This is a genomic window from Nocardioides sp. Z24_21, assembly GCF_058134345.1.
Genome location: NZ_JBYTTH010000004.1, coordinates 111,602 through 166,183, shown reverse-complemented (window position 1 = coordinate 166,183; position 54,582 = coordinate 111,602). Strand labels below are relative to the sequence as shown.

Below are 54,582 nucleotides of genomic sequence, written 5' to 3'. Positions count from 1 at the left end.
CCCGCCCCGGCCCACCAGGGGCTCACCGGAGTCTCACCAGGGGGAGGGCTGGTAGTCCTTGACGAAGCAGCCGAAGAGGTCGGTGCCGGCCTCGCCGAGCACGATCGGGTCGTAGACCCGCGCGGCGCCGTCGACGAGGTCGAGCGGGGCGTGCCAGCCCTCGGCGGCGATCCGCAGCTTCTCGTGGTGCGGGCGCTCGTCGGTGATCCACCCGGTGTCGACGGCCGTCATCAGGATCCGGTCGGTCTCGAACATCTCGCCCGCCGACGTGCGGGTCAGCATGTTGAGCGCGGCCTTGGCCATGTTGGTGTGGGGGTGCCCCGCGCCCTTGTAGCGCCGCGAGAACTGCCCCTCCATGGCGGAGACGTTGACGACGTACGCCCGCCCGGAGGTCGCGGCCGCCGCGGCGCTCGCCATCGCCGGGCGCAGCCGCGAGACCAGCAGGAACGGCGCGATCGAGTTGCACAGCTGCACCTCGAGCAGCTCGAGCGGGTCGACCTCGCCGACGGTCTGGGTCCACGAGTTGGAGACCTGCACGTCGGGCAGCAGCCCGCCGGCGTCGACCGCCGTGCCCGCCAGGTGCGCGTCGAGGGAGGCCTGCCCCGCCTTGAGCGCCAGCGCGGTCAGGGTGGCGGCGTTGTGCACGGCCATCGCGTGCTCGGCCGACTCGCCCTCGTGGTGGGCCACGGCGGTGTCGCGCAGCGCGCCCGCGATCGCGGCGGGGTGGGCCTCGGAGATCCGGTCGAAGGTCACCAGCTCGGGCACGGAGTCGTCGGGCAGCGGCAGCGACTCGGCCTCGACGAGCGGCGCGTAGGCGCCCGGCGTGCGGCGCACCGTCTGGCACGCGTTGTTGATGAGGATGTCCAGCGGGCCGGCCGCGGCGACGTCGTCGGCGAGGGAGATGACCTGGGTGGGGTCGCGCAGGTCGATGCCGACGACCTTGAGCCGGTGGATCCACTCGTCGCTGTCGGGCAGGGAGCCGAACCGGCGCACCGCGTCCTTGGGGAACCGGGTGGTGATCGTGGTGTGGGCCCCGTCGCGCAGCAGGCGCAGCGCGATGTACATCCCGATCTTGGCGCGCCCTCCGGTCAGCAGCGCCCGCCGGCCGGTGAGGTCGGTGCGTTGGTCGCGCTTGGCGTGGCTCATCGCCGCGCAGGTGGGGCACAGCCAGTGGTAGAACGCGTCGACGAGGGTGAAGTCCTGCTTGCAGATGTAGCAGCCGCGCGGGTTGATCAGCTCGCCGGCGAACGCGCCGGGCGCGGAGGAGACGAGCGGGATCCCGGACGTCTCGTCGTCGATGCGCTCGGGCGAGCCGGTGGCGGTGAGCTCGGTGACCGCACGGTCGTGCGCCAGCTCCTCGGCGCGCTTGGCCATCCGGCGCTCGGCCTTGATCGCCTTGTACATGTGCGAGGCCGCGCGCTTGACGGTGATGTGGTCGGGGTGGTCGCCCGGCACCCGGTGCAGCTGCTCGAGGACGCGGACGGTCGTCGCCAGGTCGGCCGGGTCGATGCCGTCGTGCTGCTCGTTCACCGGAGCAGGGTACGGGCGGCGAGCGCCGTCGCCCCAAAGCGCGGGCGGCGTCCGGGCGGCGGGTGTGACTCGTCAGACCTCGCGCGCCGGTGAGCCGTTGATCCGCACCCGGTCGGCCCGCATGCCGTGCTCGACGCCCCACAGCACCGCCCGGGAGCGGGAGTCGACGTCGATCTTGCGGTAGGCCGAGCGGATGTAGGACTTGATCGAGTTGAGGGAGAGCAGGGTCCGCTCGGCGATCTCCTGGTTGCTCAGGCCCATCGTGATCAGCGACAGCACCTCGGCCTCGCGGGCGGTCAGGCCCTCCTCGCGGCCGGGCCAGTCGCCCCCGACCAGCGGCGAGCGCCCCCGCGACGGCGAGACGACGAGCTGGCCCCCGGCGATCGAGATCAGGGCCTCGACCAGCCGCGCTGCCGGCAGGCTCTTGGAGAGGTAGCCGCGCACGCCCTGCCCGAGGGTGTCGCGGGTCAGCCACGGCTGGAAGTTCCAGGTGTAGACCGCGACCGAGCGCACCTGGGGGCTCTCGATGAGCTGGCGCACGGCCGGGCCGTTGCCCTGCCCCATCCCGAACGTGTCGTAGAGCGCGACGTCGACGGGCTGGGCGACGGGCTTGCCCGCCGCGAGCTCGACCACGTCGACGCGGTGGCCATAGCTGCGCATCATCGCGTCGAGGCCCCGGACGACCACCTCGTCGTCGTTGACGAGCGCGACTCGTATCACCATGCCTTCAACGTACTGCGGTTTATGTATGTTGAACCCCTTCTTACAGAGAGTTGAGGGCATCGTGCGGGACAGCGCGGCCGTGGTCGAGGAGACCCGCACCGGGGGCCTGGGCGTCCGTTGCGAGGGGGTCGTCCACCTCTACAAGACCTTTGGCGGACACGACGTCGTCGCCCTGCGGGGCGTCGACCTCACCATCCGGCCCGGCGAGCGGGTCGCGTTCCTCGGCCCGAGCGGGTCGGGCAAGTCGACCCTCCTCGCGCTCCTCGGCGGCATCCAGAAGCCGAGTGCCGGCAAGATCTACCTCGGCGACGAGGAGGTCTCGCGGATGGGCGAGCGCTACCTCGCCCGGATCCGCTCGCGGCAGGTATCCACGATGCTCCAGGGCGCCACCCGCAACCTGCTGCCCTACGCCACCGCCCGACAGAACATCGCGTTCGCCCGGCTCTCGCTCTCGGGCGGCGACCGCGACCACGCGCTGGCCGACACCGAGCTGCTCGACCGCGTGGGGCTCCTCGACCAGGCAGAGCAGGTGGTCTCCACGATGTCCGGCGGCCAGCGCCAGCGGCTCGCGCTGGCCTGCGCCGTGTCGACGTCGCCGCGCCTGCTCCTCGCCGACGAGCCGACCAGCCAGCTCAGCCACGCCGACCGCGACCACGTGCTCCACCTGATCCACTCGCTCGGCGACGACTTCGGCACCACCATCGTCGTGGTCACCCACCAGCCCGAGGTGGCCGCCACCTTCCCGCGCACGGTGACGATGAAGGGCGGCCGCGTCGGCGCCGAGGGCCACGGCGGCTCGGAGTACGCCGTGGTGGGCGAGGACGGCGTCCTCCACCTCCCCGGCCACATCGCCGCCGAGTGGCCCCCCGGCACGCTCGTCCGCTTCGAGGACGACGAGCAGGGCCGCATCATCGTCACCCGCGCCAGCAGTGAAGGATCCCAGGCATGAGCCAGCCGCGCGAGCTGCGGCTCGACGCCATCACCTACGTCAGCGGGCGCACCCTCCTCGACGACGTGAGCGTCACCTTCCCCGCGGGCAAGGTGACCGCGCTGTCGGGTCCGAGCGGGTCCGGCAAGACCACCCTGCTCTCCATCGCCGGCGGGCTGCTCGAGCCCACCTCGGGCTCCGCCGAGCTCGACGGACGCGAGATGTGGACGGGCAGCGGCGACCCGCTGCCCGAGGTGGCGTTCGTCCTCCAGGTCTACGGCCTGGTGCCGATCCTGTCGGCCCGGGAGAACGTCTCCATCGCCCTGCGCGCACGCGGGGTGGCGCCCGCCGACGCCGACGAGGCGGCCGAGGCCGCGCTCGCGCGGTTCGGGATCGCCGACCTGGGCGAGCGGCAGGTCGAGGAGCTCTCCGGCGGCCAGATGCAGCGCGTCGCCTGCGCCCGCGGCTTCGTGGTCGGCGCCGACGTGCTGCTCGCCGACGAGCCGACGTCCGAGCTCGACGAGGGCAACCGCGGTGTCGTCCTGGCCGAGCTGCGCGAGGAGGCCGCCCGCGGCGCCGTCGTCGTGGTGGCCACCCACGACCCCGCCGTCGTGGAGGCGTGCGACCTGCACATCGCGCTCGACGAGGGCCGGGTCGTTCGGTGACCGCCCGTCCGTCCGCGGCACCGGAGAGGCCGGGTCGTTGAGCCGAGTCCTGCGCGGCGCCTGGAGCCGCCGCGGTGCCCTGACCACGCTGGTGCTGATGTCGCTGGTGGTCGTCGGCGGTGCCGTGACCGTGCTGCAGTTCGCCGAGGCGGCCGGCACCTCGCGCTGGCTGAGCGCCCCGCTGCTCCTGCTCGGGGCGGTCGCGGTGCCGAGCATCGGCGCGGAGCTCGCCGTGGCCCGCCGCGAGGAGGTGGGCCTGGCCCGGCTGCGGGGCGTCCACGGGGTGCGGCTGTGGCGCTTCCTGCTGGTCGAGCCGCTGCTCGCGATCGTGCTCGGCACCCTGCTCGGCCTCGCGGTCGGCGCGGCCGGCACCGTCTGGGCGAGCGCCACCTGGCTCGGCGAGGCCGCCCCGGCGCTCGGGCGTACGGCGCTGCTCGCGGCCGCCGCCATCGCCGGCGTGGGCCTGCTGATCGTCGCGCTGTCCGCGGCCTCGGCCGTGCGCGAGCCGCTCGCCGCCCAGGTCTCGACGCGGCGTCGGCCGCGCCGGGCGACGACGCTGGCGATCTTCCTCAGCGTGCTCGTCCTCGTCGGCGCAGCGGTCGCGGCCTACCGCAGCCGGGAGGGCGACGGCGATCCCGACCTGGTCGTCCTGCTCGGCCCGGCGCTGGTGGGCCTGGCGCTCGGGCAGGTCGCGGTGTGGGTGGTGCGGATCGCGGCCCGGGTGCTGACCCCGGCGACCGAGAGGCGCGGCCTGGGCGCGTTCCTGGCCGCGCGACGGCTCGCGCGCGCCGACGACCTGGTCACCCCCGTCCGGCTGGTCGTGGCCGCCGGCGTCGTCGGGGCCCTGGCGCTGAGCGGCGCGGTGGCGGTCAGCGGCTGGACCGACGAGCAGGCCGCCGTCGAGGTGCCGGGCGAGCGCACGATCGACGCGACCGCGCTCGGCGCGATGGGAGCCGTCGACCTCACCGAGCAGACCGACCCCGAGGGCGAGCACCTCGTCGCCACCGCGATCGTGCGCAACGAGAACCGGCTGGCCGAGCGCCGCGCCTACGTCGACGCCGCGCGCTGGGAGCGGGTGGTCGGTGACTTCTACGACGACACCCCCGCCCGGGCGGCGTCCGACGCCGTCGGGCGCCTCGCCACCGGCCTCGCCCCGGTGCGCGTCGCCGGCGACCGCCTCACGGTGGCGGTCTCCGGGATCGAGGTGCCGCCCGTGCGCACCCTCCGCGGCCCCGACGGCCAGGAGACCGAGGTCGGCGGCGCGCGCGCCGTGCTGACGCTGTCCTACGTCACCGCGGCCAACAGTTCGGGCGCCGTCACCGTCACCCTCGACGTGCCCACCGACGGCACCCCCGCCCGCCGCGCCGTGCGGGTGGACGAGTGCACCGACGGCTGCGTCGTGACCGGGCTCTCGCTCGACCGAGACAGCCGCGGCCTCATCGACGGCAACGACTTCGTGGTGCTGGTGGAGCAGCTCACCCTCGGTGGCACCGACCTGCTCGCCCAGCCGTGGGTGCCCGACCCGTCGTCGGTGGAGGCAGCTCTCTCCAACCAGTTCTTCCGCAACTACGAGCCCCCGGCGGTGCTCGTGGTCAACCGCCCCGACGGTCTCCAGGTGGCGATGCTGCCGGCCACCGCGCTCGAGCTCGACCTCGACCTGGGCGCGAACGAGGTGCCCGTGCTGGTCGCCGACGAGGCCGCGCCGCAGGCGCTCGACCTCGGCGGCGACGACCGGGTGACCGAGGTGGTCGGCGTCGCCCGGTCGCTGCCGCTGCTCGGCAGCATCGGCACGCTCGCCGACATCCGCACCTCGGCGGTCGGGTCGGGGCCGACCGTCCCCTCGGCCGAGGTGCAGGTGGTGGCCCGCGCGGGCGCCCCCCAGGAGGTCCTCGACCGGGTCGCCGAGGCGACCGGCACCCGCTGGCGCTCCCGGACGGCCGTGCGCGAGTCGCTCGGCGAGCGCTTCGGCGGCGCCCAGTCGGTGGCGTACGCCCTCACCGCCCTGGCCTGCGCGCTGGTCGCGCTGCTCGCGCTGGGCGCGGGCGTGGCGCGCCACCTGCGCGACTACCGCCGCGACGTGGCGTCGCTGCGGGTGCTCGGCATCTCCACCGGCACCGCCCGGCGCGCCGGGCGCACCGAGCTGGCCAGCCTCACCGTGCTCGCGCTGGCCGCGGTGGTCGCGGGCGGCTGGCTGGCGGTGCGGCTGCTGCTCGACGGGCTCCCGCTGCTCGCGGTCCCGGTGGCCGGGCTGCCCCTCGACACCGCGCCCCGCGCCTGGCCGCTCGTCGTCCCCGCCCTGATCGCGGCGCTGGCGGTCGTGGTGGTGGGCGGCCGTGCGCGGGCCGTGCGCGCCGCCACGACCCGTCCCAGCCTGCTGCGCGAGGAGGAGGGCCAGTGAACCCACCCCACGACGTCCCTCGCCCCCGCTGCGCTCCTCCGACCGACGCCGAGGGGACCCCGCAATGATCCAGCTGTTCGGTGCGATCGTCCGCGGACTGCGGGCCCGGGCGCTGCTGTCCGCGGGCTCGGTGCTGCTGAGCGCCCTCGCCGTCGGCTCGGCCGTGCTCGGCCCGGTCTTCTCCGAGGCGGTGACCAACTCCTACGTCGTGACCCGCCTGCAGGAGACCCCGGCCGGCCTCACCGGCCTGAGCCGCGTCTTCACCCCCGACCCCGGGACCCCCCTCGGCGAGGCGCGCACCGACGCCGTCAACGCCTCGGAGGAGCTCACGACCGGCCCCTGGCAGGAGCCGGTGCCGATCGTGCAGTCCGAGCGGTTCAGCGCCCTGCGCGGCGTGGTCACCTTCTGGGCGCGCACCGACGCCTGCGAGACGCTCGAGGTCGAGGGACGCTGTCCCCGGGCACGCGGCGAGGTGCTGATGCTGGCCTCCGACCTCGAGAAGACCGGTGCCGAGATCGGCCGGCCGCTGGACCTCGCGATCTTCCAGCCCAACGGCGTGGCGGCCCTCGGGCTGCCGCGTCCCGGCATCGACGAGGTCGTCGTGGTCGGCACCTACCTCACCCCGCGCACGAGCGAGGACTGGCTCATCCCGGGACGGCTCACCAGCACCAACGAGCAGGAGAGCATCCGCGGCGGCTACCAGCCGTTCGCCCCCGCCCCGCTGATCACCACCGACGACACGATCACCGCGGCCGGCTCCTGGACGGTGCGCGTCGACACCCACCTGGCCGTCCCCGCCGACCTCACCCCCGAGCAGCTCGACGAGGCCGCGGCATCCGCCTCGGCCGTGCCCAGCGAGGGTGGCGTGGAGGTCGTCGGCGGCATCCTGCGCTCCGACGACACCAACTCGCTGGCCGACGTCGTCGAGGAGGTCCGCTTCCAGCAGTCGACCGCGCGCAGCTCGATCGCGCCGGCCGTGCTGTCGCTGGTGCTGGTCGCACTGGCGCTGCTGATGCGCCTGCTCAACGCCGCCAGCGAGCTGCGGGTGCCCGAGCTGGCGCTGGCGTCGCTGCGCGGAGTCACGTCCCGCAGGCTGTGGGGCCTCGGGCTCGCCGAGCCGCTCACCCTGCTGCTGGTCGCGACCCCGCTCGGCATCGCCTTCGGGCTGGGCCTGGCGGTCGTGCTCGTGCGGAGCTGGCTGGTGCCCGGCCTGCCGCTGCCCCTGCCGGCGGCCAGCTGGGTCGCGGCCGCGCTCGTGCTCGCCGCGGCCGTGGCGGTCGCCTGCGTGGCCGTGGGCCTGGTGGTCCGCGAGTCGCTCGCCTCCCAGCTCTCGGGCGTACGCCGCCCGGTGGCGGCGCGCCGCTGGTCGGTGATCGCCCAGCTCACCCTCCTCGCCCTCGCCGTCGCGACGCTGGCGAGCAAGCTGTCGGCCAGCGGCCCCGCCGAGCCCGACGCGACCGACCTCGTCCTGCCGGTGCTGCTCGCCGTCGTGGCCGGGCTCGCGGCGACGCGGCTGACCGCCGTGCTCGCGACGTGGTGGACCCACCGTTCGCGCGGGCGCTCGCTCAGCGGCTTCGTGTCCTCGCGCGCGATCTCGCGCCGCCAGGAGGGCACCCTCGTCATCCTGCCGATCACCGCCGCCATCGCGGTCGCCGTCTTCGGCGCGGGCGTCTACGACTCCGCCGCGACCTGGCGCACCAGCGTCGCCGCCACCGCCTCGCCGGCCGCCACGACGTGGTCGACCAACCTCACCATCTCCGAGGCCGTCGACCTGACCCGCCGGGTCGACCCCGACGGGGAGTGGATCATGGCCGCGGCCAGCGTCTCCAACCCCGGGGCCAACTTCTCGGTCGTCGACAGCAGCCGGCTGGCGCGCGTGGCGACCTGGCCGCCCACGTGGAGCCCGGGCCGCGACGTCGAGCAGGTCGCCGACACCATCGCGCCCGGTGGCCGGGTGCCGACGCTCGAGGGCCGGCGGATCACGCTCACCGTCGACAACCGGGCCGACCTCGACGACGGCCTGTCCGTCGAGCTCCGCTTCGGCAGCCGCGGAGGGGTGCCGCTCAAGGCCTACCTCGGGCCGTTCCCGCCGGGCGAGAGCAGCCGCTCGGCCCGGGTGTCGTTCTGCCGGGAGGGCTGCACGCTCGAGGGGATGACCCTCGGCGGGGGCGCCGGCACCAACGCCCGCATGTCGGGGACGATCCGTCTGGAGGAGGTCGCGGTCGACGGCACGCCCGTGCCCGACGCCATCGCCGGCGCGGGCTGGACGCCGACCCCCGACCCCGCCGTGCGCACCTCGATCACCGGCATGCGGGAGGTCGACGGCACCCTCGACCTCGACGTCGACACCGGCGACTCCGTCGGCATGGCGCGGCTCACCGCCGGCGGCATCACCCGCGACCGGCCGGCGCTGGCCGGGCCGGGCGTCCAGGCGCGGGCCATCGCCAAGCTCGACGAGGGCTTCGGACTGATCCCCGTCGACCCGATCGGCGGCATCGGCGCCATCGAGGGGATGCCCTTCACCGGCCCGTCGGGGCTGCTGGTCGACTACAGCTCGTTCGTCACCGACCGCCCCGTCTACGACAACCTGGTCACCACCCACGTGCTGGCGCGCGAGGGCACGCCGTCCTCGATCACCGAGGCGCTCTCGAGCGCCGGGCTCACCGTCGGCACCACCCTCCAGCAGGAGCGCGAGGTGCTCGACCAGAGCGCCTACGCCCTCGCGCTGCGCCTCTACGGCGTGGTCGCGGCGCTGGTGCTGCTGATGGCGCTCGCCGGCCTGTTCGTCAGCGCGGCGGTCCAGCTGCCGGCCCGCCGCCGCGACGCCGCGGCGCTGCGCGTGGTCGGCGTACCCCGCTCCGCGGTGATGGTGGCCGTGGTGCGCGAGCTCGCCGTCGTGCTCGGCAGCGCCGCGCTGGCGGGCATCCTGGCCGGCTCCCTGGCGCAGTGGGTGGTGCTGCGCACGATCACGCTCGGCTACGCCGACGATCCGGCGACGCCCGCGCTGGTGGCCGCGATCTCGCCGCTGCGCCTGGCCGTGCTGGCACTGCTCGCCGCGGCCGTCCTCGGCGCCGTCGCCCTGGCCAGCGCGTCGATGACCGTGCGCGGCGCCCGCGGCGCGACCCTGCGCGAGTCGGCCCGCTGAGGCGTCCGACGCCCGGGGGTCAGTCGCAGCAGGGGTCGAAGCGGAACCCGACCCCGCGGATGGTGCGGATCCACTGGTTGCCGGTGGCGGCGGCGCGGAGCTTGCGGCGCAGGTTGGCCAGGTGGACGTCGACCACGTGGGTGCTGTCGGGGACGAAGTCGCTGTCCCAGACCGCGCGCATCAGCTCCTCGCGGGGCACGACCACGCCCGGGTTGGCCACGAGGTGGGCGAGCAGGTCGAACTCGGTGCGGGTGAGGCCGACCTCGCGGCCCTCCACGAGGACCTCGCGGGCGTCGCGGTTGATGCTGAGGTCGCGGCACCCCTCCTGCCGCGTCGCCGGCGGGTCGGGCACCGCGACCAGGGTGGGCGCGGGCTCCGGTCCGGCCTCCGTGGTGCGCGGGCGCCGGAAGAGCGCCGCGACGCGAGCCTGGAGCTCGCGCATCGAGAACGGCTTGACGACGTAGTCGTCGGCGCCCACCTCGAGACCGATGAGCCGGTCGAGCTCGGCGGTGCGGCCGCTGATCACGATCACGTAGCAGTCGCTGACCGCGCGGATCCGGCGGCAGACCTCGACCCCGTCGATGTCGGGGAGCGTGAGGTCGAGGGTGACGAGATCGGGGCGCCGCTCGGCGATGTGCGCGAGGGCGTCGGCGCCGGTGGTCGCGACGGTGACGTCGAAGCCGGCCTGGTCGAGCAGCTGGCTGATGGCGTCGCCGACGTCGCGGTCGTCCTCGACCACGACGGCCGTGCGTGCATCCATGATCAGTCCACTCCCCTGGTTGACCGTTCACCTACCCCGCGCGCGGACGGCTCAAACCGGTCGGCGTGCGAGACCCCCTGCACCGATGCTAGGCGGCGACCGGTGGGTCATGTGGTGAATCGGCCCCACGCGCACCCGCCGGACGGCACCGGCGGGTGGGGGAGCGGACGGCTCAGAAGTCCAGGCCGCGGGCCCGGTCGTCGGAGTCGATGCGTGCCACGAGGAAGGGTCCTCCCCCGGAGCGCCGCTCCTGGTCGTCGTCCTCCTCGCGGTCCATCCGGTAGCCGATGCCACGGATCGTGTGGATCCAGGTGGCGTCGGAGTGCCGGCGCAGCTTGCCGCGCAGGTTGGCCACGTGCACGTCCACGAGGTGGTGGTCGTGGGTCAGGGCGCTGCTCCAGATCGCCAGCACCATCTCCTCGCGGGTGCAGACCCGGGACAGGTGGACGGCGAGGTACTCCAGGACGTCGTACTCGATGCGGGTCAGATCGACGATCGCGCCGTTGACCTGCACCTCGCGGCGGGCCGAGTTGATGACGAGCCCCGCCCCGGCGGAGATCGTGGTCGGCTCCTCGACCGGCTGCGCGGGTCTCGGCACCTGCGGACCGCGACCGGACGCCGACTCGTCGGCCCCCGCCGCAGTCCGGGGCCGGCGGAACAGCGCAGCCACCCGGGCGCGCAGCTCGCGCGGCGAGAAGGGCTTGAGCACGAAGTCGTCGGCCCCGACCTCGAGGCCGATCAGCTTGTCGACCTCGTCGGAGCGCGCGGACACGATCACGATGTAGCAGTCGCTGGTCTCGCGGATGCGACGGCACACCTCGATGCCGTCCATGTGCGGGAGCGTCAGGTCGAGGGTGACCAGGTCGGGCGGGTCGCTGGCCGCCACGCTCACCGCTTGTCGTCCGTCCGGCGCCGAGGTCACCCGGAAACCGGCCCCCTCGAGGGTCTCCACCAGCGCTGACGAGATGTCAGGATCGTCCTCGACCACCAAAGCATGAAGTTCTTGCACGTCAAACCCCCACAGATGCGAAGACAAGGGCCCCACGCCCTCGCCGTGCGCCGCCCGAGCGGCGTCGCTCGATGCTAATGCCATCCCAGGGCCAGACATAGGGACGGTCTGACAGGGCGACGGCCTGTCTAGACCGGGGATGGACGCGGCCGCGCCGGGCGTCCCCTGTCGGCCTGTCACCCGTCACCGTCACCGTCGGCTCAGCGCAGGTCGATCGCCCGGTTGACCCAGACCTGCTCCACCGCCATCCCGACCCGCTCGTACATCGGCAGCGCGCCGGTCCGCGAGTCGGTGCCCAGCTCGAAGGTGCGCGTGCCGTGCTCGCGACCGCGGGCGAAGGAGTCGACGAGGAGCGCCTGCGCGATCCCCCGGCGGCGCTGGTCGCGCCGCACCGCGAGCCGGTCGACGTACGCCGTGGTGCCCTCGTCGGAGACGAGCACGAGCGAGACCCCCACGACCGTGCCGTCCGGGTCGAGCGCCACGCGCAGGTTCCACGGCTCGAAGCCGGGGCGGCCGGTCGTGGCCGCCTCGAAGTCCTCGAACGGCTCGCGCTCGCGTACCGACCACTCGAGGAACGCGTCCTCCAGCACGTCGTGGGCGGCGCGGACCTCGCCGGCGGCGGCCGTGCGCACGACGTAGCCCTCGGGCAGCGGTCGCGCGGGCACGGTGGCGCCCTCGGGCAGCCGGAGCACCCAGCTCGTCCACCGCACGCGGAAGCCGAGCGACTCCAGCAGGCGGTCGCCGGGCGAGCCCTGCGGGACCGGCATCCCGACGGCCGGCGAGCCCAGGTCGCGGCCGAGGTCGACGAGCCACCGGGCCAGCCAGGTGCCGATGCCGCGGCCGCGGTGGGAGGGGAGCACCGCGGTGTCGGCGCGGTCGGCGCCCGTCAGCTCGGCGTACGCGACGAGGGTGTCGCCGTCGAGGACGCCCACCGAGCGTGCGGCGAGGTCGTGGCTGGGCCGCGCCCAGTCGCTGACGATGTCGGCCTCCTCGATCGCGACCTGCCCGATGTCCTCGAGCTCCTGGGCGACCATCAGCCGGTGGACGGCGCCCGCGTCGGACCTCCGGAGCGGACGGGTGGTGAGGCCCTCGGGGAGGGTGGCGGCGCGAGTCGACATGCAGGGGAGTGTGCTGCCTCACGTTGCCTGCTGTCGCGCGCTTATCGCCGTCCACGGGGGCGGGCGCGAAATCCCACTTTGCCGCCTGAGGCCCTACCGTGGTGAGCGTGAACGACGAGCAGCCCGCAGCGCCCGAGCAGACCTTCTCCGACCTCGGCCTCTCCGCCGAGGTGCTCAAGGCCCTCGCGGACGTGGGCTACGAGTCCCCCTCGCCGATCCAGGCGCGCACGATCCCGCAGCTGCTCGAGGGCCGCGACGTCGTCGGGCTCGCCCAGACCGGCACCGGCAAGACCGCCGCGTTCGCGCTGCCGATCCTGTCCCGCCTCGACCGCTCGCAGAAGACTCCGCAGGCCCTCGTGCTGGCACCCACCCGCGAGCTCGCGCTGCAGGTCTCGGAGGCGTTCGAGCGCTACGCCGCCCATATCAAGGGCGTCAGCGTGCTGCCGATCTACGGCGGCCAGGGCTACGGCGTGCAGCTCTCGGCGCTGCGTCGCGGCGTCCACGTCGTCGTCGGCACCCCGGGCCGGGTCATGGACCACCTCGAGAAGGGCACGCTCGACCTCAGCGAGCTGCGGTTCCTGGTCCTCGACGAGGCCGACGAGATGCTCAACATGGGCTTCGCGGAGGACGTCGAGACGATCCTGGCCGACACCCCGGCCGACAAGGACGTCGCGCTCTTCTCCGCCACGATGCCCAAGGCGATCCGCCGCATCGCGGAGAAGTACCTCAACGACCCCGTCGAGATCTCGGTCAAGGGCAAGACGTCGACGGCCTCCAACATCACCCAGCGCTACCTCATCGTCTCCTACCCCCAGAAGGTCGACGCGCTCACGCGCATCCTCGAGGTGGAGAACTTCGAGGCGATGATCGTCTTCGTCCGCACCAAGAACGAGACCGAGACGCTCGCCGAGAAGCTGCGCGCCCGCGGCTACTCCGCGATGGCGATCAACGGCGACGTCGCGCAGGTGCAGCGCGAGCGCACCGTCAACCAGCTCAAGGCCGGCAAGCTCGACATCCTCGTCGCCACCGACGTCGCGGCCCGCGGCCTCGACGTCGAGCGGATCAGCCACGTCGTCAACTACGACATCCCGACCGACACCGAGTCCTACGTCCACCGCATCGGTCGCACCGGCCGCGCCGGTCGCAGCGGCGACTCGATCGCGTTCGTCACCCCGCGCGAGCGGCACCTGCTCCGCGCGATCGAGAAGGCCACCAAGCAGCCGCTGACGCAGATGCAGCTGCCGAGCGTCGACGACGTCAACGCCACGCGGCTCTCGCGGTTCGACGACCAGATCACCGAGGCGCTGACCCAGCCGGAGCGGATCGACTTCTTCCGCGACGTGGTCTCGCACTACGTCAGCGAGTACGGCGTCGCCGAGGTCGACGTGGCCGCCGCCCTCGCCGCGGTGATGCACGGCGAGCAGCCGCTGCTCCTCGACCCGGAGCCCGAGCCGCGCACCCGCTCGTTCGAGGAGCGCTCGAGCCACGGCGGCAAGGCCGACCGCAGCCCGCGCGAGTCGCGCAGCGGCCAGCCGATGGCGGCCTACCGCATCGAGGTCGGCAAGCGGCACAAGGTCGAGCCGCGCCAGATCGTCGGCGCCCTGGCCAACGAGGGCGGCCTGTCGCGCGGCGACTTCGGCTACATCTCGATCAAGCCCGAGTTCTCCGTCGTCGAGCTCCCCGCCGACCTCCCGCCCGGCACCCTCGAGCGCCTCGCCGGCACCCGGATCTCCGGCAAGCTGATCGAGATCAAGCCCGACAACGGCCCCTTCCGCGGCCGCTCGGGCGGTGGCCACCGCAAGGGCGGCGGCTACCAGGGCAAGAACCCCCGCTGACGGCATAGGTGTCGAGTGGGCGCGTCCTGACCGAGTAGGCCCGTCGAGTCGGCGCGTCCTGACCGCGTAGGCACGTCGAGTGGGCGCGTTCGAGCTGCCTGGAAATGCGTCGAGTCGGCGCCTCCGCACCATGAACTGGTGAGGAAGCGCCGACTCGATGCCATTCGTGCGTCAGGACGCGCCGACTCGATGCCATTCGGGCGTCAGGACGCGCCCACTCGACCGGATGGGGGCGTCAGGACGCGCCCACTCGACAACTCAGGCGTTGCGGATCGCGGAGACGTCGAACTCGAGCTTGATCTTGTCGGAGACGAGGACGCCGCCGGTCTCGAGGCCGGCGTTCCAGGTGAGGCCCCACTCCTTGCGGTTGACGGTGGTCTCGCCCTCGAAGCCGACGCGCACGTTGCCGAAGGGGTCGCGGGCCGAACCGGTCTGCTCGAAGGCGATCGTGACCGGCTTGGTGACGTCCTTGATCGTCAGGTCGCCGGTGATGGTCCACGTGGTGCCGTCGCGCGTGATGTCGGTGGAGGAGAAGGTGAGCTTGGGGTAGGTCTCGACGTCGAAGAAGTCCCCGGAGCGGAGGTGGCCGTCGCGGTCCGCGGTGCCGCTGTCGATGGAGGCGACGTCGATGGAGATGTCGACCTTGGACGCGGACGGGTCGGCCTCGTCGATGTGGGCGGTGCCGTCGAACGAGCCGAACTGGCCGCGAACCTTGGTCACCATGGCGTGACGGGCCACGAAGCCGAGGCGGCTGTGGGTCACGTCGATCGTGTAGTCGCCCGAGATGTCGTCGATGGCGGTGGTGGAGGCGTCGAATCCGGTGCTCATGAGGGCTCCCTCGTCAGGTAGTTGGTAGAACTTTCAACCATCCTAACGACCCATGCCTTGGGTTCATTCCCGAACAGCCAGAGATTCCTCCCCGGACGTGATCGGCGTCCGGACATGACACGAGCCACGCCCCCGCGTGGGGACGTGGCTCGGATGCGGACCGCGTCAGGCGACCTGGGCGGAGAACACCGAGGAGGTCGACCAGCGCGCCTCCATGCGGGTGCGACCCGACGCGTCGGTCACCGGGGTCCACGTGCAGACCGGGCGGTCGGTCATCGTCTGCGTGCTCATCGGACACCTCTCGTTCACCTGCTGTTCACCCAACCTAGCAGGTCTCCACCCGAGGGGACTCCGAACGACCTGACGCGCATCCGCGCCCCACCCGAGCGGCCAGAAGCATGCGTGGGCCGGGCTCATGCTCCACCGAGGCGACAGGCCGACACGAACCGCCGGGGGGATCCCGCGCCAACAGACGACTTTCTGCCCGATTTCGGGCAGGAACTGGTCGTGCGACCGATCTCGCAGGCATGATCGCCCGGTGCCGGACCCCGACCTCGTCGCCCACGTCGTCGCCACCACGCCCCTGACGCCGGGCGAGGCGGCGCGGGTGATCGACGACGTGATCGCCTTCCACGCCCAGCCGGTGGAGGCCTACGTCAGGGCGCGCCACGCGCACCTCAAGACCTACGGCGCCAAGAACCACGAGATCTTCGCGCGCATCGCCGAGGAGCTCACCCATCGCGTCGTCGCTGCTCCGGAGCTCACCGAGCGCCAGCTGCGGCGCATCATCTACGGATAGGACCCCGTCCCCATGTGTGGAATCGTCGGTTACATCGGCCGCCAGGAGGCCGCCCCGATCGTCCTGGAGGGGCTCACCCGCCTCGAGCACCGCGGGTACGACTCCGCCGGGGTCGCGGTGCTCGGCCCTCGGGGCGTCCGGGTGGCCAAGCGGGCCGGGCGGGTGCGCGACCTCGGCGACGCGCTGCCGAAGCGCTTCGCCGGCACCACCGGCATCGGCCACACCCGGTGGGCGACCCACGGCCCCGCGACCGACGCCAACGCCCACCCGCACACCGACGAGGCCGGCCGCGTCGCGGTCGTGCACAACGGCATTCTCGACAACTCCGCCGCGCTGCGCGCCGAGCTGACCGACGCCGGCGTCACGCTCGCCAGCGACACCGACACCGAGGTGCTCGCCCACCTCGTCGCACGCAGCGACGTCGACACGCTCGAGGGCAAGGTCCGCGACGCCCTCGGCGCGGTCGTCGGGACGTACGGGCTCGCGGTGCTGCACGCCGACTTCCCCGACCGCATCGTCGTGGCGCGCAACGGCAGCCCGCTCGTGGTCGGTGTCGGCGACAAGGAGATGTACGTCGCCTCCGACCTCGCCGCGATCGTGCGCCACACCACCACCGTGGCCGTGCTCGACGACGGCGAGATGGCGACCGTCACGGCTGCCGGGTTCAGCACGATGCGCCACCGCGACCTCGTCGCCACCGGCAAGACCGCGGCGGTGCTCGACGTCGACGCGGCGTCGTACGACGCGGGCGAGCACGAGTCCTACATGCGCAAGGAGATCCTCGAGCAGCCCACCACCGCCCAGGCCGTGCTGCGGGGCCGGCTCGACGAGCGCTTCGGCACCGCCCACCTCGGCGGGCTCGACATGGACGCCCGCGAGCTGCGGGCGGTGCGCCGGGTGAAGATCCTCGGGTGCGGCTCGGCCTACTACGTCGGCCAGATGGGCGCGGCGCTGATCGAGGAGCTGGCCAGGATCCCGGCCGACGCCGAGGCGGCCAGCGAGTTCCGCTACCGCGACCCGGTGATCGAGCCCGACACCCTCTACGTCGCGGTCAGCCAGTCGGGCGAGACGATCGACACCCTGCTGGCGGTGCAGGAGGTGCGCCGCAAGGGCGGGCGCTGCGTCGGGCTGGTCAACGTCGTCGGATCGGCGATCGCGCGTGAGTGCGACGGCGGGATCTACCTGCACGCCGGTCCGGAGGTGGCCGTCGCCAGCACCAAGGCGCTGACCAACATGTTCCTGGGCTTCGCGCTGCTCGCCCTCCAGCTCGGCCGCGTGAGGGACCTCTCCATCGCCGACGGCAAGCGCCTGGTCGCGGGGCTCGAGCGGCTGCCCGGGCAGATCGAGGAGATCCTCGCCGGCGAGGCCGACCTGGTCGAGGTCGCCCACGACCTCGCCGAGGCGCGCAGCCTGTTCTTCATCGGCCGGGTGCGCGGCTTCCCGGTGGCCCGCGAGGGGGCCCAGAAGTTCAAGGAGATCAGCTATCGCCACGCCGAGGCCTACCAGACCTCCGAGCTCAAGCATGGCCCGTTGGCCCTGATCGACCCCGAGGTGCCGACCGTCGCGCTCGTGCCCCATGACGAGCTCACCGAGCGCAACGTCGGCGCGCTGCACGAGATCGAGGCGCGCAAGGGGGCCCTGGTCGTCATCACGCACGAGGACGTCGACCTCGGGGAGGTCGGCGCGCGCCGGATCGTGGTACCCCGCAACGAGCCCGAGCTCGACCCGATCCTGCTGACGATCCCGCTGCAGCTGCTCGCCTACCACGCCGCGCGGCACCTCGGACACGACATCGACAAGCCGCGCAACCTGGCCAAGTCGGTCACCGTCGAGTGACCCGGGAGCCCGCAACCCGGGCCTGAGATGGACTGGCCGCCCCTTGCCGCATGGGGTCGGCAAGGGGCGCGCCGTGGAGAACCTTCCCACCCGCTCCACGTCCTGTCCGAGGTTCCCCCGAAGTGGCCCGCGGATTTTGCTGTCGCGAAGATCACGCCCCGGATCAGGGCCGCGAACGCCCCGTCGAGACCCCCCTCGAGACCGGGCGCGACGAGGCGGAGACCAGCTGCAGCGCCCGACGGGCCAGCGGCTCGGCCGCTGCCCGGTCCTCGGCGACGAGGCCGACGCGGGTACGCCGCCCGAGCAGGTCGTCGACGTCGTGCGCGCCCTCGTGGGTGATCGCGAAGACCAGCTCGGCGAGGGTCACGTGGACGTCGTCGGACACCGGCGCGAGCAGCTCGTCGTCGGCCAGGCCGGTCACCTCGCGGGCGACGGCGAGCACGAGCTCGGCGTCGGTGCCGAAGCGTCGGACGAGCCGGGCGGGCGCCGTCGTCCGACGCAGGTCGTCGGGGGCGGCGGCGCCGAGCAGGGGGAGCGACGCCGTGCGGCACGAGCCGGCCTCGAGCCGACCGGCGGCGACGAGCGCGTCGAGGGTGTCCTGCGCCATCCGCCGGTAGGTGGTGAGCTTGCCGCCCACGACCGTCGTCACGCCGGTGGGCGCGGTGAGGATGGCGTGGCGGCGCGACAGGTCGGCCGTGGCATCGGTGCCGGCGACCTCGAGCAACGGTCGAAGGCCGGCGAAGGCGCCGACGACGTCGGCCCGCGTCGGCGGGACGGTGAAGGTGGGCGCCACCAACGCCAGCAGGAAGTCGATCTCGCCCTCGCTCGGCACGGGCACGTCGGGCACCGGCCCGGGCGCGGGCTCGTCGGTGAGGCCGACGTAGATCGTGCCGTCCGGCTGCGGGAGCACCATCGCGAAGCGCGCGCTCGTGCCGGGGATCGGCACCATCACCGCCACCCGGGTGCGGGGCAGCGCCGACCCGCGCAGGACGAGGTGGGTGCCCCGGCTCGGGCGCAGCCGCACCCGCTCGTCGAGGTCGCCGGCCCAGACGCCCGTGGCGTTGACGACGGCGCGCGCGCGGACGTCGTACGTCGTGCCGGTCAGCTCGTCGCGCAGCGTCACGGCGGTGCCGGTCGCGGACGTGACGCGAGCCCGGGTGCGCACGTGGGCGCCGTACGACGCCGCCGTGCGCGCGACGGTGACCACCAGCCGCGCGTCGTCCTCGAGCTGGCCGTCCCAGGCGAGCAGGCCGCCGCGGAGGCCCTCGCGACGCAGCGTGGGCGCGAGGGCGAGGGCCTCGGTCGCGTTGAGCCGGCGCGGCCGGGGGAGGGTGCGGGTGGTGGTGCCGGCGGAGCGCCGGAGCGCGTCGCCGGCCCGCAGGCCCGCCCACGTGAGGGCTGCTCGGCGGCGCGGCATCGCGTCGTCGAGCGGGGTCAGCATCGGCAGCGCCCGGACGAGGTGGGGAGCCGTGCGGTGCATCAGGATCCCGCGCTCGACGGCGCTCTCCCGCGCGATGGCGAGCTGGCCCTGGGCGAGGTAGCGCAGCCCGCCGTGGACCAGCTTGGACGACCACCGCGACGTCCCGAACGCGACGTCGTGGGCGTCGACGGCGAGCACCGACAGCCCTCGGGTGACGGCGTCGAGGGCGACGCCCGCACCGGTGATGCCCAGCCCGACGACGACGACGTCGACCTCCGCGGGGATGGCGTCGAGGCCGGGGACGATCCGGCGGGCCGGGGACATCACGGCTCCAGCGCGCGGGTGACGGCGCGGACGTACTCCGCGTCGAGGTCGGCCAGCGAGACGCGGTCGTCGGTCATGGTGAGGGCGGAGAAGACGAACCCGTGCGCGCCCAGCGTCAGCGCCCGTGCCATCGGCACGGCATCGCCCTGACGGATCGCGCCGGAGGCCTGGCCGCTCTCGATCTCGGCGGCGAGGATCTCCACCAGCGCCTCCTGCGAGCGGCCGCGGCGGTGGAGGAGGTAGGGCAGCATCAGGTCGGGGTCGAGCTCGACGATCCTGACGAAGAGCCCGTTGTCGCGCAGCGCCCGCACGGTGGCGAGCGCCGCCTCGGCGATCCCGGCGGGGGTCGTGGTGTCGGCGGCCGCGCGGCTGATGGCGGCGGCGATGCCGACCCACTCGCGGGTCATCAGGTCGCCGAGCAGCGCGCCCATGTCGGGCCAGGCGCGGTAGATGGTCATGCGGGAGACGTCCGCGCGCCGGGCGACCTCGGTGAGCGTCGTACGCCGCCAGCCCAGGTCGAGGATGCACTCTCGGGCCACGTCGAGGTAGCCGTCGAGGCGTGGGTCCGCGGTGTGACGAAGTGACGACATCTGTCACACTGTAACGCATGTCTCCCGCCTCGCCCGTCCCCGAGATGCACCCCCAGCGCTGGGGCGACCCGGCCTCGGCCACCGTCCTGCCCGACTCGGCGCTCGGCCTGGTCGAGCTGGCCTTCGGCCTGCAGGACCGCCGTCCGGTGAGCGGGGCTCGACCCCCGGCGTGTGCGCTCGACGCGGCCCTGCTCGACGACCTTCGCCGCGTCGTCGGCGCCGAGCACGTGCTGGTCGACGACGCCACCCGCACGGTGCGTACGCGCGGCAAGTCGACCCCCGACCTGCTGCGGGCCCGGGCCGGCGACCTCGCCGACGCGCCCGACGCGGTCGTGCGGCCCGACGGGCACGCCGAGGTCGAGGCCGTGCTGCGGTGGGCCGACGAGCACCGGGTCGCGGTGGTGCCCTTCGGTGGCGGCACCTGCGTGACCGGAGGCCTGGCGGCCCGTCGCGACGGCTTCGCCGGCGTCATCAGCCTCGACCTGGGCCGGATGAGGCGCCTCCTCGCCGTCGACGAGGTCTCCATGACCGCGACCCTCGAGCCCGGGCTGCGCGGACCGGAGGCCGAGGCGCTCCTCGCCGAGCGGGGCCTGACCCTCGGGCACTATCCCCAGTCGTTCCGCCACGCCTCGATCGGCGGCTTCGCCGCGACCCGCTCCAGCGGCCAGTCGAGCGCCGGCTACGGCCGCTTCGACGCGATGGTCGTCGGGCTCACGGCCGCCACGCCCACCGGCTCGCTCGACCTCGGCGCGGCGCCCGCCAGCGCCGCCGGCCCCGACCTGCGCCAGCTGCTGCTCGGCTCGGAGGGCGCGTTCGGCGTCATCACGTCGGTGACGCTCCGGGTGCGGCGCGCGCCCGCCGTGACGGCGTACGAGGGCTGGCGCTGGCCGTCGTTCGGCGCCGGCTCCGACGCCATGCGCGTCCTGGCGCAGTCCGGGCTGCTGCCGACGGTGCTGCGGCTCTCCGACGAGGCCGAGACGGCGATCAACCTGGCCGACCCGTCCGCCATCGGCGCCACCGACGACCCCGGCTGCCTGATGGTGACCGGCTACGAGGGCACCGAGGCGTTGGTGGAGGCCAGGCGCGCGGCCGTCACCGCGGCGCTGACCGACCTCGGTGGGACGCCGCTCGGCACCGAGCCGGGGGAGAGGTGGGCGCACGGGCGCTTCGACGGGCCCTACCTCCGCGACGCGCTGCTCGACCACGGCGTCCTCGTCGAGACGCTCGAGACGGCCTGCTTCTGGTCGGACCGCGCGCGGCTGCACGCCGACGTCTCGACGGCCCTCACCTCGTCGCTCGGGGAGGGCACGCTCGTGCTGTGCCACGTGTCGCACGTCTACGAGACCGGCTGCTCGCTCTACTTCACCGTGGCCGCCCGCCAGGGCGACGACCCGCTCACGCAGTGGCAGGCCGCCAAGGCCGCGGCCAGCGACGCGATCGTCGCCGCCGGCGCCACGATCAGCCACCACCATGCCATCGGCACCGACCACCGGCCGTGGCTCGCCGCGGAGATCGGCGAGGTCGGGGTGCGGGTGCTCCGCGCGGTCAAGGCCGAGCTCGACCCCCGCGGGGTCCTCAACCCGGGCGTCCTCATCCCGTAACCCCACCGGCGGGGGGTAGTGAGGGACACACCGGTTGGTGGGCGGGTCGAAAACCGACCAGACCGTCCCTGACTACCCGGACGAGACTAGCCCGGGCGAGCACCTACCCGGGGAAGGACCAGACCAGCAGCTCGGTCGCCTCGGCCGCGCTCAGGACGCGGCCGGGCTCGTCGGTGAGGCGTACGGCGTCACCGGAGCGCAGGTCGAGACCGTCGAGCGTGGCAGCGCCCGTCGCCGCGAAGACGTGCTGGCGCGGGTCGTCGGGCAGGGCCACCGACTCGCCGGCGGCCAGGCGCGCGACGAGCAGCCGGGCGCCGGCGGTGCCGACCGGCAGGCCGTCGCCGCCGGCGACCTCCACCAGTCCGGACGAGGGCTGCGGCGCCTCGCCGAGGACGTACGACGGAGTGGTGCCGGGGGTCGACGGGGTGAGCCAGGCCTGGACGAACCGGCAGCGCCCCGAGTGCCGGTCGGCGACCTCGCTGTGGCGCACGCCGGTGCCGGCGGACAGCACCTGGGCCCGCCCGGCCTCCACGACGTGGCTGGCACCGGAGGAGTCGGTGTGCACGAGCGCGCCCTCGAGCACCCAGGTGACGATCTCGAGGTCGGTGTGCGGGTGCTCGGGGTAGCCCGCGACCCCCGCGACCCCCGCGGCCCCCGCGGCCCCCGCGGCAGAGGGGTCGAGCAGGTCGTCGTTGTGGCACACCAGCGGCCCGAAGCCGAGGTTGGCCGGGTCGTAGTGGGGGCCGAAGGAGAAGGAGTGGCGCGTGACCCGGCCCGCGTCGGTCTCGGTCGACCTCCGCGAACCCGCGTACACGGCGATGCCCATGGCGATATCTTCGCCGGTGTGGCTTCCCCGCACGACCTCCCCCTGCTCCCGCCCGGTTTCCGCTTCGGCACGAGCACGGCGAGCTACCAGATCGAGGGTGCGGTGGCCGAGGACGGCCGGGGACCGAGCATCTGGGACACCTTCGCCGCGGAGCCGGGTCGGGTCGCCGACGGCACCACCGGAGCGGTCGCCTGCGACCACTACCACCGCGTCGACGAGGACGTCGCGCTGATGAAGGAGCTCGGCACGGGCGGCTACCGCTTCTCGATCGCCTGGCCGCGGATCCAGCCGACCGGGCGCGGTGCGCCCAACGAGAAGGGCCTCGCGTTCTACGACCGGCTCGTCGACACGCTGCTCGCCAACGGCCAGGAGCCGATGGTCACGCTCTACCACTGGGACCTGCCGCAGGCGCTCGAGGACGACGGCGGCTGGCTCAACCGCGACACCGTCGAGCGCTTCGCCGAGTACGCCGCGATCGTGGGCGAGCGGCTCGCCGACCGCGTCGCGCACTGGATCCCCGTCAACGAGCCCAACGTCGCCTCGATCCTCGGCTACGGCCTCGGCACGCACGCTCCGGGCAAGACGCTGCGCTTCGACGGCCTGCCCGCCTCCCACCACCTGCTGCTGGCCCACGGCCGCGCCGCCATCGAGCTGCGCCGGGCGGGCGCGACGTCGGTCGGCTGCGCCAACAACCACTCGCCCATCTGGCCCGCGAGCGACGACGACGCCGACGTCGGGATGAGCAAGATCTTCGACGCCCTGTGGAACGGCGCGTTCCTCGAGCCGATGCTCCTCGGGCGATATCCCGCCGACCTGATGCCCCTCTTCGAGGGCGTGATGGCCGACGGCGACCTCGCCACGATCCGCCAGCCGCTCGACTTCTACGGCGTCAACTACTACCAGCCGCTCAAGGTCGCGGCGGCCGACGAGGACTCCGACATCCCCTTCGCCGTCCGCGAGGTCGTCGGCTACCCGACCACCGACCTCGGGTGGCCGATCGTCCCGGACGCCCTGCGCGAGTGGCTGGTGATGTTCCGCGCCCGGTTCCGTGCGGCGCTCCCGCCGATCGTCATCACCGAGTCCGGCTGCGCCTACGGAGGCGACCCCGACGAGGACGGCGTCGTCGACGACCAGGCGCGCATCGACTACCACCGCGCCCACGTCAACGCCGTCGCCGAGGCCGTCCAGCGTGGCGTCGACGTGCGCGGCTACTACTGCTGGTCGCTGCTCGACAACTTCGAGTGGGCCGAGGGCCACCACCAGCGCTTCGGCCTCGTGCACGTCGACTACGACACCCTCGAGCGCACCCGCAAGAAGTCGTTCCACTGGTACGCCGCACTGATCGCCGCGCAACCGCAGCACCTCTGACGCGGCTGGCTGGTCGCCGGGTGGTTGACTGCGCGCCATGGCCGACGAGCGTCCCGTCCCCGAGCGTCCCGTCCCCGACCGCCCCGGTGCGGAGGGGGGCGGCTTCTCGGGCGGCGCGGCGCGCGACAACCACGGCATGACCTGGGTCGCGCTGGTCCTGCTGCTCGTGATGGTGGTCGTGGTCGGGTGGCGGCTCTACGACTTCTGGGACAGCCGCCAGCCGCCGTCCGGCGTGCAGACGCAGCAGGCGACGGTCCTCGGCTTCGAGGATCTCGGCCCGAGCCGCGCCGGACAGAGGTCGACGGAGTACACCTCGGTCGTCTTCGAGCTGCCCGACGGTGAGCAGGCCTCCGCGCTCTACGAGCTGCGCCGCCTCGGCGACGTGGGGAAGGGCGACGAGATCACCGTCTACCAGCAGGGCGGGGAGTGGCGTACGACGGCCGAGCGGGCCTGGGGCTCGACGCTCGGGTGGGCCCTCGGACTGGTCGCGCTGCTCGCGATGGTCGTCGGCTGGTTCCGCGTGCGGTCGCGCGCGAAGCGGCGCGAGAGCCCTGCCTGACACGACCTCCCGCGTTTTGACGGCGACCGCTCCGGGTAGGAGGGGTGCCGGCACCGACCCCGACCGCGCCACTCGACGAAGGACCCCGACCGTGAGCTTCCAGGTGGACCCCGACGCGCTGACCGCGGCGTCGCGACTCGCGTCCAAGCAGCACGACCACATCAGCACGATCGACGACTACATCTCCTCCTCGTGCAGCAACTTCGGCGCCTTCTCCGGGGTGCTCAACCTCTTCCAGGGCAGCTACGAGTCGGCGGTGGCCACGGCCCACGACGGGCTGCGCGACTCCCGCGCGGTGGCCGACAAGGTGCGCGACGCGTTCCTCGACTCGCGCGACGACTACCTCGAGACCGACGAGGCGACCTACGACCGCTTCCGCGCGCTCGCGCCCGACCCGTCGAGCTTCCCGCCCTACGCCCCCGCCGGCAGCGGCAACGACACCCCGGGCGGCCCCCTGTCCGACGCCCCGCAGGACGGCCGCACGATCCCCGACCTCGAGGACAAGCACCCCGGCATCTCCGACGGCGCCTCCGCGGTGGGCGACAAGGTCAAGCCCGGCAACGACGTGGGCGACGTGCCGCCGTGGATGGACCCCACGAAGGCCGCCGGGGACCACGTCTCCGACGCGATCGAGCGCCGCACCGACGAGTACAAGTACTACCGCTCGCTCGGCTACTCCGACGCCGAGGCGCTGGCCTACGCCAAGACCGACGGCATCGACGGCCGCGCCGACACGATCAACCACGACCGGATCAACCGCACCGCCGAGGGCGCCTACCACCGTGAGTACGACCGGGCGATCGCCGAGGGCGCCAGCCCCCAGGACGCCCGCGAGCGCGCCAACGACGCCTACGCCGACTCCCGCTCGCGCGACTCCGCCGACCACGACCGGCGCCGCGACATCGGCGAGACGGTCTCGACCTACACCGACGTCTACGACGAGGGCAAGAAGGTCGTCGACAACGTCAACGACCTCGTCGACACCGTCGGCGAGATCGGTGACAACGCCGACGACCTCGACCGATACGACGACTACCAGTCCCAGCACGAGGACGACAGCGCACAGGAGTGGGCCGGCCGATGACGACGATCACCGAGCACGTCAACCCCGTCTCCGCGGTCTCCGGCGGCACCCCGCCGGGCACCCAGGGGCAGTACATCGAGGACAAGAAGGGCGAGTGCGGCCTGATCATCCCGCCGATCGACGGCATCGTCGACAAGATCACCGGCTGGAGCCTGCTCGAGGCGCTGTTCAAGCCGGTCGCCGGCGACTTCAACGCCGTGTCGTCGATGCAGCTCGCCTGGGGCAACGTCGGCAACGCCTGCGGCGCGGTCGGCCAGAACTACACCTCCCTGGGCCAGCAGCTCCCCGCCGTGTGGCAGGGCCCGGCCGGCAGCTCGGCCCGCTCGCGGATGGCCGACGTCGGTGAGATGCACGCCGACCAGCAGGAGGCCTCGGGCTACATCGCCGAGCAGCTCGGCCACGTCATCGAGGTCGGCAAGGCCACCCTCGACGTGCTGGTGATCGCGATCGACTTCATCGACGGCGTGATCCAGGAGCTCATCATCTCCGGCCTCGCCGGACCGATCGGCTGGCTCAAGGCCGGCGTCTCGGCGCCCGGCAAGGCGCGTCGCATCGTCGAGCTGATCCACGACGGGCTGCGCGCGATCGAGAAGCTCACCCAGGCGGCGCAGGCGCTGCTCAAGGTGCTGCGCTACGTCAACGCCGGCCTCGGCGGCGCCAACGCCGTGCTGTCCTCGATCAGCACCGCCCAGCACGCCGCCGCGGGCAACCGCACCGACGACTCCGCGACGCGAGGATTCTGATGGCCCTCTCCGACGACCCCGGCCTGCAGGCCGCCCTCCAGGACTCCCGCCGGCAGGCGCGCGAGGCGACCGCGTCGCTGCGCCAGCTCGCCGCCCACCTCGGCGCCGAGCGCGACAAGTTCCGCGCCGAGTCGGCCCGCCGCATCCAGGACCTGCAGGCGCAGGCCCGCCGCGGCGAGCTCGGCCCCGACCAGGAGCGCCTGCAGCGCCGGGTCGACGCGGGCGAGACGTCGTGGCGCGACATCGCCTCCGGCGTCGACGACGACCCGTCCGCCGAGGCCGCCCGGGTGCACCTCGGCACGAGCCTCAGCGCGCTGCGCGAGGAGCTCGAGCACGACGAGGCGTTCCAGGAGGCCGACGCGGCCGCGAAGGCCCAGCAGGGGCGGGCCACCCCCGAGGCCTGATCGGTGCCGGAGGCCACCGATAGGCTCCGCAACATGACCGAGCCCACCCGCCGCCGCGTCGTGTTCGTCGTCGGCTCGGGCCGCAGCGGCACGAGCACGATGGCCGGCACCTTGCGCACGCTCGGCCTGCACGTTCCGCAGCCCGAGGTGGTCGCCGACGCGACCAACCCCAAGGGCTTCGGCGAGCCGCGCTGGGTCGTCGACCTCCACACCGAGCTCCTCGCGCGCAGCAACGTGCAGGTCTCCGACGCCCGCCCGCGGGCCTGGCTCGACACCGGCACCACCAGCGGCGACCACGCCACCCGGGCCCGGGTCGCGGCCTGGCTGGAGGAGCAGCTGGCCGTCGGCGACGAGCTCGTCATCAAGGACCCCCGCGCCGCCTGGTTCCTCGGCCTGTGGCGCGCGGCCGCCGACCGGTGTGGCGCCACGTCGTCCTACGTGACGATGCTGCGGCCGGTGACGGAGGTCGTCGGCTCCAAGCAGACCTACTACGGCTCGATGGGGACCGGGCGCGGTGGCGCCGGAGCCGACCAGGGCGCGATCACCCGCACCGCGGCGTGGGTCAACATGATGCTCCACACCGAGCGCGCCACCCGCGGCCGGCAGCGCGCGTTCGTCCACTACGCCGACCTGCTCGACGACTGGACGCAGCCCGTGTTCGCCCTCGGTGAGGCCTTCGACCTCGCCGGGGTCAAGACGGCGATGGCCGTCGACATCGCCGAGGTGCACCGCTTCATCGACCCCTCGCTGCGCCGGGTGACGATGACCTGGGACGACATCCCCGTGCCCGACCGGCTGCGCGAGCTGGCCGACGAGACGTGGCAGGCGCTCGACGCGATCGCCTCCGACGACACTCCCGCCCATCAGGAGTGGTGCGACCAGCTGCGCATCGCCTACGCCGAGCAGTACGCCGAGGCGGAGGCGTTCGCCCACTCGACCGTCGTCGCCCAGCGGCGCGCGGCCGCCGCGGAGGCGCGGCGCGAGGCGGGCGGGCAGCCCGCGCGCAGCGCCGTCGACCGGGTGCCCCACGCCGTGCGCGCGATGGTGCCCCCCGCGGCCCGCGAGCGGCTGCGCAAGGCGATCGGCCGCGAGCGCCCGCAGGGGCCGGGGACGCGCTGATGCCCGACATCGCCTCCCTCGAGGGCGACCCGGCGTACGACGTCACGTGGCCGTGGACGTCCGGCGAGCCGTTGGCCCCGGGCCTGACGTGCGTGTTCCGGGTGCGCAACGAGGCGCGCAACCTGCCGTGGGTGCTGCCTCCGGTCTTCGACGCGGTGCAGCACGTGCTGCTGGTCGACAACGCCTCCGACGACGGCACCGCCGACGTCGCCCGCGAGGTGGCCGAGCGGTGCGGCGCGTCCGACCGGCTCACCGTGCTCGACTACCCCCACCGGGTGTCGCGCGCCGGCGGCGAGCACCTCGCGACGCCCGCCACCAGCGTCCACTCGCTCACCCACTTCTACAACTGGTGCTTCTCGCACGTCCGCACGGCCTACTCGATGAAGTGGGACGGCGACATGGTGCTCACCCCCGAGGGATCGGGCATCCTGCGCGACCTCGCGTGGCAGCTCGAGGCGACCCGCGCGATCGTCGCGATCCCGCGCCACCCGCTGACCGTCGTCGACGAGTCGACCGGCTGGCTCGACCTGTCGTTGCGCTTCCTCGAGCCGTGGGTCTACCCGACGGGGCCCGACACCACCTTCGTGAAGGCCTTCGACTGGGAGCTGCGCGAGCAGCCGCCGGGCATCGAGCGGATCGTGCTGCAGCAGGGCCTGGTCGTCGAGGTCAGGTGGCTCGACGCCGACGAGTACGCCCACTGGCGCCGCGACGGCGTCGACTTCACCAACACCCGGCTCTACCGCAAGCTGCGGGAGTTCGAGGTCGACGAGGCGATCCGCCACGGAGACCCCGAGGCGCTCGGCGGGCTGGTCAAGGTGACCGCACCGCCGGGCGTGCACATCATCGACCACGTCAGCCGTGACTGGCTGTGGCGTCAGCCCCGACCGCTCGTGCAGCACTCGCTGCCCGCCTCGCTCAAGGAGCGCGTGCGACCGTGAACCTCCCTGCCCAGCACCCCCTCCACGACCTCCGGCTCCCGGGCCCGACGCTGGTCGTGGTCGACGACTCCGACAGCCTGGCTCTCGACGCCCTGCAGGGCATCGAGGACGTGCCCGGCATCGAGCCCACGATCGTCGCGCTGTCCTCGCTCACCGGGCCGCGCAAGGGCTGGGGCTCGGTGCTCGTCGTCGCCGCCGACCGGGCCCGGTTGCGCCGGATGGCCAGCGCCGTGCCGGCGCTCGGGCAGTGCAAGGCCGTCGCCTGCTGGCTCACCGACGCCCCCACGCCGTGGGTGCTGATGCCGCGCCCGGAGTGGCCGCGGATGGTGCACCTGGCCGCGCGCGAGGCCGGTGACCGCGGCGTGCTGACGGTCGTCCGGTTCGCCGCCGGAGCCCGCGCCCAGCTCGTCGTGATGGAGATGGCCCGCCAGGCCGCCGGGCCGGGCGACGCCACGCACGGCGGCCTCGTCGTGGCCTATGCCGGCCGACCGGCGGCGCCCGGGCTCGACGCCCGCGCGGTGCTGCTCCCCGACGTGGCGGACGCCGGCGCCGCCGAGCGCGACGTGCCGCCCGACGTGGTGGTCGCCCGGCGTGGCACCACCTCCCAGCAGGGCGTCGCGGCGCACCACGTGATCGACCGCGCCCCGACGGTCGTCACCGACCCCGGGCCCGAGCCGGTCGACGAGCGGGTCTTCAACCCGATCGGCTTCCGCAAGGACTGGGACCACCCCGTCGTCGACCTGGCCCGGATCGGCCGCGGACCGGTGACCGAGGGAGTCGTGGCGGCCGCGCGGGCGTTCCAGGGCGTGCGCCTGCCCGCCGACACCCCCACCGCCGACCTGCTCGCGCTCGCGATCTCGGGCGTGCCGCTCGTGACCTCGGGCGTGGTCGACGTGGCACCGCCGCTGGCCGAGGCCCTCGACGCGGAGGTCGACCTCGACGACGCGCTGCGGCGCGAGGAGCACAGCCTCGCCGTGCGCCGCGCCGCCTTCGACCACCACTCCACGCTGGCCTGGCGCTCGGCGCTGGCCTCGCGGGCCGGCGTACGCCATGTCGGGCTGCAGCCGGTCAGCGCGCTGCTGGCCACCCGGCGCCCCGAGATGCTCGAGTTCGCGCTGCGCCAGGTCGCCCGGCAGCGCGGCGCCGACGTCGAGCTGGTGCTGGCCGCCCACGGCTTCGAGCCCGACCGCGAGGTGGTGCGGCGCGTGCTCGGCGACCGCCCGCACCAGGTGCTCGCGTTCGACCAGGCGGAGTTCTTCGGCGACGTCCTCACCGCCGCGGCGCGCGCCGCGTCGAGCGAGGTGCTGCTCAAGATCGACGACGACGACTGGTACTCACCCGACGCGGTGCACGACCTGCTCATGGCGCGGCGCTTCTCCGGCGCCGACGTGGTCGGGATGCCGTCGGAGTTCGTCTACCTCCACGCCACCGACCAGCGCGGCGACCTCACGGTGCGGCGCAACCACCCCTCGGAGATCTTCGCCCGCTTCGTCGCGGGCGGCACCCTGCTCCTCGACCGCGGCCTGCTCCACTCCCTCGGCGACTTCCGCCGGGTGCGCCGCTACGTCGACGCCCAGCTGCTCGCGGGCGTCGAGGCGGCGGGCGGGCGGATCTACCGCACGCACGGCCTCGGCTACGTCCTGCGCCGCACCGGCGCCGGACACACCTGGCAGCGCGACGACGAGGAGTTCCGCCGGCCTGACATCGTGGCGTCCGAGTGGCCGGGCTTCCAGCCGAGCCGGGCGCTGGAGGTCGACCCGGTCGACCGTCCCGACGGGGGGAGCTAGGACATGGCGCGGCAGCCGGTGGTGCGGCACAACGACTGGGGCTCGCTCACGCCCGCCACCCTCGGCGACTGGGAGCCGACGCTGTCGGTGAGCGTCGTCGTCCCGACCTTCAACTACCAGCGCACCCTGCCCTACGTCCTCGCGGCGCTGGCCGCGCAGTCCTACCCCGACCACCTGCTCGAGGTGCTCGTCGTCGACGACCAGAGCTCGCCGCCGCAGGAGCTGCCCGAGGTGCGCCCCGAGCGCACCCGGCTGATCCGCGTCGAGGAGGGCTGGGGCCGCGCCAACGCCTGCCACCTCGGTGCGCTCGCCGCCGAGGGCGACGTCCTGCACTGGTACGACGCCGACATGCTCGCGCACCGCGAGGAGGTCGAGGCGCACGCCCGCTGGCACCACCTCGTCGACTACGCCGTGCCGGGCGGGCACAAGCTCTTCGTCGACCCCGCCTCCCTCTTCGACCTCGACCCCGCCGTCGTGCGCGACCGGGTCGCGGCCGGCGGGGCGGGCGAGCTGTTCCCCGGCCAGGAGCACGAGCCGCACCAGTGGGTCGAGGACTACTGGGCCAAGACCGACGACCTGCGCACCGCCGGCCCGCGTGCCCAGCGCTACCACATCGGCATGACCGGCTCGGTCAGCAAGGCGCTCTACCTCGACTCGGCCGGCTTCGACCGCACGCTGCGCCTCGGCGAGGACATGCACCTCGGTCACTCGCTCGCCCAGGCGGGCGGCGTCTTCGTGGTCGACCGCCAGGCGCGCAGCTGGCACCTCGGCCGCTCGCAGGTGCTCCGCCGGGCCGAGCAGGTCAACCGCTTCAACGACCCCTACCTCGCCGACCTCGTCCCGACGATGCGCCCCAAGCGCAACCGGCGCGGCCGCGCCTACCAGGTGCCCTACCTCGAGGTCGTCCTCGAGGCCGGGCCCGCCGACGAGACGATCCACCTCGTCGACTCGCTGCTCGACGGCGACGTGCCCGACCTGCGCATCACCCTCGTCGGGCCGTGGGGATCGGTCCACGACGAGCGCGTGCAGCCCGTCGAGGACCCGGTGCTCGAGACCCGGCTGGTGCACCGCTCCTACCTCCACGAGCCGCGGGTGCGGCTGGTCGAGCAGCGGCCCACCGGCTCCGACGCCGAGTTCGTGCTGACCCTGCCCGACGTCTCGCACGCCCCGCTGCCGGCGACGCTGTCGGCCCTGCTCGACGACCTCGAGCGCACCCACCACGGCGCCCGCGTGCTGGCGTACGACACCGGCGCGGCCGCGCGCCTGGAGCGCACGTCGGCGCTGGCGCGGGTGGCGCGCCTGGTCGACGAGGGCGACGACGCCGAGGCGCTGCTCGACGAGTCGTTCGGCGTGAAGACCTATCCCGCCACGTCGGTGGGCTGGGTGCCGGTCGCCGACCGCGTGGTCGAGCGCTTCGTGCTCGGCGCGCGCCCGCCGATGGACCCCGACAAGTCGGAGCACCGGCTGCGCAAGGCGCTGCGCCGCGCCGCGGACGCCTCCGCTGCGGCCGGGCAGGACGGCCCGGGCCGGCCGGCCGAGCCGGCGCCGGGCGAGACGCCGGACGCCGAGGCCGACCACCACCGCCGGGGCATCTTCGGCCGCCGCCGCTGATGGTTCATCACGGTATGTCGGTGAACCCGCACTTCCCACGGTGAGCTCGTCGAGGGAGGCGCCGGTTGGTCTGCATACCGTGATGAACCGTCAGTCGCCGCCGAACAGGTCGCGGGTGTAGACCCGGTCGGCCACGTCGCGCAGCTCCTCGACCATCCGGTTGGCGACGATGAGGTCGACGCGCTCCTTGAAGCCGGCGAGGTCGCTGGTGACCTCCGAGCCGAACCACGAGTCGACGCCGAGCTCGGGCTCGTAGACGATCACCTCGACGCCCTTGGCCTTGAGCCGCTTCATGATCCCCTGCACCGACGACTCGCGGAAGTTGTCGGAGCCCGCCTTCATGATGAGCCGGTGGATGCCCACGACGCGGGGCGCGCGGTCGAGGATGTCGAAGGCGATGAAGTCCTTGCGGGTGGTGTTGGCCTCGACGATGGCCGAGATCAGCGTCTGCGGCACGTCGGAGTAGTTGGCCAGCAGCTGCTTGGTGTCCTTGGGCAGGCAGTAGCCGCCGTAGCCGAACGACGGGTTGTTGTAGTGGGTGCCGATCCGCGGGTCGAGGCCCACCCCGTCGATGATCTGCCGGCTGTCGAGCCCGTGCGAGAGCGCGAAGGAGTCGAGCTCGTTGAAGTAGGCCACCCGCATCGCGAGGTAGGTGTTGGCGAAGAGCTTGATCGCCTCGGCCTCGGTGGGCTCGGTGAACAGGACCGGCACGTCGTCGGCGTCGGCGCCCTTGACCAGCAGCTCGGCGAACGCGCGCGCCCGCGCGGAGTCCTCGCCCACGACGATGCGCGCGGGGTGGAGGTTGTCGTGCAGGGCTCGCCCCTCGCGCAGGAACTCGGGGGAGAAGATGACGTCGGCGATGCCCAGCCGGGTGCGTACGTCCTCGATGTAGCCCACCGGCACGGTGGACTTCACGACCATAGTGGCACCGGGCGCGATGCGGTGCACGTCGCGCATGACGGCCTCGATCGAGGTGGTGTCGAAGTAGTTGGTCACCGGGTCGTAGTTGGTGGGCGTCGCGATGACCACGAAGTCGGCGCCGGTGTGGGCCTCCTCGGCGTCGGTGGTGAAGGTGACGTCGAGGTCCTCCTCGGCCAGGAAGCGGGAGATGTCGTCGTCGTGGATCGGGCTCTCGCCCCGGCGCAGCCGCTCGACGCGCGAGGCGTCGAGGTCGAGGCCGACGACGGTGTTGTGCCGGGCGAGCAGCACGGCCATGGACAGGCCGACGTAGCCGAGGCCCGCGACGGAGATCTTCGTGGTCACGCGAGCAGTCTGCCGCACGCCGGCGACGGGAGCGTGACGACGAGGGCGCGATCGCCCGTCATGGGTAGCGGGGCCGGGTCATCCGGCGATCGGGGTCAGGTCGGACGGCAGGACCGCGGGCACGCCCCGAGCGTGGCGGGGCCGTAGCGTGGTGTCGCCCGTGCAGGCCGGGTCGTCGAGCTCGGGGAGCTCCACGACGCGGGTCGGGTCGGGCCCCCCGGTGACCGGGAGCGTCACCCGCAGGTCCGTGCCGCCGGCGCCGAGCCGGGCGGTGAGCACGGCGGGCCCGGCGTCGAGCTCGCGGACGAACGTCGCGAGGGTGGCTCCACCCCCGCCGCAGGCGGCGTAGGTGAGCCGCCACCCGGGAAGCCGCCCCGCCAGCTCGGCGAGCGTCGTCACGTCGGCCGTGGTCTCGGCGGCGGGTGCGCGGCGCCGGTTGACGCCCTCCTCCAGGCTCACCGACGCCACCCGCAGCCCGAGGTCGGCGAGCCCGGGGTCGGCGGCGGCCTGCTCGAGCAATGCGTCGACCCCGTCGGGGTCGTCGGCCTCCCACGCCGCGTCGGCGTCGGTCGCGCCCGCGTCGCCGATCGGGGCCGAGGCCAGGGGCGGCGCCTCGAACGGGGGCGACTCGGCGTCGAGGCACGTGCGCTCGACCGGGTCGGGCACCGCCCACGCGGTGTCGAGGTGGTGCCGGCCGACGACCTGCACCGCGGCGCTCGCGCCGTCGCCGTCGGGCGCCACGACCAGCTGGGCCACGGCGTCCTGCGTCGGCGCCACGAGCGCGACCCGGACGGCGTCGTCGCACGTGCTCGACGTGGGCGCCCAGCCCGCGGACCGGGCGACCCGCAGCTCGGCCCGGGCGGCGCGCTCGACGCCGGCGGCGTAGGGCGTCGTGCGCTGTGCGACGACCCGGTCGACCTGACCCCTGCTGCCGAGCGCCGGGCCGGCCATTGTCGCGGAGGTGGGCGCGACCCACGGGTCGGACCACACCGCGACCGCCGCGTCGACGTCACTGGCGTCGGAGACGATGCCCGCGTCGTCGGAGCAGCCGGCGAGCACCGCCGCCGTCACGACGGCGACGGCGCTCAGGACGGCGTGACGGCGAACCACGGCTCGTCCCACCCGGAGACACCGAGGTCGCCCCTGGTGAAGTCGTCGCGCGAGACCGTCTGCTCGCGTCCCGTCGCGGGGTCGTAGATCCTCAGCGAGTCGCCGTCGCCGCCGGTGACGAGGACGACGTGGCCGGGCCGGGTGGTGTCGCCGACGTAGAGGGGCACGTGGTGGCCGTCCTCGACCGAGTCGGCGATGTGGTCGTAGGTCGCGCCGCGGTCGCCCGGGGCCACCGTCTGCACCTCGTAGTCGCGCCCCGGCGCGCCGCTGCCGTCCTGCGCGGACATCTCGTTGGCGAGCGCCCATGGCTGGGTGCCGGCGGCCTCCGGCCACGGGAACTGGAGCTCGCCGTCACGGTCGCGGACGGCGTTGGTGCGCTCGTGCATCGCGAGCGACTCGTCGGCGAAGCGCTGCTCGGGGGTGCGCGGGTCGGTGACACCGGTCGCCGCGTCGTAGCCGGTCTCGATCCACAGCGCGTAGGCCGGGTCGTTGAGCATCCGCGACATCACCAGGCTCGAGGAGCCGCAGGTCGTCTGGTCGGGCTGGGAGTAGGAGCCGTCGGTCGGCGGGTCGAGGCCGTCGAGCTGGGCGGGGCTCATCGTGTGGAGCTTGGCGAGGTAGTTGGCCAGGGCGGCGCCGGTCAGCCCCGAGGCGACCCCGGCGAGGATCCACGCGCGCTCCTGGTCGCTGCGGGCGCCGGCGAGGGCGTCGCGCACCGCCTGCTGCTGCGCGGGGGTCAGCTGGTCGAACGCCTCGTCGTAGGCGGCCAGGGCGGAGCCCGACAGCGGCCCCTCCTCGTCCTCCCAGGCGTTGACCAGCGACACCGCGCTGATGCCCCGGGGCAGCGAGTCGGGCAGGTCGATCTCGTCCATCGCCCGGCGGATCGCGGCGCGAGCCACCCGCACGGCGTCGCGGGCGTCGGCGTAGGAGCCGATCGCCTCCCGCACGGCGTGGACGACCCCCGCGACCACGCCGCGGAGGTGGTCGACGAGCTCCCACGGCATCAGGTCGCCCCACGAGAGCTCGAGGTTGTTGCGCAGCATGTCGTCGGCCCGGGCGTGCCGCTCGCGCGCGTCGGCCATCGCGTCGGCGAGGGTCTCGAGCGCGGTCACGACGCCGGTCGCGGCGGGAGGGACGGTCGCCGTACGCGTGCCCAGGCGCCGCATCGAGGTGCGGAAGGCGTCGCCCGACGTGCCGCGCCACACGGTCGCGTCGATGCGCTCGCGGCAGGTGTCGAGCTCGCCGCACCCGCGCTCGACGACGCCGGCGATGCGCCGCCACGCGGCCGCCGCGGCCGTCAGGTCGCGGGGGTCGGGGGCGGGCGGGTCGGTGGCGATCTCCACGGCCGTCGCTACGGCGTCGACGATCGTCTGGGCGGCGTCCCACGGCGGCCAGAGGTCGATGTCCTCGACGACCGCCAGGACGCCCCTCAGCCGGGAGACGGTGTCATCGAGCAAGCCCATGGAACTCTCCCGCCGAGCTGCCGTCGGTCGCCTCGAAGTCGGCGATGCACTGCTCGGTGCCGGTGCGGTGCTCGTCGATCACGCCTCGCACGACGCGCAGCACGCCTTGCATGTCGCCGGCCGCGTCGGCCAGGGCGTCGGCCAGGTCTCCGAGGGCGTGACCGGCGGCCTCGCCCGTGTGGTCGAGGCCGTCCTGGACCTCGGCGCGTGCGTTGTCGCCGTAGTGCCATCCGGCGCGGACCGCCGCGGGGTCGAGCTCGATGGTCATGGTGCCTCCCTGTCAGGAGGATTCCCCTCCCGGTGGCGATCAAACAAGGCGGTCGGCGGCTGTGCAGTCGGCGTCGGCGGCGACGGCTTGGCCGGGGCTGGCAGGGTGGAGGCATGGGAATGGCGAAGAAGCTCGCGACGCTCGGCATCGCGAAGAAGGTCTACGACGAGGCGCGCAAGCCCCACAACCAGGCCAAGATCCGCTCGGCCGTGCAGAAGGTCCAGGAACGCCGCGGCGGCAAGCGGTCCTGAGCCCGCCGGGCCGCGGCCGCGCAGGCCTGTCCCGGGCGCAGGCCGGGCCGGGCCGGTTGCCACGCCCGCCCGGTGGGCGTAGGACTGGTGCATGACCACCACACCCGTCGAGCCCGACGCCGACCCCGAGGTCGTGCCGTCCGGCGACCCCTCCGTCAACCCGATCGACCCGGGGGAGGTGCCCGACTCGCCCATCCCCGAGACCCGCCCCGACGGGGAGCAGTAGCGCCGCACCCCCGGCTGCCTATGCTCGCGGCATGACGATCCAGCAGCCCACCGCCCTCACCCACGCCGCGATGCTCGGCCTCGGCGTGCACCGGCCCCAGCGGCTGGTGACCAACGACGAGATCTGCGAGGTCCTCGACTCCTCCGACGAGTGGATCCAGACCCGCTCCGGCATCCGGACCCGCCGCTTCGCCGGCGCCGACGAGACGCTCATCGGCATGTCGATCTCGGCGGCGGAGAAGGCGCTGGCCGCGGCCGGGATCGCCGCCGACCAGGTCGGCTGCGTCATCGTCGCCACGTCGACGCACCCCGAGCACACCCCCGCCTCCGCGCCGCAGGTCGCCAGCGCGCTCGGCATCACGGCCGCCGCGTTCGACATCTCCGCCGGGTGCGCGGGCTTCTGCCACGCGCTCAACCTGGCCGCGTCGATGGTGCGCGCCGGCGCGGAGAGCCACGTGCTGGTGATCGGGGTGGAGCAGCTGAGCCGCTTCATGGACCCCGCCGACCGGGGCACCGCGTTCATCTTCGCCGACGGCGCGGGCGCGGTCGTGGTGGGTCCGTCGGAGACGGCGGGGATCGGCCCGACCGCCTGGGGTTCCGACGGCTCGCAGGCGCACGTCATCACCCAGACGCCCAGCTGCCTCGGCGGACACTCCGACCGCGAGCACCCGGTGGTGCAGATGGAGGGCACCGCGGTCTTCCGCTGGGCGCCGTTCGCGATGGCGAAGGTCGCCCACGAGGCGCTCGACCTGGCCGGCATCCCGGTCGAGGAGCTCGACGCCTTCATCCCGCACCAGGCCAACCTGCGGATCACCCAGACCCTCGCCAAGAACATCCGGCTGCCCGAGCACGTCGCGATCGCCACCGACGTCGTCGACTCCGGCAACACCTCGGCCGCGTCGGTGCCGCTGGCCATGGAGGCGATGCTGCGCCGGGACGAGGCCGCGGCCGGCGACACCGCGCTGCTCATCGCGTTCGGCGCCGGGCTCAGCTATGCCGGACAGGTCGTGACCCTCCCGCCGCTCGGCGGGTGAGCCGGCCCCGTCCCGCACGGGGGCGACCGGCGGGCTAGGTTCGCGTCCATGGCTCACCACTGGATCGCCACCCGCCCCGGCGGGCTCGACGTCTTCTCCTTCGAGGCCTACGACGTGCCCGCGCCCCCGCGCGGTGAGGTCACGATCGCGGTCCGCGCGGCCGGGATGAACCCGGCCGACACCAAGCACGTCGCCAGCGGGTCGGGCGACTTCCCCCGGGCCGTCGGCTACGAGGTCGCCGGGGTGGTCAGCGCCGTCGGGCCCGACACCGACATCGCCACGGGACCTGTGGCGGTGGGCGACGAGGTGCTCGCCTTCCGGATCAGCGGTGGCTGGGCGAGCGAGGTCACGGTCCCGGCACAGGACGTGTTCGCCAAGCCCGCAGCGCTGTCGTTCCCCGAGGCGGCCAACCTCCTGCTCGCGGGCACGACGGCCGCCGAGATGCTCCACGTCACCGGCGTGGCCGCGGGCGAGACGATCCTGGTGCACGGTGCCTCCGGGGCGGTCGGCGTGAGCGTGCTGCAGCAGGCGGCGCGCCTCGGCGCCCGTGTGATCGGCACGGCCAGCCCGGCGCGCCACGACGTCGTCGCCGGCTTCGGCGGGGTGCCCGTGGGCTACGGCGACGGCCTCGAGCAGCGGGTGCGCGACGCCGCGCCCGACGGGATCGCCGCCGCGCTCGACTGCGTCGGCACCGACGAGGCGATCGACACCTCGCTCGCGCTGGTCGCCGACCGTCGTCGCGTCGTCTCCATCGCCGCACCCGGTCGCGCGAAGCAGGAAGGCATCATCGCCATCGCCGGCGCGCTGCCGGCCAGCAAGGCCTTCCGCGCCTCGGTGCGCGCCGACCTCGTCGACCTCGCCGGCGCCGGTGGGCTCGTCGTCCCCGTCGCGCGCACCTTTCCGCTCGCCGACGCGCTCGAGGCAGCCGAGCTGCTGATGGCCGGGCACCCGGGCGGGAAGCTCGCGCTCGAGCCGTGAGCGTCGAGACGGCTCAGGCGCCGGGGCCCGGCCCCTCGGCGAGGAGCCGCCGTTGGTCGACCAGCTCCCGGGTCGCGCCGAGCGCCTCCGAGACCTCCCAGGCGACCTGGGCGGCCCGCGCTCCGAGCTGGCCGGTGCGCGCGCCGTCCATCCGGACCGTCGGCACGGAGAGGCCGAGTGCGCCGACCACCGAGCCGGTGTGGTCGAAGACGGGCGCGGCGACGGCGCGGATGCCCGGGGTGCGCTCGGCGTCGGACCCCGCCCAGCCGCGTCCGCGGGCGACCGCGAGCTCGGCTGCGAGCTCCACCGGGTCGGTCACCGTCTTGTCGGTCACCGGCTCGATGCCGCGTGCGAGGGCCGCCTGCTGCCGCGCCCACGGCAGCATGCACAGCATCGCCTTGCCGGGCGCTCCGTGGGTCAGCGCGATGGGGACCCCGAGGTCGGTGTAGTGACGCCGCAGCTCCTGGCGTGACTCGACCTGGTCGACCACCGTGCGCTCGTACGTCGCGAGCAGCTCGTGCAGGCCGACGGTCTCGTCGACCTCGTCGCGCAGGGCCACCATGTAAGGGCGGGCCGCCTCGCGCAGGCCGGACGGGACGGCGCCCGAGCGCCCGAGCTGCACCAGCAGCGGACCCGGCCGGTAGCGCTTGTCGGGGCCCTGCTTGAGGAGCCGGTTGACGGTCATCGAGCCGAGCAGCCGGTGGGCGGTGCTGGTCGACAGACCGGTCAGCCGGGCGATGTCGGTGATCCCGAGGGCGGCGTGGTGGGCGTCGAAGCACCGCAGGATCGCGACGGCTCGGTCGATCGACTGGACGCTGCTGCGCTCGGTCGGGCGCTCGGTCGGGCGCTCGGTCATGGTGTCGTCCCTCGGTCCACGGAGTCAGTGTGCCGGAGTCCGGCGTTTCCCTTGACGACCCATGTGGCGTGTGCCACAGTTCCCACATGACGGCAAGCAATCCCACGATACGGGAAAACTCCTCACGGCGTCCACTCGAGGGCTTCCGGGTCCTCGACCTGACCCGCTTCCTCTCCGGCCCCTACTGCACGATGGTGCTGGCCGAGCTGGGCGCCGACGTGATCAAGGTGGAGCAGCCGCACACCGGTGACGACTCGCGGCGCATGGCGCCGAAGGTCGACGGCGAGAGCTACCCGTTCGCGATGCCCAACCGCAGCAAGCGGTCGGTGTCGCTGGACCTCAAGACCGACAAGGGCCGGGAGCTGTTCCTCGCGATGGCCGAGACGGCCGACCTGGTGATCGAGAACTTCCGACCGGGGGTCGCCGACCGGCTCGGCATCGGCTACGACGGCGTGAAGGCCGTCCGCGACGACATCCTCTACTGCTCCATCAGCGGGTTCGGCCAGACCGGTCCCTACCGCGAGCGCCCCGGCTTCGACATCATGGCGCAGGGCATGGTCGGCTTCCTCCGGATGACCGGTGAGCCGGGCGGGCGACCCGCCAAGGTCGGCATCGCGGTCAACGACATCGCCGCCGGCGCCACGGCGATCTACTCGATCCTGGCCGCCCAGATGCAGCGGATGACCACCGGTCAGGGCCAGTACATGGACATCTCGCTCGTCGACGCGGGGCTCGCCTGGGCCGTGTGGGAGTCCGGCGCCTACTTCGGCGCCGGCGAGGTGCCGCAGCCGACGGGCACCCGGCACCGCCGGTCCACTCCCTACCAGGCCTACCGCACCAGCGACGGCTACGTGACCATCGGTGCCGCCAACGATCGGCTGTGGCTGAGGCTCCTCGGCGCCCTCGACCGCCCCGAGTGGGAGAACGACCCGCGCTTCCTCACGCTGCCCGACCGGATGGCCCACATCGACGAGCTCGAGGCCGAGATCGAGGCGATCACGATCACGCGCACCACCGACGAGTGGATCAAGGCCATCGACGCCGTCGGCGTCCCCTGCGGCCCGGTGCTCACCTTCGACGAGACCCTCGACGACCCGCACGTCCAGGCCCGCGGCATGATCGCCGAGCTCCACCACCCGGTCATCGGCGAGATGCGGACGATCGCCCCGCCGACCAAGTTCTCCGCGATGGACTACTCCGTGCGCGGACCCGCGCCGTGGCTGGGCCAGCACACCGCCGACCTGCTGCGCGAGATCGGCGAGAGCGAGGACTCGATCGCCGCCCTGTTCGCCGACGAGGTCGTCTTCGACGCCCGACCCGACCTGCACGACCGACTCGAGGGAGAAGCCTGAGCATGTCCGACCACATCCTGGTGGAGCGTCGCGACGCGATCGCGACCGTCGTCCTGAACCGTCCCGAGAGCCACAACGCGATCAACGTCGCGATGTACCGCGACCTGCCCGACGTCGTCCGCGACCTCGACGCCGACCCGAGCGTCAAGGTGATCGTGATGCGCGGCGCCGGCACCCGGTCCTTCGCCTCCGGCGCCGACATCACCGAGTTCGAGGCCGAGCGCAGCGACGCGGTGAAGGCGAAGGCCTACAACGTGAAGGTCGCCGCGGCCGAGCACGCGATCGAGGGGCTCACCAAGCCCTCGATCGCGATGATCCACGGCTACTGCATCGGCGGCGGCGCCGGCCTCGCCCTGGCCTGCGACATCCGGTTCGCCGACCGGGCGGCGAAGTTCGCCGTGACCCCGGCCAAGCTCGGTCTGGTCTACAGCCTCGAGTCGACCAAGCGGATGGTCGACCTCGTCGGCCCCGCGCGCACCAAGTGGATCCTCTTCAGCGGCCTGCAGGTGCCCGCGGCCCGCGCCTACGAGCTCGGCCTCTTCGACGAGGTGGTCGACACCGAGGACCTCGAGGAGCTGACCTACGGCTTCGCCGAGACGGTGTGCAGCCGGGCCCAGTTCAGCGTCCGAGCCGGGAAGGTGATGGCCGACAAGGTCGTGGCCGGGCAGGTCCGCGACGACGAGGCCACCCTCGACCTGCGCAACTCCTCCTTCGACACCGAGGACTTCGCCGAGGGCGTCCGGGCGTTCATGGCCAAGCGTCCGCCCAGCTTCACCTGGTCCTGACATGACGACCACAGCGACCGGACGCGCCGTGCCGCGCGTCGACCCCGACGAGGTGTCGGCCCTGGCGCGCGAGGCGGCGTCCGATCCGGCCTGGGAGTTCGGCTCCTTCTTCCTCAGCCGGTTCCTGCAGCTCGAGATCTCCTATGACGAGCCGGAGCAGACCTGCACCGTCGTCCTTCCGTACGGCCCTCACCTGTGCAACCCGCAGGGCTCGGTGCACGGCGGTGTCATCACCACGGCCCTCGACATCTCGATGGGCCACCTCTGCAAGAAGTTCCTGTCACCGGCGGTGACGATCGAGATGCAGATGCGCTTCTTCCGTCCCCTCACCGGGACGGGCACCTGCACCGGCCGCCTGATCCGCTCGGGTCGCCGCATCGTGCACCTCGAGTCGCGGATGACCGACGACCAGGGACGACTCACCGCTCTCGGAACCGGGTCGTGGCACCGCCTCGACGCGGTGTGACCCACGCACCGACCACTCTCGACCCGGCACGGCAGCGCCGTGCCCCGCAACCAGGAGGAACCATGAAGCACAAGAGGATCGCAGTCGCTTCAGCGGCGGCGCTGATGCTCACCCTGAGCGCCTGTGGTGGCGACTCGGACGGTGGGTCGGGCGGGGCGTACCCGTCGGAGGACATGGACTGGACGATCGCGTTCGGCCCGGGCGGCGGCAACGACCTCATGGCGCGCACGATGGTCGACATCCTGCAGCGCCAGGACCTCTACCCCGAGAACATCCGCGTCGAGAACCGCGACGGCGGATCGGGCGCCACCGGGTGGGGCTACCTGCTCAACCAGTCCGGCGAGGGCTACGGCATCTCGACGACCTCGGGATCGTTCATCACCACGCCCCTGCAGGCCGACACCGGCTGGGAGCCGACCGACTTCACCCCGGTGGGCCTGCTCGCCGCCGACAACGCGCTGCTCATCGCGTCCGGCAAGGCCGACTTCCAGAGCTACGAGGAGTGGGTCGACTACGCCACCGAGAAGGGCAAGGTCGTGGTCGGCGGGATCGGCACGGTCAACGTCGACTACATCATCCAGCAGATGATCGCCGACGCCGAGGGCTACGAGATCGACTACGTGCCCTACAACGAGGAGGGCCAGATGCAGACCTCGCTGCTCTCCGGTGCCATCGACACGATGATCTCCAACCCCGGCTCGATCATGGGCCAGATCGAGGCCGGCCAGGTGACGCCGCTGCTCTTCACCGGACCCGAGCGCCTCGAGGCGCTGCCCGACGTGCCCACCGGCGAGGAGAACGACATCTCCGACATCCCGTCGATGCCGCGCGGCCTGATCCTGCCCCCCGAGGCCCCGCAGGAGGCGCAGGACTGGTGGATCGAGACGATGCAGGAGGTCGTCGAGACCCCCGAGTGGCAGGAGTACCTCGACGAGAACTACCTGCTCGAGGACGAGCGCTGGGGCGAGGACTTCACCACCTACCTCGACGACACGCAGACCGCGTTCGAGGAGCGACTCACCGACCTCGGTGCGCTGTGACGCTCGCTGACGCAGCCACGCCCGCGGCCCGGCCCCAGGGCCGGGCCGCGGGGTGGGTCCGGCCCAAGACCGTCTTCCTGGCGGGCGTGCTGGTCGTGCTCGCGGTCTACACCGAGATGGCCTTCGGCCTCGACTGGCGCACCCAGGCCGGCCGGATCGGTCCGGGGTTCTTCCCGCGGATCGTCGGCGTCGGTGGCCTGCTGATCACGCTGTGGGCCCTGGTCACCGCCATCCGCACCCCGGAGGACGACGAGGTGGTGGCCCTCGAGGACGAGGTCGGTGACGCCGACCTCGGCAAGCACCCGCGACTGCTCGCGATCATGGTGCTCGCCGCCGCCGCCCTCGTCGCCACGCTGCTGTGGCTCGGCACCATCATCTCGTGCGCGCTCTTCCTCGGCGTCATGTTGAGCCTGCTCAACCGCGGGCACCACGTGACCAACGCGGTCGTCGCCATCTGCCTGCCGCTCGTGATGTACATCCTTCTCCAGACCCTCCTGAACGCCGGGCTGCCCGAGGGCATCCTGCCGCGCTTCTGACGACCGGAACCCCGACATGGACATCTTCGACAACCTGGCCAACGGCATCGTCGCCGTCGCCACCCCGATGAACCTGCTGCTGCTGTTCGCAGGCGTCATGCTCGGCATGATCGTGGGGGTGATGCCGGGCCTCGGCCCCTCGGCCGGACTTGCGATCCTGCTCCCGCTCACCTTCACGCTGGACCCGACGGGCGCGGTGGTGATGCTGGCGGCGGTCTACTACGGCGCGATGTACGGCGGCACGATCACCTCGGTGCTGATCAACACCCCGGGCGAGTCGGCGACGGTCGCCAGCACCTTCGACGGCTATCCGCTCGCCAAGCAGGGCAGAGCCGGACCGGCGCTGGTGATGGCCGCCATCGGCTCGTTCGTCGCCGGCACCGTCGGCGCCGTGCTCATCAGCATCGCCTCGCCGGCCACCGCTTCGCTCGCGGCCACCTTCGGCCCGCCCGAGCTCTTCCTCGTCGTCGTCCTCGGCCTGCTCACGCTGATCGTCATCATCGGCGGCAACCGGCTCCTGGGCGCCCTGTCGGCGCTGATCGGCTTCGGCATCGCCACCGTCGGCATCGACATCGGCACGGGTCAGCAGCGCTACACGTTCGGCTCGGTCGAGCTGATCAACGGCATCGACTTCATCCCCGTCGCCATCGGCCTCTTCGGCGTCGGCGAGATCCTGCACACGCTGTGGCGCGGCGGCCACCTCGAGAAGCTCGCCTACTTCAACGTCTCTGCCCGCTCACGGGGCTTCTGGCCCACCAGGACCGACCTGCGCGAGTCGGCCGGGCCGATCACCCGAGGATCGTTCCTCGGCTTCTTCGTCGGCGCCACGCCCGGTGCCGGCGCCACGGTCGCCTCGCTCATGTCCTACAACCTGGAGAAGTCGGTCTCCAAGACGCCCGAGAAGTTCGGCAAGGGCGCGATGGCCGGCCTCACCGGCCCTGAAGCGGCCAACAACGCCGCCTCCTCGGGCGCGATGGTGCCGCTGCTGACGCTCGGCATCCCGGGCTCCGCGTCGACCGCGGTGCTGATCGGCGGCTTCATGATGTGGGGGCTCCAGCCGGGGCCGCTGCTGATGACGCAGAACCCCGAGTTCGCGTGGGGCCTCATCGCCAGCATGTTCCTCGGCAACATCATGCTGCTGCTGGTCAACGTGTTCTGCATCCCGGCATTCGCCAGCATCGCCCGGGTCCCGTTCCGGGTCCTCGGCCCGACGATCATCGTGATCTGCGTCCTCGGCACCTTCACGGTCAACGGCTCGATCGTCGAGGTGGCGATCATGCTCGCCTGCGGCGTGCTCGGCTTCTTCATGCGCCGCTTCGGGCTCTCCCCAGCCGCCATGGTCATCGCGCTCGTGCTCGGCCCCATGGCGGAGGAGTCGCTGCGCCAGACCATGATCATCTCGGGCGGCACCTTCGGGATCTTCTGGGACCGCACCACCTCCCAGGTCCTGATCGCGCTGATCGTCCTGCTCCTGGTCCTCCCGCTCGTCACCCGGCTCATCAAGCGGGCCGCAGCCCGCATCATCGCGCGCCTCGGCGCCATGCGGCGCCGTCACGCCCGCGGCGGCACCCCGGTCCCGCCGCCCGAGGACCTTCCCGGCCCGTCCGGTGACGCGCCCACGGACGGCTCCACGGACGACGGTGACCGTGGGCCCACGCCCGAACGCGTGGACTCCCGTTGATCGCCAGCATCCTCGCCACGTCGGCGGCGGCCCTGGTCGGCGCGGGCGTCGCCACCGCGCTCAAGCTCCCGGCGGCGCCGCTGCTGGGGGCGATGATCGGGGTCGCGGCCCTCTCGCTGTCGAGCGAGCTGAGCTGGCAGGCGCCGGGCGGGGCCAAGTGGGTGGTCTACGTCGCGATCGGTGCGCTGCTCGGGCAGTCCGTGACCCGCGAGTCGCTCGTGGCGCTCCGCTCCGCGGCGGTGCCCATCGTCATCACCGTCGTGCTGTTCCTCCTCTTCGGGCTGGCCCTCGCCTGGGGACTGTGGAGGTTCACCGACTTCGACGTGCACACCGCACTTCTCTCCACGGCACCGGGCGGCATCGCCCAGATGGGAGCGTTGTCGGCCGAGGCCAACGCCAACGTCCCCGTCGTGCTGTCGATCCACGTCCTGAGGATCACGTCGGTCATCGTGCTGATGAGCCTCGGACTCAAGCTGATGGGAGGACGATCATGAACCCGTCCGGACACCACCACCGCTCGCTCGACGGCGTACGCGTCGTCGACCTGAGCCGCGCGCTCGCCGGTCCCTACGCCACGATGATGCTGGCCGACGTGGGCGCCGACGTGCTCAAGGTCGAGCCGCCGTCGGGCGACGACAGCCGCGGCTGGCTCCCCTTCGCGCCGCCCGGCCCCGACGCCGCGCCGGACACCACCGAGGAGTCGGCCTACTTCCTCTCCGCCAACCGCGGCAAGCGCTCGGTGCGCCTCGATCTCAAGTCGCCGGAGGGCGCCCAACGCCTCCGCGACCTGTGCGCCGACGCCGACGTCCTGGTCGAGAACTACCGCCCGGGCCTGCTCGCCAGGCTCGGCCTCGACCCCGCCTCGCTGCGCGAGGCCAACCCGCGACTCGTGACGCTCTCCATCACCGGCTTCGGGTCGGGCGGCCCCGACGGCGACCGCCCGGGCTTCGACCAGATCGTGCAGGCCGAGGCCGGGCTGATGAGCCTGACCGGCGAGGCCGACGGCGACCCCACCCGCGTCGGGCTGCCGATCGCCGACATCCTGGCCGGCATGTTCGGCGCCTTCGGCGTGATGTCGGCCCTGCGCGAGCGCGAGGCGACCGGCGTCGGCCGGGCCGTCGAGACGAGCCTGCTCGCGGCCGTCGCCTCGGTCCACGCCTTCCACGGCTCCGGCTGGCTCAACGGCGCCCGGGTGCCGGCCCGCACCGGCAACCGGCATCCCTCGATCGCGCCCTACGGCACCTTCCGGTGCGCTGACGCCTCCCTGGTGATCGCGGTCGGCTCGGAGTCGCTGTGGCGACGCTTCGCGGCGGTCGTCGGCATCGACCCGGCGCGTCCCGACGTGGCCACCAACCGCGACCGGGTGGGCAACGTCGACGCCCTCCAGGCCGAGATCGACGGCCTGCTCGCCGACCGCGCGGCCGAGGACGTCCTCGCCGAGCTGGCCCGCGAGGGAGTGCCCGCGGGCCGGATCCGCAGCATCCCCGAGGTCTACGCGTGGGAGCAGGTCCGCCACCTCGGCCTGGTCCACCAGCTCCAGCACACGACCCTCGGCCAGGTGGCCGTGCCGGGCGGCGCGCTGCGCTACGACGGCGCGGCCTCGGCCTCACCGGTGCCCCCGCCCCTGCTCGGCGAGCACGAGGACCTCGCGTGGGACCGGCCCTGGCTCGACCAGCGCGACGCCGCGGACGGTGCGGCATGAGCGCCGTGTCGTACGCCGTGATCGGTGGCGGGATCCTGGGCGCGGCCGTCGCGCGGCGCCTCCAGGTGGTCGACCCCGACGCGTCGGTCACCGTGTGGGAGAAGGAGGACCGGCTGGCCGCGCACCAGACCGGACGCAACTCCGGCGTCGTGCACGCCGGGCTCTACTACGAGCCGGGCTCGCTCAAGGCGACCCTGTGCCGGCGCGGGGTCGGCCTGCTCCGCGACTTCTGCGACGAGCACGACATCGCCTACGACGCGTGCGGCAAGGTGCTCGTCGCCCTCGACGCGGCGGAGGAGGGCCGGCTCGACGCGATCGAGGCCAAGGCGCTCGCCAACGGCGTGCCCGGCATCCGCCGGCTGTCGGCCGGGGAGCTGCAGGAGATCGAGCCCCACGTGCGCGGGGTGGGCGGGCTGCACTCGCCGTCGACCGCGATCGTCGACTTCCCCGGCGTCACCCGCCGCCTCGCCGAGCTCGTGGAGCGAGACGGCGGCACCGTCCGGCTCTCGACCGAGCTGACCGGCGTCCGGCACGACGGCACGGGCGTGGTGCTCACCGCCCGCACGCCCGACGGCCCGCTCGAGGAGCGCTTCGACCGCGTGGTCCTCTGCACCGGGCTGTGGGCCGACCACACCGCCGAGCAGGCGGGCGACACGCGGGAGCCGCAGGTGGTGCCCTTCCGGGGCGAGTACCTCCTGCTGCGCCCCGAGCGCCGCTCCCTGGTCAACGGCCTCGTCTACCCCGTGCCCGACCCCCGCTACCCGTTCCTCGGCGTGCACCTGACGCCCCGGGTCGACGGCGAGGTGATGGTCGGCCCCAACGCCGTGCTCGCCCTGGCCCGCGAGGGCTACGACTGGCGCACCGTCTCCGCGCGCGACCTGCGCGAGATCGCGGCCTACGACGGGTTCCGTCGTTTCGCGCGCCAGCACTGGCGCACCGGCGTGATGGAGATGGCCGGGTCGCTGAGCCGCCGCCGCTTCGTCGCCGCCGCGCGCCGCTACGTGCCCGAGCTCCGGCTCGACGACGTGGTGAGCGGGCCCAGTGGCATCCGGGCGCAGGCGCTGGAGCGCAGCGGCGCGCTGGTCGACGACTTCCGGATCACCACCCGCGACCGGGTCACCGCGCTGCGCAACGCCCCGTCGCCGGCGGCGACCTCCAGCCTGGCGATCGCCGAGCACGTCGTCGACGTCGTGCTGGGCCGCGAGGTGGCGCGGTGAGCGACGTCCACCTCGACCGTGGCCTGTGGATGGTGCTCGCCTCGCCGTTCGACGACGGCCTCGCACTCGACACCGCCTCGCTGGAGCGTCAGCTCACGCTCGCCGACTCGGTGTCGGCGCAGGGCGTGGTCGCGCTGGGCGTCTTCGGCGAGGCCGACGCGCTGACGCGCGCCGAGCAGCAGGACGTCGTCCGCACGGTGACCACCGCCTCCGACCTGCCCGTCGTGATCGGGCTGTCGGCGCGCACCACGGCCGTCGCGGTCGACCAGGCGCTGTCCTGCCTCGAGGCCGCGCGGCGACCGCCCCGGGCGCTCATGGTGCAGGTCAACTCCCCGCGCACCGAGGTCGCCGTCGAGCACCTCACCGCGATCCACCGGGCGACCGGGCTCCCGGTCGTCGTGCAGGACTACCCGGCCGCCTCCGGCGTCACCGTCGCCGGCGACGTGCTGGTCGAGGTCGTCCGCGCCTGCGCCGGCTTCGCGGCCGCGGTGAAGGCGGAGGCCGCGCCGACCCCGCCCGCGATCGCGACGCTGACCGGCGCGGTCGAGGTCCCCGTGTTCGGCGGGCTCGGCGGTGTCGGCCTCGTCGACGAGCTCGCCAGCGGCGCCGCCGGGGCGATGACCGGGATGAGCCACCCCGAAGGGCTCCGCGCCGCGCTCGACGCCCACGAGGCCGGCGGTTTCGCCGAGGCCCACCGGGCGTGGGCGCCGTGGCTCCCGCTCGCCAACTTCGAGGGCCAGCTGCGGATCGGGCTGTCGATCCGCAAGGAGATCCTGCGTCGTCGCGGCGTGCTCGCGACCGGCCGGGTCCGCCCGCCCGCCGCCGCCCTTCCCGCCACGATGGTGCCGCTGCTCGAGCAGCACCTCACCCACCTGCCCCCCACCTCTGGAGGAACCCCATGGATCTCGGCCTGACAGGCAAGGTCGCCCTCGTCCTCGGCTCGACCGCCGGACTCGGACGCGCGTCCGCGGAGGCGCTGGCCGCCGAGGGCGCCCACGTCGTCGTCGCGGGGCGCCGCGCCGAGCTCGTCGACGCGCTCGTCGAGTCGCTGCCGTCCGCGGCCGGCGTGGTCGCCGACGTGACCGACCCCGACACCCCGGCCCTGCTGGTCAACCGGGCCCGCGAGAGCTTCGGCGAGGTCGACATCGTCGTCCTCAACGGCGGCGGCCCGCCGCCCGGCCCCGCCGACGCCTTCACCGCCGAGACCGCCCAGGCGGCGTTCGACCTGCTCCTCAAGCAGCACATCAGCCTCGTGGGCCAGGTGCTGCCCGGGATGCGCGAGCGCCGGTGGGGCCGCATCGTGGCGATCGGGTCGAGCGGCGTGCAACAGCCGATCCCCACGCTGACCGCGTCCAACGTCGGGCGCGCCGCGCTCGCGGCCTACCTCAAGACGCTCGCGGGCACGGTGTCCGCCGACGGCGTCACGGTCAACATGGCCCTGCCCGGCCGGATCGACACCGATCGCGTCGCCCAGCTCGACCGGGCCGCGGCCGAGCGCACCGGCACCACGCCCGACGCCTCCCGCGCCTCCTCGGAGGCGGCGATCCCCGCCCGACGCTACGGCGACCCTGCTGAGTTCGGCGCGGTCGTCGCGTTCCTCGCCTCGCAGCAGGCGGCGTACGTCACCGGCGAGCAGGTCCGCGTCGACGGCGGACTCGTCGGCGCCTACTGACCCCCACCACCACCCCCAGGAGACCACCCGTGCGACTCGCCACCATCCTCGACCGCGGCGCCGACGTCCCGGTCCTCGTCGACCCCGAGCGCGGCGTCGTGCCGATCGCGTCGCTCACCGACCGGCCGGTGCCCTCGCTGCTGAGCGTCATCGAGGACGACCTCTACGACGACCTGGTGGCCGCCGCCGCCTCGGCCGGCGCCGAGTCGTTCCGCCCGTCCACCGACGTCACGTGGACCGCGCCCTACCGGCGCCCCCGCAAGATCTGGGGCATCGGGCTCAACTACGTCGACCACGCTGCCGATCTCTCCGAGTCGGTGCCCGACGAGCCGGCCTCCTTCATCAAGGGCGACCACACCATCATCGGCCAGGGCGACGACATCCCGATCCCGTCGCAGAGCGAGCGCACCACGGCGGAGGGCGAGCTGGGCCTGGTCATCGGGCGCGAGTGCCGCAACGTCTCCGAGGAGGAGGCCCTCGACCACGTCTTCGGCGTCACCACGATCCTCGACCAGACGGCCGAGGACATCCTCCAGCGCAACCCCCGCTTCCTCACCCGCTCCAAGAACTTCCCGGGCTTCTTCTCCTTCGGCCCCGAGATCGTGCCGATGGCCGAGGTCCTCGAGCGGTTCGGCTCGATCGGCGACGTCGAGGTGTCCACCGTCGTCAACGGCGACCAGGCGCGCACCAACACCGTCGCGCACATGCGCTACAGCCCGGCGTTCCTCGTCGCGTTCCACAGCGCGGTGATGCCGCTCTTCCCGGGCGACGTCATCTCCACCGGCACGCCCGGCGCGATCCACGTGCGCGCGGGCGACGTCGCGGAGTGCCGGATCCCCGGCATCGGCCGCCTGGTCAACCCGGTCGTCAGCGGCTGACGGGGGCCGGCCGGGCCAGCCGGTCGGCCACCACCGTCCACACGTCGGGGTCGAAGCCCATCCCGAGGTGGGTCGAGCCGACCTCGACGTGCTCGACCCCGGGGGTGGACCGGTCGAGGCACGCCTGCCACGCCACCACCCCGTCACGCCGCGAGAACAGCACCGTGAGCGGCACGCCGATCGGCGACGACGCGTCGAGACGGCGCGACACCCGGTCGGCGTCCGCGTCGGCCCCGGTGCCGGAGGCCCGGGCGACGCTGGTGTGGCGCGCGCCGCCGGTCACGGGCGTGCCGTAGGTGACCACGCGGCGTACGACGTCGGGGTGGCGGCGGGCGACCTCGCGCGCGATGACGCCGCCCAGGCTCCACCCGACCAGCGAGGCGGGGGCACCCGTCTCGTCCACGAGATCACGGACCCGCCGCGAGAGCCGCTCGACGTCGCGGCGCGGGTCGCCGGTGTTGGTGCCGAAGCCCCAGCCGCGGGCGTCGTAGCCGAGCCGCGACAGGTAGCCGCGCAGGGGTGCGCCGGTGAGCTCGGGCGCCTTCCACCCCGGGATGTCCACGACGAGGTGGCCGTCGCCGCGCGGTGCTGTCGCCAGCCGCGGGAGGGCGCCGACCAGGCGGGCGGCGTCGAGCGCCGAGCCCAGCTCGCCGAGCGTCGTACGCGCCGACGGTGGTCCGCTCGGGAGGCCGAGCCCCGCGGGGTCCGCGTGGTGCCGCGCCCGCGAGCGGGTGCCGGCGGCCGCCAGGAGGTGGTGCCCGGGGAGGGGGAGGCGTGCCATGTCGCGACTGTACGACGGGGGTGTCCGGCGGCGGCTGCGCCCGGCCCGGCGGCGTCGGCGTGGGCTACCCGGCGTCGACGACCTCGCCGTTGTGGGGCACCCGGCCGCCGAACGTGATCGGCACGGCGGCGGCCTGCGCGACGTCCGCGCGGTCCATCGCCTGGAGGTGGACGTGGGGCTCGGTGCTGTTGCCCGAGTTGCCGCACCGCCCGAGCACCTCGCCCACCTCCACCCGGTCGCCCGGCCGCACCTGGAGGCTGTCGCGTTGCAGGTGGCACACCGCGACCACCGGCCCCTCGGCCGTCCAGACGAGGACGTGGTTGCCGGCCAGCGCCTCCCACCCCGCAGCGACCCGGCGGCGCTGGGTGAGGGCGTAGCCCACGGACGGCAGGCCGCGGTAGGACGGGTGGTCGGTCGCCGTGCCGTGCACGCCCACGACCACGCCCGACACGGGGGCGAGGACGGGGCGCCCGAAGCCGGGGAACCGCTCGGCCGGCTCGGGGCGGACCAGCGACCCGATCGTGACGGGTGCGGTCCGCCCGCCCTCGTCGACCGGGACGAAGTCGATGGCGTACGAGGTGGCCAGCAGCGCGGTGCCGTGGCTGGGCACCCGGTCGGCGGGGCTGTTCTGGGTCAGCCAGCGCCCCGTGAACGGGAACGCGAGGTCCATGGGGGCTTGGTCAGCTCGACAGCGGCGAGGCCTTGCGGATGGCCCGCTTCGAGGTCTTCGCGCCCGCCTTGGCCGCCGAGACGACCCCCTGGCTCAACAGCGTCAGCCCGCCGCCGACCAGCCACACGTCCTTGGCCACCGCGATGCCCTCCTGGCTGGGGCGGATCCCGTCGTCGAGCGTCATCGACGGGGTCCTCAGGTACATCCCGACCAGGCTGCAGCCGAAGCCGGTCAGCGCGGCCCCGGCCACGGTCGCGGGGACCATGGGCGCCAGCAGCGCCGCCCCGACACCGATCTCGCTGTACGCGAGCAGCCGCGCGAACTTCGCCGGCTCCATGTCCTTGAACAGGGCGGGGTAGGCGCCGGCCGCGGCGCCGTGGAGGAACTGGGCCGTGCCCTCGTCGGCACCCAGCTTGCTGACGCCGGAGTTGAGGATGTAGGCACCGGTGGCGAGGCGAAGCGGGATCTGGGTGAGGGACACGGGCTCTCCTGGGTGGGTTTCGTGGACGGGCACTCGCTCTACCGTTACCCCCACGTGGCGCCCACACAACCCCGGGAGCCGATCGGTTTCGCGGGCGCGCTCGTGGGGAGGGTCCGCCCGTGGCACGCTGGGGCGGTGAGCGGTGAGCTGCCCCGGCCCGTGCGGGTCTTCACGCCGGCCGACCTGGCGCCGGGCGACCCGACGCCCGGCATGCACCGTGAGCTGGCCTTCGAGCTGCCCCTGCTGTGGGCCGGACAGGTCGCGACGGACCCCGGTGCCGTGTCTGGCTGGCACCACCACGAGCGCAACGAGTCGAGCCTCTACGTCGTGCGCGGGGTGCTGCGGCTGGAGTTCGAGGGCCACGAGGGCCACCTCGATGCCGGCCCCGGCGACTTCGTCCACGTCCCGGCCTGGACCGTCCACCGCGAGTCCAACCCCGGCCGGGAGCCGTCGCTGGCCGTGATCGCGCGCGTCGGTGGCGGTCTTCCGACCGTCAACGTCGACGGTCCGGCGGCTCGCTGACGCTCGGTCCGGCGTTCTCCTGGCCCCAGCGGCCGAGCGCGACGATCGCCTCGCGCAGGGCGAGCCCGCGGTCGGTGAGCGCGTACGCCCGGGTGTTGTGCCGCAGCGGCAGTCGGGTCAGGACGCCGGCCGCCTCGAGCTCGCGCAGGCGCGTCGCGAGCATGTTGGTCGGCACGCCCAGCTCGCGCTGCAGGTCGCCGTAGCGCTGGGGCCCGTCGAGCAGCCGCTCCACGATGAGCAGGGCCCACCGGGCCCCGACGACGCCGAGGGCCGCGGCGAGGTCGCTCACGCGGTCGGGTCGGCGTCCGGCTTCATCCAGAACGGGGAGTAGTGGTAGCCGTCGGGGTCGTCGAACTGTCGCTGGTACATGAAGGGGTAGTCGTCGGTGTCCCCGATCCGTCCGCCGGCGGCCCCGGCGCGCTCGACGACGGCATCGACCGCCTCGCGGCTGCCGAGGTCGAACGAGACCGTGACCTTGGAGGGCGTGTCGGGGGCGCCGACCAGCTCCTCGCTGCCGCCGACGCTCGCGTACATCTCGCGGCTGCCGAGCATGACGTACTGCTCGGGCGCGATCGCGAAGCACGACACGTTGTGGTCGGACATCTCCGGGTTGAGGGTCCACCCGAGGGCGGTGTAGAAGGCGGTCGCGCGCTCGACGCTGTCGACCGGGCAGGTGATGAAGAGGCTCATGGCATTGACACTTGCAAAATACAAGTGACGCGTCAAGGGGGTGGGGGAGTCGGCTCAGGTCCGCAGCTGCGTCCACTGCCCCTCGGACACGACGCGGACCTCCCCGTCGACCACCGTGATCGCCGTCTGGTCGTCGATCGCGTAGGCCGGGTGGTCGATGCCGGTCACCCACTCCTCCGCCTCGGCCATCGAGTTGCCGGGCATGCCGTCGGGGTGCGCCGACCCTCCCGCCCCCGGCATCGCGGTGACCGATTTGGGTGATGGCGACCGGGTGCTGCCCGGGCGTAGGTTCGGACATCGGCCATTCGAGCACCGGAGCCCACCATGCGCATCTCCCGGACGCCCACCACCTCCACCGTCGTCGCTGCCCTGCTCCTGGGACTCCTCGCCACGCTGACCGTGGCGGTCGGCGCCGCGACCGGCGCCGGTCGTACGTCCGCTGTCAAGGCGTGCGCCAGCAAGAGCGACGGCTCCCTCCGCCTCGTCGGCACGAAGAAGTCGTGCCGCAGGGGCGAGCAGGCGGTCACCTGGAACAAGCGGGGCGTCCCGGGCTCGGACGGCGTCGACGGGACCAACGGTGCTGCCGGCGCCGCAGGCGCTGCCGGCGAGCGGGGGCCGGCCGGGGCCCCGGGCGTGTCCGGCTACCAGATCGTGGAGCGGTCCACCCCGGTCGACGGGTTCTTCCTCGGGAGCGCCGAGGTCGCCTGCCCCGC

The 54,582-nt window shown here is 73.6% G+C and carries 56 protein-coding genes (1 of these 56 running past the window's edge); 35 read left to right on the top strand and 21 right to left on the bottom strand.

From position 1 onward, the window contains the following. Positions 1–33 precede the first annotated feature (33 nt). Both AC3X7Z_RS14320 and AC3X7Z_RS14315 read right to left on the bottom strand, forming a co-directional pair. Complete coding sequence (locus AC3X7Z_RS14320; RefSeq protein WP_489976341.1) at positions 34–1,530, bottom strand: SDR family NAD(P)-dependent oxidoreductase; 1,497 nt, start codon at positions 1,528–1,530, stop codon at positions 34–36. Between the two features lie 72 nt (positions 1,531–1,602). Continuing rightward, complete coding sequence (locus AC3X7Z_RS14315; RefSeq protein ID WP_186339574.1) at positions 1,603–2,253, bottom strand: response regulator transcription factor; 651 nt, start codon at positions 2,251–2,253, stop codon at positions 1,603–1,605. Positions 2,254–2,314: 61 nt separating this feature from the next. Here AC3X7Z_RS14315 and AC3X7Z_RS14310 point away from each other — a divergent pair, with 61 nt between their 5' ends. From AC3X7Z_RS14310 to AC3X7Z_RS14295, 4 genes are all read left to right on the top strand, one after another. Further along, positions 2,315–3,202 (top strand): ABC transporter ATP-binding protein, encoded by an 888-nt coding sequence (locus tag AC3X7Z_RS14310; protein WP_241005258.1) that lies wholly within the window; start codon positions 2,315–2,317, stop codon positions 3,200–3,202. Then, complete coding sequence (locus AC3X7Z_RS14305) at positions 3,199–3,846, top strand: ATP-binding cassette domain-containing protein (RefSeq protein ID WP_186339573.1); 648 nt, start codon at positions 3,199–3,201, stop codon at positions 3,844–3,846. The genes AC3X7Z_RS14310 and AC3X7Z_RS14305 overlap by 4 nt, the downstream gene beginning before the upstream one ends. A gap of 37 nt (positions 3,847–3,883) precedes the next feature. Further along, positions 3,884–6,244 (top strand): ABC transporter permease family protein, encoded by a 2,361-nt coding sequence (locus AC3X7Z_RS14300; RefSeq protein ID WP_489976340.1) that lies wholly within the window; start codon positions 3,884–3,886, stop codon positions 6,242–6,244. A gap of 64 nt (positions 6,245–6,308) precedes the next feature. Then, the gene (locus AC3X7Z_RS14295; protein ID WP_489976339.1) at positions 6,309–9,389 is read left to right on the top strand and encodes an FtsX-like permease family protein; all 3,081 of its coding nucleotides are present in this window, start codon (positions 6,309–6,311) and stop codon (positions 9,387–9,389) included. 19 nt (positions 9,390–9,408) lie between these two features. Here AC3X7Z_RS14295 and AC3X7Z_RS14290 read toward each other — a convergent pair whose 3' ends face one another. The 3 genes from AC3X7Z_RS14290 to AC3X7Z_RS14280 form a co-directional block, all read right to left on the bottom strand. Continuing rightward, positions 9,409–10,149, bottom strand: a complete 741-nt coding sequence (locus tag AC3X7Z_RS14290) for a response regulator transcription factor (protein ID WP_186339570.1) — start codon at positions 10,147–10,149, stop codon at positions 9,409–9,411. A gap of 172 nt (positions 10,150–10,321) precedes the next feature. Then, a complete protein-coding gene (locus tag AC3X7Z_RS14285; protein WP_489976475.1) occupies positions 10,322–11,242 on the bottom strand; it encodes a response regulator transcription factor in 921 nt (306 codons plus the stop codon). Positions 11,243–11,358: 116 nt separating this feature from the next. Further along, the gene (locus tag AC3X7Z_RS14280; RefSeq protein ID WP_186339569.1) at positions 11,359–12,276 is read right to left on the bottom strand and encodes a GNAT family N-acetyltransferase; all 918 of its coding nucleotides are present in this window, start codon (positions 12,274–12,276) and stop codon (positions 11,359–11,361) included. Between the two features lie 107 nt (positions 12,277–12,383). On the opposite strand from AC3X7Z_RS14280, the gene AC3X7Z_RS14275 reads away from it, so the two are divergent. Next, positions 12,384–14,111 carry a DEAD/DEAH box helicase gene (locus AC3X7Z_RS14275; protein ID WP_241005257.1) on the top strand — a complete coding sequence of 576 codons (1,728 nt, stop codon included), beginning with the start codon at positions 12,384–12,386 and terminating at the stop codon, positions 14,109–14,111. A gap of 258 nt (positions 14,112–14,369) precedes the next feature. Here AC3X7Z_RS14275 and AC3X7Z_RS14270 read toward each other — a convergent pair whose 3' ends face one another. Together AC3X7Z_RS14270 and AC3X7Z_RS14265 are read right to left on the bottom strand one after the other, a co-directional pair. Beyond that, entirely contained in the window at positions 14,370–14,939 is a 570-nt protein-coding gene (locus tag AC3X7Z_RS14270) for a YceI family protein (protein ID WP_489976338.1), read from the bottom strand. Between the two features lie 165 nt (positions 14,940–15,104). Beyond that, positions 15,105–15,230, bottom strand: a complete 126-nt coding sequence (locus tag AC3X7Z_RS14265; protein WP_260988503.1) for a hypothetical protein — start codon at positions 15,228–15,230, stop codon at positions 15,105–15,107. A 247-nt stretch (positions 15,231–15,477) separates the two neighbouring features. Between AC3X7Z_RS14265 and AC3X7Z_RS14260 the strand changes: the two genes are divergently transcribed. Continuing rightward, the gene (locus tag AC3X7Z_RS14260) at positions 15,478–15,738 is read left to right on the top strand and encodes a hypothetical protein (protein WP_186339566.1); all 261 of its coding nucleotides are present in this window, start codon (positions 15,478–15,480) and stop codon (positions 15,736–15,738) included. Positions 15,739–15,750: 12 nt separating this feature from the next. Beyond that, on the top strand, positions 15,751–17,574 hold the full coding sequence (gene glmS / locus AC3X7Z_RS14255) for a glutamine--fructose-6-phosphate transaminase (isomerizing) (RefSeq protein ID WP_489976337.1): 1,824 nt from the start codon (positions 15,751–15,753) through the stop codon (positions 17,572–17,574). 163 nt (positions 17,575–17,737) lie between these two features. On the opposite strand, the gene AC3X7Z_RS14250 is transcribed toward glmS, so the two are convergent. After that, positions 17,738–19,318, bottom strand: a complete 1,581-nt coding sequence (locus AC3X7Z_RS14250) for a glycerol-3-phosphate dehydrogenase/oxidase (protein WP_489976336.1) — start codon at positions 19,316–19,318, stop codon at positions 17,738–17,740. Further along, complete coding sequence (locus AC3X7Z_RS14245) at positions 19,318–19,908, bottom strand: TetR/AcrR family transcriptional regulator (RefSeq protein ID WP_489976335.1); 591 nt, start codon at positions 19,906–19,908, stop codon at positions 19,318–19,320. The genes AC3X7Z_RS14250 and AC3X7Z_RS14245 overlap by 1 nt, the downstream gene beginning before the upstream one ends. A gap of 17 nt (positions 19,909–19,925) precedes the next feature. On the opposite strand from AC3X7Z_RS14245, the gene AC3X7Z_RS14240 reads away from it, so the two are divergent. After that, on the top strand, positions 19,926–21,509 hold the full coding sequence (locus AC3X7Z_RS14240; protein WP_489976334.1) for an FAD-binding oxidoreductase: 1,584 nt from the start codon (positions 19,926–19,928) through the stop codon (positions 21,507–21,509). Between the two features lie 103 nt (positions 21,510–21,612). Here the strand turns inward: AC3X7Z_RS14240 and AC3X7Z_RS14235 are convergent, their stop codons facing one another. Then, complete coding sequence (locus tag AC3X7Z_RS14235) at positions 21,613–22,335, bottom strand: pirin family protein (protein ID WP_489976333.1); 723 nt, start codon at positions 22,333–22,335, stop codon at positions 21,613–21,615. A gap of 18 nt (positions 22,336–22,353) precedes the next feature. Here AC3X7Z_RS14235 and AC3X7Z_RS14230 point away from each other — a divergent pair, with 18 nt between their 5' ends. From AC3X7Z_RS14230 to AC3X7Z_RS14190, 9 genes are all read left to right on the top strand, one after another. Continuing rightward, positions 22,354–23,703, top strand: coding sequence for a GH1 family beta-glucosidase (locus AC3X7Z_RS14230; RefSeq protein WP_186339561.1), 1,350 nt, complete (start codon positions 22,354–22,356; stop codon positions 23,701–23,703). Between the two features lie 37 nt (positions 23,704–23,740). After that, on the top strand, positions 23,741–24,262 hold the full coding sequence (locus AC3X7Z_RS14225) for a hypothetical protein (protein WP_489976332.1): 522 nt from the start codon (positions 23,741–23,743) through the stop codon (positions 24,260–24,262). 91 nt (positions 24,263–24,353) lie between these two features. Continuing rightward, on the top strand, positions 24,354–25,346 hold the full coding sequence (locus tag AC3X7Z_RS14220; RefSeq protein ID WP_186339559.1) for a hypothetical protein: 993 nt from the start codon (positions 24,354–24,356) through the stop codon (positions 25,344–25,346). Continuing rightward, positions 25,343–26,089: a hypothetical protein gene (locus tag AC3X7Z_RS14215; RefSeq protein WP_489976331.1), complete on the top strand. Its 747-nt coding sequence runs from the start codon at positions 25,343–25,345 to the stop codon at positions 26,087–26,089. Before AC3X7Z_RS14220 ends, AC3X7Z_RS14215 begins: the two co-directional genes overlap by 4 nt. Next, a complete protein-coding gene (locus AC3X7Z_RS14210; protein WP_489976330.1) occupies positions 26,089–26,493 on the top strand; it encodes a hypothetical protein in 405 nt (134 codons plus the stop codon). Before AC3X7Z_RS14215 ends, AC3X7Z_RS14210 begins: the two co-directional genes overlap by 1 nt. 33 nt (positions 26,494–26,526) lie before the next feature. Beyond that, positions 26,527–27,612: a sulfotransferase family protein gene (locus tag AC3X7Z_RS14205; RefSeq protein WP_186339556.1), complete on the top strand. Its 1,086-nt coding sequence runs from the start codon at positions 26,527–26,529 to the stop codon at positions 27,610–27,612. Continuing rightward, positions 27,612–28,550 carry a hypothetical protein gene (locus tag AC3X7Z_RS14200; protein WP_489976329.1) on the top strand — a complete coding sequence of 313 codons (939 nt, stop codon included), beginning with the start codon at positions 27,612–27,614 and terminating at the stop codon, positions 28,548–28,550. Before AC3X7Z_RS14205 ends, AC3X7Z_RS14200 begins: the two co-directional genes overlap by 1 nt. Next, a complete protein-coding gene (locus tag AC3X7Z_RS14195; protein WP_489976328.1) occupies positions 28,547–30,337 on the top strand; it encodes a glycosyltransferase in 1,791 nt (596 codons plus the stop codon). The genes AC3X7Z_RS14200 and AC3X7Z_RS14195 overlap by 4 nt, the downstream gene beginning before the upstream one ends. A gap of 3 nt (positions 30,338–30,340) precedes the next feature. Continuing rightward, complete coding sequence (locus AC3X7Z_RS14190; RefSeq protein WP_489976327.1) at positions 30,341–31,948, top strand: glycosyltransferase; 1,608 nt, start codon at positions 30,341–30,343, stop codon at positions 31,946–31,948. A gap of 90 nt (positions 31,949–32,038) precedes the next feature. Here the strand turns inward: AC3X7Z_RS14190 and AC3X7Z_RS14185 are convergent, their stop codons facing one another. The 4 genes from AC3X7Z_RS14185 to AC3X7Z_RS14170 form a co-directional block, all read right to left on the bottom strand. Further along, positions 32,039–33,211: a nucleotide sugar dehydrogenase gene (locus AC3X7Z_RS14185; RefSeq protein WP_186339552.1), complete on the bottom strand. Its 1,173-nt coding sequence runs from the start codon at positions 33,209–33,211 to the stop codon at positions 32,039–32,041. A 78-nt stretch (positions 33,212–33,289) separates the two neighbouring features. Further along, positions 33,290–34,321, bottom strand: coding sequence for a hypothetical protein (locus tag AC3X7Z_RS14180; RefSeq protein ID WP_489976326.1), 1,032 nt, complete (start codon positions 34,319–34,321; stop codon positions 33,290–33,292). Continuing rightward, on the bottom strand, positions 34,297–35,784 hold the full coding sequence (locus AC3X7Z_RS14175; RefSeq protein ID WP_186339550.1) for a hypothetical protein: 1,488 nt from the start codon (positions 35,782–35,784) through the stop codon (positions 34,297–34,299). The genes AC3X7Z_RS14180 and AC3X7Z_RS14175 overlap by 25 nt, the downstream gene beginning before the upstream one ends. Next, positions 35,768–36,052, bottom strand: coding sequence for a hypothetical protein (locus AC3X7Z_RS14170; protein WP_489976325.1), 285 nt, complete (start codon positions 36,050–36,052; stop codon positions 35,768–35,770). Before AC3X7Z_RS14170 ends, AC3X7Z_RS14175 begins: the two co-directional genes overlap by 17 nt. Positions 36,053–36,165: 113 nt before the next feature. Here AC3X7Z_RS14170 and AC3X7Z_RS14165 point away from each other — a divergent pair, with 113 nt between their 5' ends. From AC3X7Z_RS14165 to AC3X7Z_RS14150, 4 genes are all read left to right on the top strand, one after another. After that, positions 36,166–36,303, top strand: coding sequence for a hypothetical protein (locus tag AC3X7Z_RS14165; protein ID WP_186339548.1), 138 nt, complete (start codon positions 36,166–36,168; stop codon positions 36,301–36,303). A 91-nt stretch (positions 36,304–36,394) separates the two neighbouring features. Next, positions 36,395–36,529: a hypothetical protein gene (locus AC3X7Z_RS14160; RefSeq protein WP_260988502.1), complete on the top strand. Its 135-nt coding sequence runs from the start codon at positions 36,395–36,397 to the stop codon at positions 36,527–36,529. Between the two features lie 31 nt (positions 36,530–36,560). After that, complete coding sequence (locus AC3X7Z_RS14155) at positions 36,561–37,562, top strand: beta-ketoacyl-ACP synthase III (protein ID WP_489976324.1); 1,002 nt, start codon at positions 36,561–36,563, stop codon at positions 37,560–37,562. Positions 37,563–37,610: 48 nt separating this feature from the next. Next, positions 37,611–38,540: a quinone oxidoreductase family protein gene (locus AC3X7Z_RS14150; RefSeq protein WP_489976323.1), complete on the top strand. Its 930-nt coding sequence runs from the start codon at positions 37,611–37,613 to the stop codon at positions 38,538–38,540. A gap of 13 nt (positions 38,541–38,553) precedes the next feature. Here AC3X7Z_RS14150 and AC3X7Z_RS14145 read toward each other — a convergent pair whose 3' ends face one another. Continuing rightward, the gene (locus AC3X7Z_RS14145; RefSeq protein ID WP_489976322.1) at positions 38,554–39,396 is read right to left on the bottom strand and encodes an IclR family transcriptional regulator; all 843 of its coding nucleotides are present in this window, start codon (positions 39,394–39,396) and stop codon (positions 38,554–38,556) included. 86 nt (positions 39,397–39,482) lie between these two features. Between AC3X7Z_RS14145 and AC3X7Z_RS14140 the strand changes: the two genes are divergently transcribed. The 12 genes from AC3X7Z_RS14140 to AC3X7Z_RS14085 all read left to right on the top strand — a co-directional run bounded on the left by AC3X7Z_RS14140 (position 39,483) and on the right by AC3X7Z_RS14085 (position 50,725). Next, complete coding sequence (locus tag AC3X7Z_RS14140; protein WP_489976321.1) at positions 39,483–40,748, top strand: CaiB/BaiF CoA transferase family protein; 1,266 nt, start codon at positions 39,483–39,485, stop codon at positions 40,746–40,748. Positions 40,749–40,750: 2 nt separating this feature from the next. Continuing rightward, positions 40,751–41,533 (top strand): enoyl-CoA hydratase-related protein, encoded by a 783-nt coding sequence (locus AC3X7Z_RS14135; RefSeq protein WP_186339543.1) that lies wholly within the window; start codon positions 40,751–40,753, stop codon positions 41,531–41,533. 1 nt (position 41,534) lies between these two features. After that, positions 41,535–41,999: a PaaI family thioesterase gene (locus AC3X7Z_RS14130; protein ID WP_186339542.1), complete on the top strand. Its 465-nt coding sequence runs from the start codon at positions 41,535–41,537 to the stop codon at positions 41,997–41,999. Between the two features lie 62 nt (positions 42,000–42,061). Beyond that, positions 42,062–43,039: a Bug family tripartite tricarboxylate transporter substrate binding protein gene (locus AC3X7Z_RS14125; RefSeq protein WP_186339541.1), complete on the top strand. Its 978-nt coding sequence runs from the start codon at positions 42,062–42,064 to the stop codon at positions 43,037–43,039. Next, positions 43,036–43,575, top strand: a complete 540-nt coding sequence (locus tag AC3X7Z_RS14120; protein ID WP_186339540.1) for a tripartite tricarboxylate transporter TctB family protein — start codon at positions 43,036–43,038, stop codon at positions 43,573–43,575. Before AC3X7Z_RS14125 ends, AC3X7Z_RS14120 begins: the two co-directional genes overlap by 4 nt. A 16-nt stretch (positions 43,576–43,591) precedes the next feature. Then, on the top strand, positions 43,592–45,256 hold the full coding sequence (locus tag AC3X7Z_RS14115) for a tripartite tricarboxylate transporter permease (RefSeq protein ID WP_489976320.1): 1,665 nt from the start codon (positions 43,592–43,594) through the stop codon (positions 45,254–45,256). Then, entirely contained in the window at positions 45,253–45,750 is a 498-nt protein-coding gene (locus tag AC3X7Z_RS14110) for an AbrB family transcriptional regulator (protein WP_186339538.1), read from the top strand. Before AC3X7Z_RS14115 ends, AC3X7Z_RS14110 begins: the two co-directional genes overlap by 4 nt. Next, the gene (locus AC3X7Z_RS14105; RefSeq protein WP_489976319.1) at positions 45,747–46,958 is read left to right on the top strand and encodes a CaiB/BaiF CoA transferase family protein; all 1,212 of its coding nucleotides are present in this window, start codon (positions 45,747–45,749) and stop codon (positions 46,956–46,958) included. The genes AC3X7Z_RS14110 and AC3X7Z_RS14105 overlap by 4 nt, the downstream gene beginning before the upstream one ends. Continuing rightward, positions 46,955–48,175 (top strand): L-2-hydroxyglutarate oxidase, encoded by a 1,221-nt coding sequence (gene lhgO / locus AC3X7Z_RS14100; protein ID WP_186339536.1) that lies wholly within the window; start codon positions 46,955–46,957, stop codon positions 48,173–48,175. Before AC3X7Z_RS14105 ends, lhgO begins: the two co-directional genes overlap by 4 nt. After that, positions 48,172–49,089 (top strand): dihydrodipicolinate synthase family protein, encoded by a 918-nt coding sequence (locus AC3X7Z_RS14095; protein WP_489976318.1) that lies wholly within the window; start codon positions 48,172–48,174, stop codon positions 49,087–49,089. Before lhgO ends, AC3X7Z_RS14095 begins: the two co-directional genes overlap by 4 nt. Next, positions 49,074–49,847: an SDR family oxidoreductase gene (locus AC3X7Z_RS14090; RefSeq protein WP_489976317.1), complete on the top strand. Its 774-nt coding sequence runs from the start codon at positions 49,074–49,076 to the stop codon at positions 49,845–49,847. Before AC3X7Z_RS14095 ends, AC3X7Z_RS14090 begins: the two co-directional genes overlap by 16 nt. Positions 49,848–49,876: 29 nt before the next feature. After that, positions 49,877–50,725: a fumarylacetoacetate hydrolase family protein gene (locus AC3X7Z_RS14085; protein WP_186339534.1), complete on the top strand. Its 849-nt coding sequence runs from the start codon at positions 49,877–49,879 to the stop codon at positions 50,723–50,725. On the opposite strand, the gene AC3X7Z_RS14080 is transcribed toward AC3X7Z_RS14085, so the two are convergent. The 3 genes from AC3X7Z_RS14080 to AC3X7Z_RS14070 all read right to left on the bottom strand — a co-directional run bounded on the left by AC3X7Z_RS14080 (position 50,715) and on the right by AC3X7Z_RS14070 (position 52,657). Further along, a complete protein-coding gene (locus AC3X7Z_RS14080; protein ID WP_186339533.1) occupies positions 50,715–51,506 on the bottom strand; it encodes an alpha/beta fold hydrolase in 792 nt (263 codons plus the stop codon). The genes AC3X7Z_RS14085 and AC3X7Z_RS14080 overlap by 11 nt on opposite strands. Positions 51,507–51,570: 64 nt before the next feature. Next, complete coding sequence (locus AC3X7Z_RS14075) at positions 51,571–52,176, bottom strand: M23 family metallopeptidase (RefSeq protein ID WP_489976316.1); 606 nt, start codon at positions 52,174–52,176, stop codon at positions 51,571–51,573. Positions 52,177–52,186: 10 nt separating this feature from the next. After that, positions 52,187–52,657 carry a hypothetical protein gene (locus AC3X7Z_RS14070; RefSeq protein ID WP_186339531.1) on the bottom strand — a complete coding sequence of 157 codons (471 nt, stop codon included), beginning with the start codon at positions 52,655–52,657 and terminating at the stop codon, positions 52,187–52,189. Positions 52,658–52,792: 135 nt separating this feature from the next. Here AC3X7Z_RS14070 and AC3X7Z_RS14065 point away from each other — a divergent pair, with 135 nt between their 5' ends. Next, complete coding sequence (locus tag AC3X7Z_RS14065; protein ID WP_489976315.1) at positions 52,793–53,179, top strand: cupin domain-containing protein; 387 nt, start codon at positions 52,793–52,795, stop codon at positions 53,177–53,179. Here the strand turns inward: AC3X7Z_RS14065 and AC3X7Z_RS14060 are convergent. Genes AC3X7Z_RS14060 through AC3X7Z_RS14050 form a run of 3 tightly spaced genes read right to left on the bottom strand, consistent with a single transcriptional unit; the run spans position 53,151 to position 54,073 of the window. Beyond that, entirely contained in the window at positions 53,151–53,468 is a 318-nt protein-coding gene (locus AC3X7Z_RS14060; RefSeq protein WP_186339530.1) for a winged helix-turn-helix transcriptional regulator, read from the bottom strand. The genes AC3X7Z_RS14065 and AC3X7Z_RS14060 overlap by 29 nt on opposite strands. Beyond that, positions 53,465–53,869 carry a VOC family protein gene (locus tag AC3X7Z_RS14055; protein ID WP_186339529.1) on the bottom strand — a complete coding sequence of 135 codons (405 nt, stop codon included), beginning with the start codon at positions 53,867–53,869 and terminating at the stop codon, positions 53,465–53,467. The genes AC3X7Z_RS14060 and AC3X7Z_RS14055 overlap by 4 nt, the downstream gene beginning before the upstream one ends. Before the next feature lie 54 nt (positions 53,870–53,923). After that, complete coding sequence (locus AC3X7Z_RS14050; protein WP_206054450.1) at positions 53,924–54,073, bottom strand: hypothetical protein; 150 nt, start codon at positions 54,071–54,073, stop codon at positions 53,924–53,926. Between the two features lie 120 nt (positions 54,074–54,193). On the opposite strand from AC3X7Z_RS14050, the gene AC3X7Z_RS14045 reads away from it, so the two are divergent. Beyond that, on the top strand, positions 54,194–54,582 hold the 5' portion of the coding sequence (locus AC3X7Z_RS14045) for a hypothetical protein (RefSeq protein ID WP_489976314.1). It continues 196 nt past the right edge of the window; the window shows 389 of its 585 coding nt (coding positions 1–389); the start codon lies at positions 54,194–54,196; the stop codon falls past the right edge of the window.

What these genes read in the sequence shown, in the direction of transcription:
- AC3X7Z_RS14315 (WP_186339574.1), bottom strand. Translation starts at nt 2,253, where the DNA reads ATGGTGATACGAGTCGCGCTCGTCAACGACGACGAGGTGGTCGTCCGG.
- AC3X7Z_RS14305 (WP_186339573.1), top strand. Translation starts at nt 3,199, where the DNA reads ATGAGCCAGCCGCGCGAGCTGCGGCTCGACGCCATCACCTACGTCAGC.
- AC3X7Z_RS14295 (WP_489976339.1), top strand. Translation starts at nt 6,309, where the DNA reads ATGATCCAGCTGTTCGGTGCGATCGTCCGCGGACTGCGGGCCCGGGCG.
- AC3X7Z_RS14290 (WP_186339570.1), bottom strand. Translation starts at nt 10,149, where the DNA reads ATGGATGCACGCACGGCCGTCGTGGTCGAGGACGACCGCGACGTCGGC.
- AC3X7Z_RS14285 (WP_489976475.1), bottom strand. Translation starts at nt 11,242, where the DNA reads ATGGCATTAGCATCGAGCGACGCCGCTCGGGCGGCGCACGGCGAGGGC.
- AC3X7Z_RS14280 (WP_186339569.1), bottom strand. Translation starts at nt 12,276, where the DNA reads ATGTCGACTCGCGCCGCCACCCTCCCCGAGGGCCTCACCACCCGTCCG.
- AC3X7Z_RS14270 (WP_489976338.1), bottom strand. Translation starts at nt 14,939, where the DNA reads ATGAGCACCGGATTCGACGCCTCCACCACCGCCATCGACGACATCTCG.
- AC3X7Z_RS14265 (WP_260988503.1), bottom strand. Translation starts at nt 15,230, where the DNA reads ATGAGCACGCAGACGATGACCGACCGCCCGGTCTGCACGTGGACCCCG.
- glmS (WP_489976337.1), top strand. Translation starts at nt 15,751, where the DNA reads ATGTGTGGAATCGTCGGTTACATCGGCCGCCAGGAGGCCGCCCCGATC.
- AC3X7Z_RS14250 (WP_489976336.1), bottom strand. Translation starts at nt 19,318, where the DNA reads ATGTCCCCGGCCCGCCGGATCGTCCCCGGCCTCGACGCCATCCCCGCG.
- AC3X7Z_RS14245 (WP_489976335.1), bottom strand. Translation starts at nt 19,908, where the DNA reads ATGTCGTCACTTCGTCACACCGCGGACCCACGCCTCGACGGCTACCTC.
- AC3X7Z_RS14240 (WP_489976334.1), top strand. Translation starts at nt 19,926, where the DNA reads ATGTCTCCCGCCTCGCCCGTCCCCGAGATGCACCCCCAGCGCTGGGGC.
- AC3X7Z_RS14235 (WP_489976333.1), bottom strand. Translation starts at nt 22,335, where the DNA reads ATGGGCATCGCCGTGTACGCGGGTTCGCGGAGGTCGACCGAGACCGAC.
- AC3X7Z_RS14225 (WP_489976332.1), top strand. Translation starts at nt 23,741, where the DNA reads ATGGCCGACGAGCGTCCCGTCCCCGAGCGTCCCGTCCCCGACCGCCCC.
- AC3X7Z_RS14215 (WP_489976331.1), top strand. Translation starts at nt 25,343, where the DNA reads ATGACGACGATCACCGAGCACGTCAACCCCGTCTCCGCGGTCTCCGGC.
- AC3X7Z_RS14210 (WP_489976330.1), top strand. Translation starts at nt 26,089, where the DNA reads ATGGCCCTCTCCGACGACCCCGGCCTGCAGGCCGCCCTCCAGGACTCC.
- AC3X7Z_RS14205 (WP_186339556.1), top strand. Translation starts at nt 26,527, where the DNA reads ATGACCGAGCCCACCCGCCGCCGCGTCGTGTTCGTCGTCGGCTCGGGC.
- AC3X7Z_RS14200 (WP_489976329.1), top strand. Translation starts at nt 27,612, where the DNA reads ATGCCCGACATCGCCTCCCTCGAGGGCGACCCGGCGTACGACGTCACG.
- AC3X7Z_RS14190 (WP_489976327.1), top strand. Translation starts at nt 30,341, where the DNA reads ATGGCGCGGCAGCCGGTGGTGCGGCACAACGACTGGGGCTCGCTCACG.
- AC3X7Z_RS14175 (WP_186339550.1), bottom strand. Translation starts at nt 35,784, where the DNA reads ATGGGCTTGCTCGATGACACCGTCTCCCGGCTGAGGGGCGTCCTGGCG.
- AC3X7Z_RS14170 (WP_489976325.1), bottom strand. Translation starts at nt 36,052, where the DNA reads ATGACCATCGAGCTCGACCCCGCGGCGGTCCGCGCCGGATGGCACTAC.
- AC3X7Z_RS14165 (WP_186339548.1), top strand. Translation starts at nt 36,166, where the DNA reads ATGGGAATGGCGAAGAAGCTCGCGACGCTCGGCATCGCGAAGAAGGTC.
- AC3X7Z_RS14160 (WP_260988502.1), top strand. Translation starts at nt 36,395, where the DNA reads ATGACCACCACACCCGTCGAGCCCGACGCCGACCCCGAGGTCGTGCCG.
- AC3X7Z_RS14155 (WP_489976324.1), top strand. Translation starts at nt 36,561, where the DNA reads ATGACGATCCAGCAGCCCACCGCCCTCACCCACGCCGCGATGCTCGGC.
- AC3X7Z_RS14150 (WP_489976323.1), top strand. Translation starts at nt 37,611, where the DNA reads ATGGCTCACCACTGGATCGCCACCCGCCCCGGCGGGCTCGACGTCTTC.
- AC3X7Z_RS14145 (WP_489976322.1), bottom strand. Translation starts at nt 39,396, where the DNA reads ATGACCGAGCGCCCGACCGAGCGCCCGACCGAGCGCAGCAGCGTCCAG.
- AC3X7Z_RS14140 (WP_489976321.1), top strand. Translation starts at nt 39,483, where the DNA reads ATGACGGCAAGCAATCCCACGATACGGGAAAACTCCTCACGGCGTCCA.
- AC3X7Z_RS14135 (WP_186339543.1), top strand. Translation starts at nt 40,751, where the DNA reads ATGTCCGACCACATCCTGGTGGAGCGTCGCGACGCGATCGCGACCGTC.
- AC3X7Z_RS14130 (WP_186339542.1), top strand. Translation starts at nt 41,535, where the DNA reads ATGACGACCACAGCGACCGGACGCGCCGTGCCGCGCGTCGACCCCGAC.
- AC3X7Z_RS14125 (WP_186339541.1), top strand. Translation starts at nt 42,062, where the DNA reads ATGAAGCACAAGAGGATCGCAGTCGCTTCAGCGGCGGCGCTGATGCTC.
- AC3X7Z_RS14115 (WP_489976320.1), top strand. Translation starts at nt 43,592, where the DNA reads ATGGACATCTTCGACAACCTGGCCAACGGCATCGTCGCCGTCGCCACC.
- AC3X7Z_RS14105 (WP_489976319.1), top strand. Translation starts at nt 45,747, where the DNA reads ATGAACCCGTCCGGACACCACCACCGCTCGCTCGACGGCGTACGCGTC.
- lhgO (WP_186339536.1), top strand. Translation starts at nt 46,955, where the DNA reads ATGAGCGCCGTGTCGTACGCCGTGATCGGTGGCGGGATCCTGGGCGCG.
- AC3X7Z_RS14090 (WP_489976317.1), top strand. Translation starts at nt 49,074, where the DNA reads ATGGATCTCGGCCTGACAGGCAAGGTCGCCCTCGTCCTCGGCTCGACC.
- AC3X7Z_RS14080 (WP_186339533.1), bottom strand. Translation starts at nt 51,506, where the DNA reads ATGGCACGCCTCCCCCTCCCCGGGCACCACCTCCTGGCGGCCGCCGGC.
- AC3X7Z_RS14075 (WP_489976316.1), bottom strand. Translation starts at nt 52,176, where the DNA reads ATGGACCTCGCGTTCCCGTTCACGGGGCGCTGGCTGACCCAGAACAGC.
- AC3X7Z_RS14055 (WP_186339529.1), bottom strand. Translation starts at nt 53,869, where the DNA reads ATGAGCCTCTTCATCACCTGCCCGGTCGACAGCGTCGAGCGCGCGACC.
- AC3X7Z_RS14050 (WP_206054450.1), bottom strand. Translation starts at nt 54,073, where the DNA reads ATGCCCGGCAACTCGATGGCCGAGGCGGAGGAGTGGGTGACCGGCATC.